56 protein-coding genes and 3 pseudogenes (1 of these 59 running past the window's edge) are annotated in these 54026 nt (G+C 68.0%); 22 read left to right on the forward strand and 37 right to left on the reverse strand.

Annotated elements, in window-relative coordinates:
* The first annotated feature begins 304 nt into the window (after positions 1–304).
* From ACRAQ3_RS19490 to ACRAQ3_RS19500, 3 genes are all read left to right on the forward strand, one after another.
* Positions 305–1708, forward strand: a complete 1404-nt coding sequence (locus ACRAQ3_RS19490) for an AAA family ATPase (RefSeq protein WP_269397581.1) — start codon at positions 305–307, stop codon at positions 1706–1708.
* Positions 1686–2771: a ParB/RepB/Spo0J family partition protein gene (locus ACRAQ3_RS19495; RefSeq protein ID WP_432257033.1), complete on the forward strand. Its 1086-nt coding sequence runs from the start codon at positions 1686–1688 to the stop codon at positions 2769–2771. The genes ACRAQ3_RS19490 and ACRAQ3_RS19495 overlap by 23 nt, the downstream gene beginning before the upstream one ends.
* 240 nt (positions 2772–3011) lie before the next feature.
* Entirely contained in the window at positions 3012–4253 is a 1242-nt protein-coding gene (locus tag ACRAQ3_RS19500; RefSeq protein WP_432257034.1) for a glycerophosphodiester phosphodiesterase family protein, read from the forward strand.
* A gap of 185 nt (positions 4254–4438) precedes the next feature.
* Here ACRAQ3_RS19500 and ACRAQ3_RS19505 read toward each other — a convergent pair whose 3' ends face one another.
* The 6 genes from ACRAQ3_RS19505 to phnD form a co-directional block, all read right to left on the reverse strand.
* The gene (locus ACRAQ3_RS19505) at positions 4439–4948 is read right to left on the reverse strand and encodes an N-acetyltransferase family protein (protein ID WP_432257035.1); all 510 of its coding nucleotides are present in this window, start codon (positions 4946–4948) and stop codon (positions 4439–4441) included.
* A 136-nt stretch (positions 4949–5084) separates the two neighbouring features.
* Positions 5085–5996, reverse strand: a complete 912-nt coding sequence (locus ACRAQ3_RS19510) for an HAD-IIA family hydrolase (RefSeq protein ID WP_432257036.1) — start codon at positions 5994–5996, stop codon at positions 5085–5087.
* Positions 5993–6796: a phosphonate ABC transporter, permease protein PhnE gene (gene phnE, locus ACRAQ3_RS19515; RefSeq protein ID WP_269397577.1), complete on the reverse strand. Its 804-nt coding sequence runs from the start codon at positions 6794–6796 to the stop codon at positions 5993–5995. The genes ACRAQ3_RS19510 and phnE (ACRAQ3_RS19515) overlap by 4 nt, the downstream gene beginning before the upstream one ends.
* On the reverse strand, positions 6793–7605 hold the full coding sequence (phnE, locus tag ACRAQ3_RS19520) for a phosphonate ABC transporter, permease protein PhnE (protein ID WP_432257037.1): 813 nt from the start codon (positions 7603–7605) through the stop codon (positions 6793–6795). The genes phnE (ACRAQ3_RS19515) and phnE (ACRAQ3_RS19520) overlap by 4 nt, the downstream gene beginning before the upstream one ends.
* Positions 7602–8378, reverse strand: coding sequence for a phosphonate ABC transporter ATP-binding protein (gene phnC, locus ACRAQ3_RS19525; protein WP_269397575.1), 777 nt, complete (start codon positions 8376–8378; stop codon positions 7602–7604). The genes phnE (ACRAQ3_RS19520) and phnC overlap by 4 nt, the downstream gene beginning before the upstream one ends.
* Before the next feature lie 52 nt (positions 8379–8430).
* Entirely contained in the window at positions 8431–9417 is a 987-nt protein-coding gene (gene phnD, locus ACRAQ3_RS19530) for a phosphate/phosphite/phosphonate ABC transporter substrate-binding protein (protein WP_432257038.1), read from the reverse strand.
* 142 nt (positions 9418–9559) lie between these two features.
* Here phnD and ACRAQ3_RS19535 point away from each other — a divergent pair, with 142 nt between their 5' ends.
* The gene (locus tag ACRAQ3_RS19535; RefSeq protein WP_432257039.1) at positions 9560–10336 is read left to right on the forward strand and encodes a DeoR/GlpR family DNA-binding transcription regulator; all 777 of its coding nucleotides are present in this window, start codon (positions 9560–9562) and stop codon (positions 10334–10336) included.
* Between the two features lie 48 nt (positions 10337–10384).
* Here ACRAQ3_RS19535 and ACRAQ3_RS19540 read toward each other — a convergent pair whose 3' ends face one another.
* The 4 genes from ACRAQ3_RS19540 to ACRAQ3_RS19555 form a co-directional block, all read right to left on the reverse strand.
* Positions 10385–10606 carry a DUF1127 domain-containing protein gene (locus ACRAQ3_RS19540; protein ID WP_085896958.1) on the reverse strand — a complete coding sequence of 74 codons (222 nt, stop codon included), beginning with the start codon at positions 10604–10606 and terminating at the stop codon, positions 10385–10387.
* A gap of 118 nt (positions 10607–10724) precedes the next feature.
* Positions 10725–11996, reverse strand: coding sequence for a hydroxysqualene dehydroxylase (locus ACRAQ3_RS19545; RefSeq protein WP_432257040.1), 1272 nt, complete (start codon positions 11994–11996; stop codon positions 10725–10727).
* On the reverse strand, positions 11966–12808 hold the full coding sequence (locus ACRAQ3_RS19550) for a squalene/phytoene synthase family protein (protein WP_432257041.1): 843 nt from the start codon (positions 12806–12808) through the stop codon (positions 11966–11968). The genes ACRAQ3_RS19545 and ACRAQ3_RS19550 overlap by 31 nt, the downstream gene beginning before the upstream one ends.
* Positions 12805–13692: a squalene/phytoene synthase family protein gene (locus tag ACRAQ3_RS19555; protein ID WP_432257042.1), complete on the reverse strand. Its 888-nt coding sequence runs from the start codon at positions 13690–13692 to the stop codon at positions 12805–12807. The genes ACRAQ3_RS19550 and ACRAQ3_RS19555 overlap by 4 nt, the downstream gene beginning before the upstream one ends.
* 144 nt (positions 13693–13836) lie before the next feature.
* Here ACRAQ3_RS19555 and crtI point away from each other — a divergent pair, with 144 nt between their 5' ends.
* From crtI to ACRAQ3_RS19575, 4 genes are read left to right on the forward strand one after another with little or no spacing between them, the layout of a single operon-like run.
* Entirely contained in the window at positions 13837–15393 is a 1557-nt protein-coding gene (gene crtI, locus ACRAQ3_RS19560) for a phytoene desaturase family protein (RefSeq protein WP_432257043.1), read from the forward strand.
* Positions 15390–16958 (forward strand): phytoene desaturase family protein, encoded by a 1569-nt coding sequence (locus tag ACRAQ3_RS19565; protein WP_432257044.1) that lies wholly within the window; start codon positions 15390–15392, stop codon positions 16956–16958. Before crtI ends, ACRAQ3_RS19565 begins: the two co-directional genes overlap by 4 nt.
* Positions 16942–17724, forward strand: coding sequence for a lysophospholipid acyltransferase family protein (locus tag ACRAQ3_RS19570; protein ID WP_432257045.1), 783 nt, complete (start codon positions 16942–16944; stop codon positions 17722–17724). The genes ACRAQ3_RS19565 and ACRAQ3_RS19570 overlap by 17 nt, the downstream gene beginning before the upstream one ends.
* On the forward strand, positions 17721–18839 hold the full coding sequence (locus ACRAQ3_RS19575) for a glycosyltransferase (RefSeq protein ID WP_432257046.1): 1119 nt from the start codon (positions 17721–17723) through the stop codon (positions 18837–18839). The genes ACRAQ3_RS19570 and ACRAQ3_RS19575 overlap by 4 nt, the downstream gene beginning before the upstream one ends.
* A gap of 4 nt (positions 18840–18843) precedes the next feature.
* Here ACRAQ3_RS19575 and ACRAQ3_RS19580 read toward each other — a convergent pair whose 3' ends face one another.
* The 3 genes from ACRAQ3_RS19580 to ACRAQ3_RS19590 form a co-directional block, all read right to left on the reverse strand.
* Entirely contained in the window at positions 18844–20214 is a 1371-nt protein-coding gene (locus tag ACRAQ3_RS19580; RefSeq protein WP_432257047.1) for an aldehyde dehydrogenase family protein, read from the reverse strand.
* On the reverse strand, positions 20211–20915 hold the full coding sequence (locus ACRAQ3_RS19585; RefSeq protein WP_432257048.1) for a hypothetical protein: 705 nt from the start codon (positions 20913–20915) through the stop codon (positions 20211–20213). The genes ACRAQ3_RS19580 and ACRAQ3_RS19585 overlap by 4 nt, the downstream gene beginning before the upstream one ends.
* 120 nt (positions 20916–21035) lie before the next feature.
* A complete protein-coding gene (locus tag ACRAQ3_RS19590) occupies positions 21036–21194 on the reverse strand; it encodes a YqaE/Pmp3 family membrane protein (protein WP_085896949.1) in 159 nt (52 codons plus the stop codon).
* 184 nt (positions 21195–21378) lie between these two features.
* Between ACRAQ3_RS19590 and ACRAQ3_RS19595 the strand changes: the two genes are divergently transcribed.
* Together ACRAQ3_RS19595 and ACRAQ3_RS19600 are read left to right on the forward strand one after the other, a co-directional pair.
* A complete protein-coding gene (locus tag ACRAQ3_RS19595; RefSeq protein WP_269397562.1) occupies positions 21379–22002 on the forward strand; it encodes a hypothetical protein in 624 nt (207 codons plus the stop codon).
* Positions 22002–22652 carry a hypothetical protein gene (locus ACRAQ3_RS19600; protein ID WP_432257049.1) on the forward strand — a complete coding sequence of 217 codons (651 nt, stop codon included), beginning with the start codon at positions 22002–22004 and terminating at the stop codon, positions 22650–22652. Before ACRAQ3_RS19595 ends, ACRAQ3_RS19600 begins: the two co-directional genes overlap by 1 nt.
* Positions 22653–22674: 22 nt before the next feature.
* Here ACRAQ3_RS19600 and ACRAQ3_RS19605 read toward each other — a convergent pair whose 3' ends face one another.
* Complete coding sequence (locus ACRAQ3_RS19605; RefSeq protein ID WP_269397560.1) at positions 22675–23175, reverse strand: autoinducer binding domain-containing protein; 501 nt, start codon at positions 23173–23175, stop codon at positions 22675–22677.
* A 146-nt stretch (positions 23176–23321) separates the two neighbouring features.
* On the opposite strand from ACRAQ3_RS19605, the gene ACRAQ3_RS19610 reads away from it, so the two are divergent.
* A complete protein-coding gene (locus ACRAQ3_RS19610) occupies positions 23322–23924 on the forward strand; it encodes an autoinducer binding domain-containing protein (RefSeq protein ID WP_432257050.1) in 603 nt (200 codons plus the stop codon).
* Positions 23925–23950: 26 nt separating this feature from the next.
* Here ACRAQ3_RS19610 and ACRAQ3_RS19615 read toward each other — a convergent pair whose 3' ends face one another.
* From ACRAQ3_RS19615 to ACRAQ3_RS19635, 5 genes are all read right to left on the reverse strand, one after another.
* Positions 23951–24109, reverse strand: a complete 159-nt coding sequence (locus tag ACRAQ3_RS19615) for a hypothetical protein (RefSeq protein ID WP_269397558.1) — start codon at positions 24107–24109, stop codon at positions 23951–23953.
* Positions 24110–24193: 84 nt separating this feature from the next.
* Entirely contained in the window at positions 24194–24487 is a 294-nt protein-coding gene (locus tag ACRAQ3_RS19620; RefSeq protein ID WP_432257051.1) for a hypothetical protein, read from the reverse strand.
* Between the two features lies 1 nt (position 24488).
* Entirely contained in the window at positions 24489–25220 is a 732-nt protein-coding gene (locus ACRAQ3_RS19625) for an ABC transporter ATP-binding protein (RefSeq protein ID WP_269397556.1), read from the reverse strand.
* A complete protein-coding gene (locus ACRAQ3_RS19630; protein ID WP_269397555.1) occupies positions 25205–25975 on the reverse strand; it encodes an ABC transporter permease in 771 nt (256 codons plus the stop codon). The genes ACRAQ3_RS19625 and ACRAQ3_RS19630 overlap by 16 nt, the downstream gene beginning before the upstream one ends.
* The gene (locus ACRAQ3_RS19635) at positions 25972–26973 is read right to left on the reverse strand and encodes an ABC transporter substrate-binding protein (protein ID WP_432257052.1); all 1002 of its coding nucleotides are present in this window, start codon (positions 26971–26973) and stop codon (positions 25972–25974) included. Before ACRAQ3_RS19635 ends, ACRAQ3_RS19630 begins: the two co-directional genes overlap by 4 nt.
* A 246-nt stretch (positions 26974–27219) precedes the next feature.
* On the opposite strand from ACRAQ3_RS19635, the gene ACRAQ3_RS19640 reads away from it, so the two are divergent.
* Positions 27220–27930, forward strand: coding sequence for a DUF1194 domain-containing protein (locus tag ACRAQ3_RS19640; RefSeq protein ID WP_432257053.1), 711 nt, complete (start codon positions 27220–27222; stop codon positions 27928–27930).
* A gap of 20 nt (positions 27931–27950) precedes the next feature.
* Here ACRAQ3_RS19640 and ACRAQ3_RS19645 read toward each other — a convergent pair whose 3' ends face one another.
* The 5 genes from ACRAQ3_RS19645 to ACRAQ3_RS19665 form a co-directional block, all read right to left on the reverse strand.
* Complete coding sequence (locus ACRAQ3_RS19645) at positions 27951–28553, reverse strand: DedA family protein (RefSeq protein ID WP_432257054.1); 603 nt, start codon at positions 28551–28553, stop codon at positions 27951–27953.
* Positions 28550–28909, reverse strand: a complete 360-nt coding sequence (locus ACRAQ3_RS19650) for a hypothetical protein (protein ID WP_432257055.1) — start codon at positions 28907–28909, stop codon at positions 28550–28552. Before ACRAQ3_RS19650 ends, ACRAQ3_RS19645 begins: the two co-directional genes overlap by 4 nt.
* A gap of 41 nt (positions 28910–28950) precedes the next feature.
* Complete coding sequence (locus tag ACRAQ3_RS19655; RefSeq protein WP_432257056.1) at positions 28951–29484, reverse strand: EF-hand domain-containing protein; 534 nt, start codon at positions 29482–29484, stop codon at positions 28951–28953.
* A 168-nt stretch (positions 29485–29652) separates the two neighbouring features.
* Positions 29653–30912 carry an extracellular catalytic domain type 1 short-chain-length polyhydroxyalkanoate depolymerase gene (locus tag ACRAQ3_RS19660; protein ID WP_432257057.1) on the reverse strand — a complete coding sequence of 420 codons (1260 nt, stop codon included), beginning with the start codon at positions 30910–30912 and terminating at the stop codon, positions 29653–29655.
* A 31-nt stretch (positions 30913–30943) separates the two neighbouring features.
* Positions 30944–31348 (reverse strand): CopG family transcriptional regulator, encoded by a 405-nt coding sequence (locus ACRAQ3_RS19665; protein ID WP_269397548.1) that lies wholly within the window; start codon positions 31346–31348, stop codon positions 30944–30946.
* Between the two features lie 111 nt (positions 31349–31459).
* Here ACRAQ3_RS19665 and ACRAQ3_RS19670 point away from each other — a divergent pair, with 111 nt between their 5' ends.
* Positions 31460–31579: a hypothetical protein gene (locus tag ACRAQ3_RS19670; RefSeq protein ID WP_432257058.1), complete on the forward strand. Its 120-nt coding sequence runs from the start codon at positions 31460–31462 to the stop codon at positions 31577–31579.
* Between the two features lie 301 nt (positions 31580–31880).
* Here the strand turns inward: ACRAQ3_RS19670 and ACRAQ3_RS19675 are convergent, their stop codons facing one another.
* On the reverse strand, positions 31881–33359 hold the full coding sequence (locus ACRAQ3_RS19675; protein ID WP_432257059.1) for a fused MFS/spermidine synthase: 1479 nt from the start codon (positions 33357–33359) through the stop codon (positions 31881–31883).
* Between ACRAQ3_RS19675 and ACRAQ3_RS19680 the strand changes: the two genes are divergently transcribed.
* On the forward strand, positions 33358–33936 hold the full coding sequence (locus tag ACRAQ3_RS19680; RefSeq protein WP_432257060.1) for a class II aldolase/adducin family protein: 579 nt from the start codon (positions 33358–33360) through the stop codon (positions 33934–33936). The genes ACRAQ3_RS19675 and ACRAQ3_RS19680 overlap by 2 nt on opposite strands.
* Here the strand turns inward: ACRAQ3_RS19680 and ACRAQ3_RS19685 are convergent.
* A complete protein-coding gene (locus ACRAQ3_RS19685; RefSeq protein WP_432257061.1) occupies positions 33846–34763 on the reverse strand; it encodes a LysR substrate-binding domain-containing protein in 918 nt (305 codons plus the stop codon). The genes ACRAQ3_RS19680 and ACRAQ3_RS19685 overlap by 91 nt on opposite strands.
* Before the next feature lie 92 nt (positions 34764–34855).
* Here ACRAQ3_RS19685 and ACRAQ3_RS19690 point away from each other — a divergent pair, with 92 nt between their 5' ends.
* Positions 34856–35830: a sodium-dependent bicarbonate transport family permease gene (locus ACRAQ3_RS19690; protein WP_432257062.1), complete on the forward strand. Its 975-nt coding sequence runs from the start codon at positions 34856–34858 to the stop codon at positions 35828–35830.
* 240 nt (positions 35831–36070) lie between these two features.
* Here the strand turns inward: ACRAQ3_RS19690 and ACRAQ3_RS19695 are convergent, their stop codons facing one another.
* Positions 36071–38047, reverse strand: a complete 1977-nt coding sequence (locus ACRAQ3_RS19695) for a PhoX family protein (RefSeq protein ID WP_432257063.1) — start codon at positions 38045–38047, stop codon at positions 36071–36073.
* Positions 38048–38515: 468 nt separating this feature from the next.
* Between ACRAQ3_RS19695 and ACRAQ3_RS19700 the strand changes: the two genes are divergently transcribed.
* The 5 genes from ACRAQ3_RS19700 (at position 38516) to ACRAQ3_RS19720 (ending at position 44895) form a co-directional block, all read left to right on the forward strand.
* Entirely contained in the window at positions 38516–39205 is a 690-nt protein-coding gene (locus ACRAQ3_RS19700) for a hypothetical protein (RefSeq protein WP_432257064.1), read from the forward strand.
* Between the two features lie 60 nt (positions 39206–39265).
* Entirely contained in the window at positions 39266–41059 is a 1794-nt protein-coding gene (locus ACRAQ3_RS19705; RefSeq protein ID WP_432257065.1) for an ABC transporter ATP-binding protein, read from the forward strand.
* A complete protein-coding gene (locus ACRAQ3_RS19710) occupies positions 41019–42257 on the forward strand; it encodes a glycosyltransferase (protein ID WP_432257066.1) in 1239 nt (412 codons plus the stop codon). The genes ACRAQ3_RS19705 and ACRAQ3_RS19710 overlap by 41 nt, the downstream gene beginning before the upstream one ends.
* Positions 42258–42287: 30 nt before the next feature.
* The gene (locus tag ACRAQ3_RS19715; protein WP_432257067.1) at positions 42288–43421 is read left to right on the forward strand and encodes a radical SAM/SPASM domain-containing protein; all 1134 of its coding nucleotides are present in this window, start codon (positions 42288–42290) and stop codon (positions 43419–43421) included.
* Between the two features lie 643 nt (positions 43422–44064).
* Positions 44065–44895 (forward strand): DUF7282 domain-containing protein, encoded by an 831-nt coding sequence (locus tag ACRAQ3_RS19720; protein WP_432257068.1) that lies wholly within the window; start codon positions 44065–44067, stop codon positions 44893–44895.
* Positions 44896–45135: 240 nt separating this feature from the next.
* Here ACRAQ3_RS19720 and ACRAQ3_RS19725 read toward each other — a convergent pair whose 3' ends face one another.
* From ACRAQ3_RS19725 to ACRAQ3_RS19750, 6 genes and pseudogenes are all read right to left on the reverse strand, one after another.
* Positions 45136–45702 carry a DUF3085 domain-containing protein gene (locus ACRAQ3_RS19725; RefSeq protein ID WP_432257069.1) on the reverse strand — a complete coding sequence of 189 codons (567 nt, stop codon included), beginning with the start codon at positions 45700–45702 and terminating at the stop codon, positions 45136–45138.
* Between the two features lie 535 nt (positions 45703–46237).
* Positions 46238–46549, reverse strand: a complete 312-nt coding sequence (gene cutA, locus ACRAQ3_RS19730) for a divalent-cation tolerance protein CutA (RefSeq protein ID WP_432257070.1) — start codon at positions 46547–46549, stop codon at positions 46238–46240.
* A 12-nt stretch (positions 46550–46561) separates the two neighbouring features.
* Positions 46562–46684, reverse strand: coding sequence for a hypothetical protein (locus ACRAQ3_RS19735; protein WP_432257071.1), 123 nt, complete (start codon positions 46682–46684; stop codon positions 46562–46564).
* Positions 46685–47061: 377 nt separating this feature from the next.
* A pseudogene (locus ACRAQ3_RS19740) lies at positions 47062–47241 on the reverse strand (hypothetical protein); the annotation flags it as partial.
* Positions 47242–47670: 429 nt separating this feature from the next.
* Complete coding sequence (locus ACRAQ3_RS19745; protein ID WP_432257072.1) at positions 47671–48699, reverse strand: IS110 family transposase; 1029 nt, start codon at positions 48697–48699, stop codon at positions 47671–47673.
* 343 nt (positions 48700–49042) lie between these two features.
* Positions 49043–49828 carry an ion transporter gene (locus tag ACRAQ3_RS19750; RefSeq protein ID WP_432257073.1) on the reverse strand — a complete coding sequence of 262 codons (786 nt, stop codon included), beginning with the start codon at positions 49826–49828 and terminating at the stop codon, positions 49043–49045.
* A gap of 444 nt (positions 49829–50272) precedes the next feature.
* Between ACRAQ3_RS19750 and ACRAQ3_RS19755 the strand changes: the two genes are divergently transcribed.
* Complete coding sequence (locus tag ACRAQ3_RS19755; RefSeq protein ID WP_432257074.1) at positions 50273–51283, forward strand: IS30 family transposase; 1011 nt, start codon at positions 50273–50275, stop codon at positions 51281–51283.
* Between the two features lie 135 nt (positions 51284–51418).
* Positions 51419–51520: pseudogene (locus tag ACRAQ3_RS19760) on the forward strand (hypothetical protein); the annotation flags it as partial.
* A 44-nt stretch (positions 51521–51564) separates the two neighbouring features.
* Here the strand turns inward: ACRAQ3_RS19760 and ACRAQ3_RS19765 are convergent.
* The 4 genes and pseudogenes from ACRAQ3_RS19765 to ACRAQ3_RS19780 form a co-directional block, all read right to left on the reverse strand.
* Positions 51565–52411: pseudogene (locus ACRAQ3_RS19765) on the reverse strand (sugar phosphate isomerase/epimerase family protein); the annotation flags it as partial.
* Between the two features lie 2 nt (positions 52412–52413).
* Positions 52414–53247 (reverse strand): shikimate dehydrogenase family protein, encoded by an 834-nt coding sequence (locus tag ACRAQ3_RS19770; RefSeq protein WP_432257075.1) that lies wholly within the window; start codon positions 53245–53247, stop codon positions 52414–52416.
* A 175-nt stretch (positions 53248–53422) separates the two neighbouring features.
* Positions 53423–53566 (reverse strand): hypothetical protein, encoded by a 144-nt coding sequence (locus tag ACRAQ3_RS19775; protein ID WP_432257076.1) that lies wholly within the window; start codon positions 53564–53566, stop codon positions 53423–53425.
* A gap of 96 nt (positions 53567–53662) precedes the next feature.
* Positions 53663–54026 carry the end of a formimidoylglutamate deiminase gene (locus tag ACRAQ3_RS19780; protein WP_432257077.1) on the reverse strand. 992 nt of this gene lie beyond the right edge of the window, so only the last 364 of its 1356 coding nucleotides appear in the window; its start codon lies beyond the right edge, outside the window; it ends in the stop codon at positions 53663–53665.

Genomic DNA, 54026 nt, shown 5'->3' on the forward strand with positions numbered 1-54026 from the left:
AACGGGTACCCTTGGCCCCGGAATCGGATACCCTTCGTCCCGAGAACGGGTACCCAATGGCTCATAGCCGTATGAAATAACGGGATTTCCTGGACCGAAAGACTCTAAAGATTCGAAAGATTACAAACCGCCTGCGTGCTGTTCCTTCATGGAAATTGGAGAAGAAACCGGCAGGGTTTCGCCGCGAAACCTCGAATGCCACGCTTCGACGCAGCTGTGGATCAGGGTTATTCCGCTTCATGGGATGATGTGCGACAGTTCGCTCGATAACAGCGCAAGCGGCGCACATGACAGAAGGTTTCGCATGAACAAGCGCGCGGACACGAGCTCACCGCCCTTTCACAACATCGACCCGGCGCGGGCCGCCGCGCGGCTCGGTCCCCGCGTAGATACCACGCGATTCGCCAAGGCCGCCACCTTTTGCGCCCGCGGCCGCGACGACATGGCCCGGCGCGGCTACGCCCCCGACGGCACCAAGACGCTGCGCAAGTTCTCGATCTGGGAGATCACCCGCTACCTGATCCCGGTCGCCGCCGCGCATCTGCGCCGGGTGCTGAAATCGCATCCAGACCTGCCGCAGGGCGAGGGCGAGGCCGGGGCCAAGTGGTTCAGCCTCGACGACGTGCTGAAGCTGCGCCGGCACTTCGCCGAAGAAGGCGCCGCCAACAAGGAATACCGCCCCTGGCGCCCCGAGGGTTTGCCCGCCAAGATCGCCGCCGTCGCCAACTTCAAGGGCGGCTCGGGCAAGACCACGACCTGCGTGCATCTCGCCATGGCCGCCGCGCTCGACGGCTACAAGGTGCTGGTGATCGACCTCGACAGCCAGGCCTCGATGACCTCGCTTCTGGGCGGCAAGGTCGCCGATGAATGGCAGACCGTGTTCCCGCTTCTGGCCCGCGACTATGCCCGCGCCGTGACCCAGGAGAACCTCGTGCGCGAGGCCGAGGGCGCGGCCCCCCTGCCCCTCGACGAGACGCTGACCGAGGCGCTGGAGGTTTCGCCGCGAAACCTGATCCAGTCGACGCACTGGCCCAATATCGACCTGATCGGCGCCCAGCTGAACCTCTACTGGTCCGAGTTCCAGATCCCGGTCTGGCGCATGAACCTGAAATCGTGGTCGCTATGGGACGCGCTCAACAACGCGCTGAACGAGGAGGGGCTGCTCGACGAGTACGACATCGTCTTCCTCGATACCCCCCCTGCCCTCGGCTACCTGACGATCAACTCGCTCTCCGCCGCCGACATCCTGCTGGTGCCCCTGGGCGCGTCCTTCCTCGAATTCGACTCGACGGGGCGCTTCTTCGACATGCTCTACTCGACCTTCGCCTCGATCGAGGAGGGTGAGAACGCGCAGCGCCGCCGCGCCGGCCTGCCCGAGATGCGGTTCGAATGGGACGTGGTGCGGGCCATCATCACCCGCTACGACGCCGGGCAGCAGACCGATCTGGCCAACGTGATCCAGGCCTATTTCGGCGACTTCATGACCGCCTACCGGCAGGAGTTCACCGCGCTGGTCGGGCAGGCCGGAGAGCAGATCAACGGCATCTACGAGGCCGATTACCGCGACTTCAACCGCGAGACCTATCTGCGCGGGCGCGAGGCCTTCGACCGGACCTATGCCGAATTCAAGGAGCTGCTCCTGGGCAGCTGGTACCGCGACATGATGGAAGAGCAGGAGGTGAAGGATGGCCAGACGCAGGACGCTTGAGGCGCCCGATCCGCAGGCGCTCGCCGAGATCGAGGCGGGTTTCGCCGCGAAACCGGCGCTTGGTCCCGGCGGCTTTGCCGCGCCGATCGCGCAGGTCGCGGCCGAGGCCGCCTCGGACCGCGACGCACGCCCGGCGGCCGATCGCGCCAACGCCGCGCGCACCGCGACCGAGGCCGCGTCATGGCGCGAGGCGCAGGCCGAGGGGCGGGTGATCGAGACGCTGTCGCTCGACCGGATTCAGGTGAACCACCTGACCCGCGACCGGGTCGAGAGCGATGCCGAGGCGATGGACGAGCTGGTCGCCTCGATCCGCGCCAACGGCCAGCGCCTGCCGATCGAGGTCGTCGATCTGGGCGAGGGGCGCTACGGCCTCGTCTCGGGCTGGCGCCGGGTCCGGGCGCTGGCGCTGATCGGCGCCGAGGAGGGCACGGCGCCGGTGGCCCGCGCCATCGTGCGACCGGCGGTCGAGGCGGGCGACGCCTATGCGGCGATGGTCGAGGAAAACGAGATCCGCGCCCAGCTCACCCCCTACGAGCGCGGCCGCATCGCCGCCGTGGCGGCGCATCTCGGGGCCTTCCCCTCGATGGAGGCCGCGGTCGACGCGATCTTTGCCGCCGCGTCGAAGGCCAAGCGCTCGAAGATCCGTTCCTTCGCGATGGTGCATTTCGAGCTAGGCGACCTGCTGTCGCATGGCCGCGAGCTGAGCGAAGCGGGCGGGCTGCGACTGGCGGCCGCGCTCAGGGGCGGTTTCGCCACGAAACTGCGCGCGGCGCTGGAGCGGGGTGACGCGCAGGACGCGGCGGCGGAATGGGCGCTGATCGAACCAGTTCTCAACGCCGCCGAGGCGGCCCCCAAGCCCGCGCCGCGCGGCGGCCGTCCGCGCCGTGAGGCACAGCCGCCGCTGGCCGAGGCCGTGCTGCCGGGCGGGGCGCGCGCGACGGTCCGGAGCGACGGGGCGAAGCTGGTGCTGACGCTGGACGGGCAGGGGGGGCTGAGCGACAGCGAACGCCGCGACATGGCGGAGCGGCTTCTCGCTTGCCTGACCGAAGCAGGGGACGACTGATAGACCGCAGGACCATCCGCTAAGGCGTTGTAATACAATGCTATTTAGGAGTGTGCGGAAGCAGGGACGGCCCTTGCTTCTGCTGGGTCACCAAGCCGGCGCACCGCACGGGCGAAGCGCCGCCGAGCAATGCCAACGCACTGTCATTAAAACTTAATCACACCGTCGTGTTTCGCTTAGGCTGTTGGCGCAGAAGGTCGGCAACGAGACCGGCCCTGACAACCTATGGGAGGACGACACATGACACGGATAGGATTTCTGGCATTGGCCACGGCGCTGCCAGGCATGGCGCTGGCCGAGAGCCACATGGCCGAGGGCGGCCCGGCGCTGAGCTATGGCGAGCGGCCGTTCTTCCTGATCGACGCGATGGAGGAGGGCGAGCTCAAGGACAAGCTGATGTCCTGCAAGGGCCAGACGCCCGAGCCCACCGCCTTTTCCATCGCGCATCGCGGCGCGCCGCTGATGATCCCCGAACACACGAAGCAATCCTATGTCGCGGGCGCGCGGCAGGGTGCGGGGATCGTCGAATGCGATGTGACCTTCACCGCCGATCACGAGCTGGTCTGCCGCCACGCGCAGAACGATCTGGCCACCACGACGGACATCCTCGTCACCGACCTGGCCGAGAAATGCACCGCCGGCTTCACCCCCGCGGGAGAGGGCAGCGATGCGAGCGCCGAGTGCCGCACCTCGGATCTGACGCTGGCCGAGTTCCGCGAGCTCAGCCCGAAGATGGACGCCTCGAACGCGGCGGCCACCACGCCCGAGGAGTTCCAGGGCGGCACCGCGCCGTGGCGCACCGATCTCTACGTGGCGGGCACCGAGCTGATGACCCACGCCGAGTCGATCGCGCTGATCGACAGCCTCGGCGCCGACTTCACGCCCGAATTGAAGGCGGCCTCGGTCGAGATGCCGCATGAAGGCTTCAGCCAGGAGGACTACGCGCAGAAGCTGATCGACGAGTACAAGGAAGCCGGCATCGAGCCCTCCCGGGTCTGGCCGCAGAGCTTCAATCTCGACGACATCAAGTACTGGATCGAGAACGAGCCGGAGTTCGGCGCGCAGGCGGTCTATCTCGACGACCGCTACGAGGCCGAGGACGAGGATGAGGGGCTGATCGACCCGATGGACCCCTCGACCTTCAAGCCGACGATGCAGGAACTGGCCGATATGGGCGTGAACTACATTGCGCCGCCGATGTGGATGCTGGTCACCACCGACGAGGCCGGCGAGATCGTGGCCTCGGCCTATGCCGAGGAGGCCAAGGCCGCGGGGCTGGAGATCATCACCTGGACGCTGGAGCGCTCGGGCCCGCTGGCCGCGGGCGGCGGCTGGTACTTCCAGTCGGTCGAGCAGGCCATCGACGATGACGGCGACACCTATGCCATGCTCGACGCGCTGGCGCAGGATGTGGGCGTCGTGGGCGTGTTCTCGGACTGGCCCGCCACGGTGACCTACTACGCCAACTGCATGGGGCTCTGAGCGGCTCCTGAGAGCGGGGCAGGGGGCCCTCAGGCCCTTTGCCGAAGATGCCCGCACGGACGAGTTGGCGGCGCTGCGCGTCCGGGGTCTCGATGCGAAGACGCCCTCGTGGACATCCGCGAGGGCGTCGTGACTCCCATCGTTTATCGAGCGGACGAAGCGGGCACCGGCGGGAAGACCCGTTGTCAGTCCAGTCGGTAGGAATAAACGTTGTTCAGGTAGCTTTCCGCGCCGATGCGGAACTGCGTCTCTCCGACATGCTCGAAGCCCTTCCGAAGGTAGAACGCGATGGCGGGCGCGTTCTCCGCGTTGGTCGTGAGCCAGACCGTATCGGCCTGCATCGCGCGACAATGCCCGAGGGCCGCGTCGAGCAGGCGCGACCCGATCCCTTTCCCATGGTGACGCGGCTGGACGTAGAAGGTCGCGATCTGCAGGTCGGAACATCCGTCCACAGGCGGCTTGCTGCCTGCGGAGACGCGTATGTATCCGTCGATGCCCGCGTCGTTTTGCGACACCATCACGAACTCCGACGGATCGGCTATGAATGTCTCGGCGTTGGCCACGGTGAACGTGTCGAGGACGTAGTCCGCGAAGAAGGCGCTGACGCCGCGCTTCAGATAGGTGCTGATCCACACCTCCAGCGAAAGGGCGGCGATGCTCGAAGCGTCTGAAATCCGGGCCGGTCTGAGGGTCATGGATCAGATATGCCCTCGGCCGGAGCAGGGGTAAACGCCGAATCCGGGGGGCGGAGAGTTCTCTTCTCGATCCCTGCGGCGGACCGATCTGCGATCCATCCGTCGAGGGGACCTTTCGCGGCGCCGCCCTCGGCCGTCAGATATGCGGGATCACGAAGTCGGGGACGATGCCCGCGCGGTCGATCGCGGCGACGATGTCCTCACCCGCCAGCGGGCCGTGATCGGTGACCAGCGCCGAGGCGAAGCCCATGGCGCGGGCGCCGAGAATGTCGGTGTGCAGCGTGTCGCCGACCATCAGCACGCGCGCGGGGGCGGGCGCCGGGTCGAGCCGCGACAGGGCGAGGTCGAAGATCGCGCGGAACGGCTTGCCGCAGAACTCGGGCGCGCAGAGGCCGGCATCGGCCAGCGCATGGGCGAAATGGCCGGGCTCGAGCGTCAGCCCGCCTTCGCGCGGGGCCACGAGGTCGGGGTTGCCGACCAGCACCGGGCGCGGGTGGTCGCGCAGGCTCGCGGCAAGAAGGCGCTGCCGCTCGACGGTCCAGCCGTCGGAGCCGACCAGCAAGAAGCCCTCGGCCGCCGCGTAGCCCGCCGCGTCGTCGAGCAGCAGATGCGCGTCGATCGCCTCGAACTCGCGCAGGCCGTGGCCCGGGCCCAGCATCACGCCCCAGCGGCGCGGCTCGTCGCGGCCCAGCCGGGCGAGCAGCGCCTCGCGGCTGGTCACCACCTCGTCGGGGCCGAAGTCGAAGCCGAGCCGCTCGTAGCGCTGCATCATCGCCCGCTTGGGGTAGCCCGCCGAGTTCGAGACCACCATCACCCGCTTGCCCATGCCGCGCAGTTCGGCGATCCGCGCGGCGGCGCCGAGGATCGGCGTCTCGCCCACGTTGAGCACGCCGTAAGCGTCGAACAGCACGACGTCGAAGGGATCGGCGATGGCGTCCAGATGCGGGGCGCGGCCGAAGGCGCTGCCCTCTGGCGCCTCGGGCAGCCGGTGCCGGATCGCCAGATAGGCGTCGAAGGCGGCGCGCCCGTCGGGACGCGGCCCGGTCACAGGATCCGGCGCCGCAGCCAGGCCGAGACGATCTCGCCCAGGATCACCAGTCCGAGGATCGCCAGCAGCACCGTCGCCGCCTCGCGCCAGTTGAAGGTGTCGATCGCGCCTTGCAGGATGATGCCTATGCCGCCCGCGCCGACGAGACCGAGCACGGTGGACTCGCGTAGATTGATATCCCAGCGCAGAATCGACACGGCCCAGAATGTCGGCATGACTTGCGGCACGATCGCATAGGCGATGACCTTGAGCCGCGAGGCGCCCGTCGCCTCCAGCGCCTCGACCGGGCGCTTGTCGATTTCCTCGATCGCCTCGCCCAGGAGCTTTCCGACGAAGCCGATCGAGCGGAACATGATCGCGACGATGCCCGCGACGATGCCGGGGCCGAAGATGGCGACGAAGAGTAGCGCCCAGATGATCGTGTTGATCGAGCGCGACGAGACGAGGATGAAGCGGCCGATCCAGAGCGTGGCGCGGTTCGGCGTGGTGTTCTGCGCCGCGAGCCATGCCACCGGCAGCGACAGGATCACCGCGAAGGCGGTGGCGATGGTGGCGATGTTCACCGTCTCCCACAGCACCCGCAGGATCGCGCCGAGATTCGACGGGTCGGGCGGGATCATCCGGCCGAACAGGTCGCCCATCTGGCTGGGCGCGTCCCAGACCCAGGCCCAGATCACCTCGATCGAGGAGATGGCCCAGCCGATGGCCAGCGCGCAGGCGGCGAAGACGGCGTAGCGTTGCAGCCGCTGTTTCAGGGTGAAGCGGGTCCAGTCGTCGCGACCGAGATCGGAGAGGGTCATAGGCGTTTCCTGATCTGTCCCGACACCGCCTCCGACAGGAGGATCACGCCGACGATGACCATGGTGATGGCGAGCGCGAAATCGTAGTCGTAGCGGCCGAAGGCGTTGGCCAGCGTCGAGCCGATGCCGCCCGCGCCGACGATGCCGACCACCGCCGAGGCGCGCAGGTTGCTGTCGAGCTGGTAGATGGTGAGGCCGACCTGACGCGGCATGATCTGCGGGATCACCGCGTAGATCAGGGTCGAGAGATAGGGGGCGCCGGCGGCACGCATCGCCTCGACCTGCCCGAAGTCGATCTCCTCGATCCGCTCGGCCAGCATCTTGGCGACGAAGCCGATGGAGTAGACGATCAGCGTCAGCACGCCCGCCAGCGGCCCGAAGCCCACCGCCTTGACGAAGATGATCGCGACGATCACGGGATGGAAGCTGCGCGCGACGATGATGATGGCGCGGCCCAGATAGAACACGGCCTTGGGCACCACGTTGCGCGCCGCCATGAAGGCGATCGGGATCGACAGGATCACGCCGCCGAAGGTGGCGAGGATCGCGATCTTCAGGCTTTCGAGAAAGCCGTCGATCAGGAGCCCCGAGCGCTCGAAGCTCGGCGGGAAGGCCCCGCCGAAGATCCGGCCCGCGCGCTCGACGCCCTCGGCCACCCGGACCCAGTCGATCGGCAGCCAGGCCAGGGTCCAGACGACGTAGACCAGCGCGCCGCCATAGACCAGCCAGCGCAGCACCGGGTTGGCGATGAAGCTCGGCTTGCGCCAGTGATCGCGCGGCGCGGGGGCAGGGGAGGGGGCGGTGCTCATGACGCCGCCCGCATCTCGCCGGCGCGGTCGGCGGCGGGGCTGCCGGAATAGATCCGGTCCATCGCCTCCTGGTCGAGCGCGCGGGGCAGGTCGTCGAAGATGATCCGGCCATAGCGCATCCCGACGATCCGGTCGGTGTATTCCTTGGCCTCGTGGACGTTGTGGATGTTGATCAGCACCGGCAGCTTCAGCTCGCGCGAGAGGTCGCGCAACAGCCCCATGATCTGCTCGGAGGTCTTGGGGTCGAGCGAGGCGGTGGGCTCGTCGGCGAGCAGGATCTCGGGCTTCTGCATCAGCGCCCGGACCACGCCGACGCGCTGCCGCTCGCCGCCCGACAGCTCGTCGGCGCGCTTGTCGGCGTAATGGGCGATGCCGACCCGCTCCATCAGCTCGTAGGCGCGGCGGATGTCCTCCTTGGGGTAGCGCCGCATCAGCGCCGCCCATGTCGAGATGTAGCCCAGGCGGCCGGACTGGACGTTCTCCATCACAGTGAGACGCTCGACGAGGTTGAAGCCCTGGAACACCATGCCGATCTTGCGGCGGGCGCGGCGCAGCTCGGCCCCGCGCAGCCGGGTCAGCTCGGTGCCGTTGAGGGTGATCGAGCCGGAGGTGGGCTCCACCAGCCGGTTGATGCAGCGCAGCAGCGTCGACTTGCCCGCGCCCGAGGAGCCGATGATCGACACCACGCTTTCGCCCTCGATGGTCAGGTCGAGATTCTTCAAGACCGGCTCGCCGCCGCCATAGCGCTTCACCAGATCGCTGATCTTCAGCATCGCATTCTCCTTTCGGGGTCCGGCCCCGTCGCCGGGGCCGGACCCGTGCGCGTCACTCGGCCGCGAGGCCCTCGGGCGTGTATTCGACGCCATTGGCCTTCTGGATCTGCCGGATCACCGCCCACTGGTCCTCATAGGTGATGGGGATGAACTTGCTGACGCCGGTGAACTCCTCGCCGAGCGCCGTGCCCGCGAAATCGAAGCTGAAGAACGCCTCCTCGATCTTCTCCTTCAGATCGGGCGCGAGGTCGTGGGCATAGGTGTAGGAGGTGGTCGGGAAGGGGTCGCTCTCCCAGACGATGCGCACCTCCTCGGGGTCGTAGAGGCCGCGCTCGGCCATCCGGTCGACCACCTCGGAGGCGACGGGGGCGGCGTCGTAATCGCCCGCGACCACGCCCAGCATCGACTGGTCGTGGCTGCCCGAATAGGTCACCTCGTAATCCTCGTCCGGCACCACGCCGAGATCGGGGAACAGCGCGCGCGGCGCGAGGTTGCCCGAGTTGGAGGTGGGCGAGGTATGCGCCACGCGCTTGCCCGCGAGATCGGCGGGTTCCTGGATGTCGCTGTCGGCCTGGGTGTAGAGCTGCAGCTTGTAGCCGAACTGGCCGTCATCCGAGCCCATGATCGCGAAGGGCACCGCGCCGGCGAGGTTCACCGCATAGGGGGTGGGGCCGGTCGAGAAGCCCGCGATATGCAGGCGGCCCGAACGCATCGCCTCGACCTCGGCCGAGTTCGACTGCACCGCGAAGAACTGCACGTCCTTGCCCGTCACCTCCTCGAGATGGGCGATGAACGGCTCCCAGATGTCCTCGTAGATCGCCGGGTCCTCGACCGGGGTATAGGCGAAGACCAGCGTGTCGGGGTCCTTGAGCAGGCTTTCGTCGGTCGGCGCGTCGGCCACCAGATCGCCGTCGGCGTCGCAATACATCGCGTCGAGCGCGCCGCGCTCGGGGCAGTCGTCCTGCGCCATGGCCGTCGTGGCCGAAAGCGTCATCGCGGCGAGCGTCGCCGCACCCAGAATCGTCGGGGTCTTGAGCATGTCGAGTTGTCCTCCTCCCAGAGATGGTCCGGGGGACCGCTCCTCAACGGTGCCCGGATCGCAGCGATCTCAGCACTTCGGGTTTGACAGTGCAACATTTTCTTGGGTGAAGATGTGTCAGATCGGACATCGGGGGACAGGCATGGGCAGCGAGGCGCGTCCCGCCAAGGCGGAACGACAGGCACAGATCCTGATGGAGCTGAAGCTCAGGCCGCATGTTCGGATCGCCGATCTGGCGGCGCGCTTCTCGGTGACGCCCGAGACGATCCGCCGCGATCTCGGGGCGCTGGACGGGCGCGGCCAGATCCGCCGTGCCTATGGCGGCGCCACCGCGCCCTATCCCGGCGCGCGCCACGATCTGGAGGCGCGGCAGGAACGCCGCATCGACGAGCGGGCGCGGATCGGCCGCGCCGCGGCGGCGCTGGTGCGGCCGGGCGAGACGCTGATGATCGATGCGGGCGCGACGACGATCGAATTCGCGCGCTACCTCGCCATCGCGGGCACCCCGGTGACGGCCATCACCAACTGCCTGCAGGTGGCGCAGCTATTGGGCGGGGTGCCGGAGGCGGAGGTGGTGCTCTGCGGCGGCCGGCTCCTGGCGGGGGAGGGGGCGCTGATCGGGCCGGAGGCGGTGGAATCGCTGCAGCGCTACCGGGTCGATGCCTGCTATCTCGGGGCCTCGGCAGTCGATGCGGAGATGGTGAGCGAGGCGGTGCGCGGCTTCGACGCGGTCAAGCGGGCGATGCTGGCGGCGAGCGGGCGCTCGGTGCTCCTGGTCGATTCCAGCAAGCATGGCCGGCGCGACTTCGCGGCGGTGGCGCCGCTGTCGAAGATCGGTCTCGTCGTCACCGACGCGGCCCCGGACGAGGCGCTGGCGCGGGGTCTGGCGCAGCACGGCGTGGCGCTACGGGTGGTCTGATGCGGGCGCCGCGCCCCCGGCAAGGGGGGACGCGGTGGCGCGGTCGGCTCAGAGGTAGATCGAGCCGCCGAAGATCTTGCGGACCATTTCGGCGCGGGTGGTGCCGAGCGCCGCGAGATCTTCGTCGCTCATGTCGTTGAGGCGGCGGACCTGCTGCATGCGCGGGCCGGCTTCGGCGATGGCGACGAGGCCACGGCCGATATAGGCGAAGGGTGCGATGAGGATACCGGCCAGCGAACGGGCGGTGGATTGGGTCGCGGTCTGTGCCATGTGAACGGCCTCTCGTCTGGTGTCTGCCTTGTCTTGCAACGAGATATGCGCCCCCGAGGGGGTGCGGACAACAGACGCTTCGGTCTGGCCGGGTTGCACTGGGCGCAAGGCAGTCGCCTCAGCCGTCGAGCGCCTCGGCGGCGGCGCGCCCCGAGAGCAGCGCCGCCTCGATCGTCTCGGGCAGGGGCCCGGCGAGCCAGTCGCCGGCCAGCGCGAGCTTGGCCAAGGGCCGGGTGGCCGGTCGCGCGCGGCGACCCGCGGGCGAGGCGTCGGCGGTGGCGGCGCGGGCGCGGATCAGCCGGGCGGCCAGTGGTGGCGCATCGGTGCCGGCGGCGCGGGCCACCTCGCGCCAGATCCGGTCGAGGGTGGCGTCGCGGTCGGGGCGGGGCCCGGCGCAGCTCTCGGCGGCCGAAACGGTTACCGAGAGCACGTCGTCTCGGCGAAACAGCCAGTGCGACAGGCTCGAGATCAGCCCGAGGATCGGCGGCAGCCGCCCGGCCGTCTCGGGCGGCACCCGGAAATGCGCGTTGAGGATCGACTGGCCCGGCCTCGGCGCGGGCCCGTCGAGCAGCCGCGCCAGCGTGTCGGGGGGCAGGGCGAGGATGGCGGCGTCACCTGGGCCGAGCGTGATCTCTTCCGCGCCGAAGCGCAGCGCGTGGAGCTGGTCGCCTTTCAGGGCGAGGCCGGTGAGGGGGCGGCGGTAGTTCGGCCGGATGCCGCGTTCGGCCAGCCGCGCCAGTGCCGGATCGACGAGGGTGGGGCCGAGGCCGCGCGGCATGGTGACCGGGCGGCTGGCCGCGCCGCCGCGCAGCACGGTGCGGCGCAGCACCTCGGCCAATGGCGCCGCCGCCGCGTGGTCGGGCGGGGCGTTGAGCACGGCGAGCGAGAGCGGCTCCCAGATCCTAGTCCAGGCCGGACCGCGCCCCGGGATCGCCTGCGCCACGGTGGCATCCGGCCCGGCACGCATGAGCCGCGCCGCGTCGGGGCCGAGCGAGAGCGCGGTGCCGGGCGGCAGCCGCAACCCGCCGCGCAGCAGCTCGCCGAGGGAGGCGGGCAGGCGCAGGCTCCAGCGGGCGCCGGTTTCGAGGTCGAGAAAGGGCAGCTCGGCGCGCGGGGCGATGTCGAGCAGGCCGGAGGTGCCGATGCGGCGGCAATGGTCGAGCACCTCGGCATTGCCCGAGAGCACGAGGTGGTTGCCATTGTCGATCACCCGGTCGAGCGCGCCGTCGTGAAAGCTCCAGCAGCGGCCGCCGGCGCGGGCCGTGGCCTCGTGCAGAACCACTTCGGTGCCGGGGCGCTCGGACAGGTGCAGCGCGGCGGCGAGGCCCGCGAGCCCCGCGCCCACGACATGGACCCGCCTCACCGCGTCGCGCCGCTCGTGGCGAGGCACAAGAGCCCGTCCACCAGCTTGCGCCAGCGCGGGCGCGGCACGGGCGGGCGCGCGGCGTCGGCCTCGATCTGGCGCAGCAGCCGCTCATAGGGGCCCATCATCAGCAGCGCCGGGGCGATGCGCAGCCGTGGATGCGCCGCGATCTCGTGCGCGGCGGCGCGGTAGGCGGCGCGGGCCCGCAGCGCGAGGCGGCGGCGCGCCTCGGGCAGGCCGGGGGCGTCCGACACGGCGGCGGGAACGGGCGGGATGCCGGTCTCGGCCAGGAGCCCGGCGGGGAGATAGAGCCGGCCCAGTTCGGCATCCTCCTCGACGTCGCGCAAGATGTTGGTGAGCTGCAGCGCCTCGGCCAGCGTCAGCGCGAACCGCTCGGACGCGGCGCCGCGCCAGGCGCCGAAGACATGCATCGACAGGATGCCGACCGCGCCCGCGACGCGGCGGATATAGGCGTCGAGACGCGCCTCGTCGGGGGCGATCACCCCGTCGAGATCCATGCGCATGCCGTCGAGGATCAGGGCCAGCTCATCCTGCGGCAGATCGTAGGCACGGCTCGCATGGGCGAGCTCCCGGCCCACCGCCGTCTCGGCCACGCCCTCGCGGATGCGGCCGAGCTCGGCGGCCCATTCATCGAGGAAGGCGCGCTTCTCGGGCAGCGGGGCCGGGCCGTCGACCATGTCGTCGAGCAGCCGGCAATAGGCATAGATGGCGAGGATGGCGCGGCGGCGCGGCGCCGGCATCAGCCGCATCCCGGCGCGAAAGCTGCTGCCCGACCCCGCGACGATCCGGGCCACCTCGCGCTGGTTCTCGTCGCTCATGCGGTGCCGCCCGGCACGCGGCGCGGCGCGATCAGGGCGAGCCCGCCGCGCAGCCCGGCGCGGAGCCAGTCGCCGCGGTTCGGCGCCACCCGCCCGGCCAGCGGGTCGGCGCGCCGCAGCCGCAGCTGTAGCCGCGCGGCCAGCGTCGCGATCACCTCGATCTCGGCCCGCAGGCGGCGCGCGCGGACCGTACGCGGCAGGGTGGCGGCGCGCGCCAGCAGCCCGGCATTGGCGTCGAGCGCGCGGTCGACAGCGGCGCGCAGCGGCGGCGTCAGCACCGCCCCGCCGAGATCGCCGACATCCGCCCCGGCGGCGCGGAGCCAGTCGAGCGGCAGGTAGACGCGGCCCAGATCGCGCCAGTCCTCGCCCAGATCCTGCAGGTGGTTGAGCACCTGCAACGCCGTGCACAGCGCATCCGCCGCGTCGCGATCGGCGCCGGTCTCGCCATGCAAATCGAGAAGGAAGCGCCCGACCGGGTTGGCCGAGGACCGGCAATAGGCGCGTAGCTCGGCCCAGCTCTCGCAGGGGCGCGCCTCGATGTCGGTGCGGAACGCCACCAGCATCGCGATGGCGTGACGCTCGAGCCCGGCGCGGCCGACCGCCCGCAACGCGTCGCGCAGCGCGTGGCCGCGCGGATCGCCCTCGCCCACGCCGCGAAGCCCGGCCTCGATCCGGTCGAGCCCGGCCTGCTTGTCTTCGATCCGCATCTCGGGGTCGTCGGCGATGTCGTCGGCGGCGCGCACCACGGCGTAGAAGGCCCGCACCGGGTCGCGCAGCGGCGCCGGGAGCAGCAGCGATCCGACCGGGAAATTCTCGGTCTCGGCGGCGCGGCGGCGCGGCTGCGGCATCGCGCCGCGCTGCTCGGTCTTCACGACTTTTTCCATGTCCTCGCTCATCCGCGCGCTAGATCGTCCGACGCCCTCCCGATGGGCGGATATCGAAAGTACGAACCCCATGGTAGATACGAGCGCCCTCGTGGCAATCCTTTCCCTCCGGGCAGCGCGCCGCGTGGCGCGCCGGGAGGCGTGATGATGGACGGGTCGGGCGGGTTCGACGCGGCGCGCAAGCGAGTGCTGGTGATCGGCGCGGGGCCGGGCGGGCTCGCCACCGCGATGCTGCTGCGCGCGGCGGGCGCCGAGGTCACGCTTCTGGAGAAGGAGGACCAGCCCGGCGGCCGCACCGGCGCGATCCGCCGCGACGGCTTCACCTTCGACATCGGCCCGACCTTCTTTCTCTATCCCGAGATCCCGCGCGAGATCTTCGCGGCTTGCGGCCATGATTTCGACGCCGAGGTCGAGCTGATCCGGCTCGACCCGATGTACCGGCTGCAATTCGACGATGGCCGCGCCATCGACGCCACCGCCGATGTCGAGCGGCTGACCGAGCAGGTGGCGAAGATCGACGCGCGCGACGCGCGCAACGTCGCGGGCTATCTGGAGGCGAACCGCGCCAAGTTCGAGGCGTTCCGCCCGATCCTGCAGCGGCCCTTCGCGAGCCTGCGCGACCTCGCCCAGCCCGACATGCTCCGCGCGCTGCCGAAATTCCGGCCATGGGCCACGGTGGATGGCGAGCTGCATCGCTGGTTCCGCAACCCGGATGTGCGCGTGGCCTTCTCGTTCCAGTCGAAATATCTGGGCATGTCGCCGTTCAAATGCCCGTCGCTCTTCACCATCATCGCCCATGTCGAATACGGCTTCGGCGTCTGGCACCCGAAGGGCGGCTGCAACGCGATCACCGCCGCGATGGCGCGGGTGGCGCGCCGGATGGGGGTCGACATCCGCCTCTCCGAGCAGGTGGAGCGGCTCAAGGTCGAGGGGCGGCGCGCGGTGGGGGCGGTGACGGCCAGGGGCGATTACGACGCCGACGCGGTGGTGATGAACGCCGATTTCGCCCATGCGATGACGACGCTGGTTCCGGATGCGGCGCGCAAGCGCTGGACCGACAAGCGCATCGCGTCCAAGAGCTACTCCTGCTCGACCTTCATGCTCTATCTCGGCATCGAGGGGACGCTGCCCGAGATGAGCCATCACACCATCGCCTTTTCCGGCGATTACCAGCGCAACGTGGCCGAGATCGACGCCGGCAAGGCGCCGCTCGATCCCACGATCTACGTGCAGAACGCCAGCCGCACCGATCCGACGCTGGCGCCCGAGGGGCATTCGGCGCTCTACGTGCTGGCACCGGTCGGCAATTTGACGGGGGGCGAGGACTGGGCCGCGCTGGCGCCCGCCTACCGCGAGAAGATCCTCGACCGGGTGTCCAGGCTCGCCGGGCGCGACATCCGGCCCGCGATCCGCACCGAGATCATGTACACGCCCGACGATTGGCGCTCGAAGCTCTCGGTCTACAATGGCGCGACCTTCAACCTCGCGCATAATCTCGGGCAGATGTTGCATTACCGGCCGCGCAACCGGTTCGAGGATATCGACGGGGTCTATCTCACCGGGGGCGGCACGCATCCCGGCTCGGGGCTGCCGACCATCTTCGAGAGCGCCCGCATCGCCAGCAAGCTCTGCGCCGAGGATATGGGCCTGCCGGGGGCGGGCGCGATGATGACGACACTGCCGATGGAGGCTGCGGAATGACGAAGACGGGGATCATCGGTGGCGGCCTTGGCGGGCTTGCCGCGGCCTGCACGCTGGCGGCGCGCGGTCATGACGTCGTGCTGTTCGAGAAGAACGACTGGCTCGGCGGCAAGGCGGCGGTCTGGGAGGAGGGGGGCTTTCGCTTCGACATGGGGCCCACGATCCTGACCATGCCGCGGGTGCTGGAGCGGATCTTTTCCGAAGCCGGCCGCGACCTGCATGCCGAGCTCGACCTGCGGCGGCTCGACCCGCAATGGCGCTGCTTCTACGACGACAAGACGGTGCTCGATCTGCGCGACGACCCGCGCCAGGCGGCCGAGGCGATCGGGCGGCTCTCGCCCGGGGACCGCGAAGGTTTCGAGCGGTTCATGGAGGTGGCCGGGCAGCTCTCGGACGTCTCTGACCGGTTCTTCTTCTGGAAATCGGTCGAAGATCTGCGCGACACGATGGATCTCAAGGCGAACATGAACCTCGCCACGCTGAAGGACGTGATGGCGCTCCGGATGCACCGCACCGTGGCCGGGCAGATCAAGCGCGACGTGAAGGACCGCCGCGTGGCGCAGATGCTGGAGCATTTCATCCAATATGTGGGCTCCTCGCCGCTGGCCTCGCCGGCGGTGCTCTGCGGCATCGCGCAGATGCAGCAGGGCGAGGGGGTCTGGTACCCGATGGGCGGGACGCGGGCCGTGCCTCTGGCGCTGACCCGGCTGGCCGAGGCCTTGGGCGTCGAGATCCGCACCGGCGCGGGCGTGCGCCGGATCGAGGTGACGAAGGGCCGGGCCCGGGCGGTGATCACCGATGCGGGCGAGCGCGTCGCCTGCGACCACGTGGTGTCGAACATGGACAGCGTGCGCACCTATCGCGAGCTGGTCGGCGGCGCCGAGGGCCGGGCCTTCGACAGGTCGCGCAAGCGCGAGGCCGCCTGCTCGGGCGTGGTGCTCTATCTCGGCCTCGACCGCGCCTACGGGCATCTGGCGCATCACAACTTCGTCTTCTCGCGCGACCCCGAGGAGGAGTTCGGCGCGATCTATGACAAGGGCGAGCCGGCGCCGGACCCGACCGCCTATATCGCCGCGCCCGCGCGCACCGAGCCGGCCGTCGCGCCGGAGGGCGGCGAGGCGCTCTATGTCCTCGTGCACACCCCCTATCTGCGCCCCGGCCACGACTGGAAACAGATCCTGCCGGGCTACCGCGAGGTGATCCTCGACAAGCTGCGGCGCAGCGCCGGAATGGAGGATATCGACGCGCGCATCGTGGTCGAGCGCAGCCTGACGCCGCAGGACATCCACGAGCGCTACAACGTGCTCGACGGCGCGATCTACGGGCTGGCGAGCCATGGCAAGGTGCTGGGCGCGTTCAAGCCGGGCAACCGGTCGCGGCAGGTCGAGGGGCTGTATCTCGCGGGCGGCTCGGCGCATCCGGGACCGGGCATGCCGATGGCGCTGATGTCGGGCTGGATCGCGGCCGACACGCTCGACCGCGACGCGGGTCGCGCGCGCGCGGCGCGCGACGACGCGGACGGGGCGCGGCGGCAGCAGGCGGGCGCGGATGTCGCGGCCGAGTGATCCCGAGGCCGCGCGCTCGCCCCGGATGGCGGGCTTCTTCGCGGGGGTGATGCGGCGCCAGCTGGCGCGGCAGTTCCGGGCGGTGCGGATCGCCCGGCCCGGCCTGCCGGCGCTGGACCCGGCCCGCCCGGTGGTGGTGGTGACGAACCACCCGTCATGGTGGGACCCGGCGGTGTTCATCGCGCTGCATGACGGCCTGTTTCCGGGCCGCACCGGCTTTGGCCCGATCGAGGCGGCGATGCTGGAGAAATACCCCTTCATGGCACGGATCGGCCTGTTCGGGGTCGAGGAGGGTTCTCGCGGCGCGGCCGGGTTCCTGCGGGTGGCGGGGCGGATCGTGTCGCGGCCCGACCGGGTGCTGTGGATCACCGCGCAGGGGCGTTTCGCCGATCCGCGCGAACGGCCGCTGGCGCTGCGTCCCGGTGCCGCGCATCTCATGGCGCGGCATCCGGATCTCGTGGCGCTGCCGCTGGCGCTCGAATACCCGTTCTGGTCCGAAAAGCGGCCCGAGGCGCTGCTGCGCTTCGGCGCGCCGCTCGCGGCGCGCGAAGGCGAGCCGGTGGCCGATCTCGCGGCGCGGCTGGAGGCGGCGCTGACCGAGACCTGCGACGGGCTGGCGGCGCTGACGATGGCGCGCGACGCCTCGGCCTTCGACATGGCGCTCGGCGGGGCGCGCGGCACCGGCGGCGTCTACGGGCTGTGGCAGCGCGGGCGGGCGGTGCTGACGGGGCGGCGCTTCGTGCCCGATCACGGGGAGGAGGGATGATCCTGGTCCTGTCGATCCTCGCCTTGGCGCTGGCCGGGCTATTCGCCGCGATGTGCGTGGTCAATCTCTCGGTGCTGCGGCCACCGGAGGGGGCGGGGGGCGAGGCGGTGTCGATCCTGATCCCGGCCCGAGACGAGGCGGCAAACATCGACGCCGCGCTCGATGCGGCGCTGGCGCAGAGCGGCGTCGAGATCGAGGTGGTGGTGCTCGATGACGGCTCGACCGACGGCACGGACGCGATCGTGGCGGCGCGGGCCGCACGCGACGGGCGGGTCCGGCTGCTGCGCGGCGCGGCGCTGCCGAAGGGCTGGATCGGCAAGACCCATGCCTGCTGGCAGCTCTCGAAGGCGGCGCGGCACCCGGTGCTGCTTTTCGTCGATGCCGATGTGCGGCTCGCTCCCGATGCCGCGGCGCGGCTCTCGGGAGAAATGACGCGTCGCGGTCTCGACCTGCTCAGCGGCTTTCCGCGTCAGGTCACGCGGACATGGGCCGAGAAGATCGTGATCCCGCAGATATTCACCACGCTTCTGGGGTACCTGCCGCTGCCGATGGCGCGGGCCCGGCCCGACCCGGCCTTCGGCGCGGGCTGCGGCCAGCTGATGGCGGTGCGCCGCGCGGCCTATGACGCGGCGGGCGGGCACGCGGCCTTCGCGGGCCGGATGCATGACGGGCTGGAGCTGCCGCGCCGGGTGCGGGCCACGGGCGGGCGCAGCGATCTGTGCGATGCGACGCCGGTCGCGACCTGCCGGATGTACGAGACGCCCGCCGCGATCTGGCACGGGTTTTCCAAGAACGCGACCGAGGGCATGGCCACGAAGCGGGCGCTGCCGGTCTGGACGCTCTTGCTGTTCGGCGGCCACGTGCTGCCGTTCCTCACGCTCGTCGCGGCGCTGATCGCGGGGGCGGGTTGGGCCGCTGCGGTCTCGGCGCTGGCCTGCGCCCTGGTGCTGGGCGCGCGCATTGCCATGGCGCTGCGGCTGCGGCAGTCGTGGCTTTCGGTCTTGGCGCATCCGCTCGGCGTGATGGTGGTGCTGGCGATCCAGTGGAGCGCGCTGATCGGGGCGTCGCGCGGCCGCCGCGCGGTCTGGCGCGGCCGCGACTACGGCATGGGCTGAGCGCTCAGCCGATCAGCGATTTCAGGATGCGTTCGACGTTGCGACCGTAAGGCGGGCGCACCAGTCGCGCCAGCGAAGGCCGGGCGATCATGGTGCTGCGCGGCCGGGTGAAGGCGCGAAAGCCCTCGGCCCCGTGATAAGCGCCCATGCCAGAGGCGCCGGCGCCGCCGAAGGGCAGTTGCTGCACGCCGACATGCAGCACCGCCTCGTTGATCACCGCACCGCCCGCCGGGATCGCCTCGGCCTCGGCCTGCGCTGCGGCGAGATCGCGGCCATAGACGTAGAGCGCCAGCGGGCAGGGGCGTGCGGCGACGAAATCGCGTGGCTCGTGCGGCGCGTCATAGGGGATCACCGGCAGGATCGGGCCGAAGATCTCCTCGCGCATCAGCGGGTGGTCGCGGTCGGGGTCGATCACCGCCACCGCGCCCATGCGCGGCGGCGCGGGCGGGCGCGCCATCAGCGGCACCGGGTCGAGCCCGTCGAGCAGCGCCGCGAGCCGGTCGCGGTCGGACGCGCGGGCGATCGCGGCATAGTCGGGCCCGGCGGGGTCGGGATAGAGCGCCTCGGTCGCGGTCTTCAGCGCCGCGACGAAGCGGTCGAGCATCTCGCGCGGGACCATCGCGTAATCGGGGGCGACGCAGGTCTGACCGGCGTTCAGCAGCTTGCCCGCCATGATCGAGCGGGCGGCGGCGTCGATCTCGGCGTCGGGGCGCAGGATCGCGGGCGACTTGCCGCCCAGCTCCAGCACCACCGGCACGAGGTTTCGGGCCGCCGCCGCCATGATGTGGCGGCCCGTGCCGGTGGAGCCGGTGAAGAACAGCCCGTCGAGCGGCGCGGCGGCCAGCGCCCGGGCCTGATCGGCGCCGCCGGTCAGCACGCGGGCGCGATCGGGGATCGCGCGCTCGACGATCCGCGCGATCAGCGCGGCGCTGCGCGGCGTGTGCTCGGAGGGGTGCAGGATCGCGCGGTTGCCGCCGGCGATGGCGGCGACGAGCGGCACCAGCGCCAGCTGCACCGGGTAGTTCCACGGCCCGATGATCCCGACCCGGCCCAGCGGCACCCGGTCGACCCGGGCCGTGGAGGGCCACAGATGCGGCGGCAGCACCACCCGCTCGGGCCGCATCCAGCGCCGCAGATGGCGCCGCGCGTGCTGCGCCGCGCCGATCACCATCGCCACCTCGGTGAGCAGCGTCTCGGGCCTTGGCCGCGCCCCGAAATCATCGGCGACGGCTTCGGCGGTTTCCTCGGCATGGGTGCGCATCTCGCGCTCCAGCGCTTCCAGATGCGCCTTGCGGGCGGCGCGGTCCGGGGCGGGCTCGGCCGGGCCGAAGGCGTCGAGCGCCGCTTCGAGGGCGGGGTCGGGTGTCGCGGTCATCCTGCCTCCTGGCGCGCGGCGCGGTCATCCGTGTCATTGACGCGAAAGCCGCGCTCGGTCCAGTTGCCATAGATGATCGGGTTGCGGGCGCAGAAGGCGACGAGCAGCCCCGAGAGCGGCCAGCGGGCGCCATGGCGCAGCCGCCGCTGCGCCGCGACGGCGCCGTAGCTCGCCCCGGCGAGATTGGCCGCCACGTCGCCCATCGTGTCGGGCAGGCCGGATCGCTGCGCATTGGTGCCGAAGACGGCATCGATCGCGAACTCGAACAGCTCCCAGCCGGCGCCGACCAGCGCCGCGAAGCCGACCCCGAGCGTGCCGAGGATCCACAGGGCGGTGCGCGGCGGCGCGCCCGCCGTGGACAAGAGCGCCATCGCGACGCCGGCGAGCGCCAGCACCGCCGAGGCCAAGGCATGCAGCAGCAGGTCCCAGACCGCGCTGTCGCGGTAGAGGCCCGCCGCCTCGCCCAGCACGAAGGCGGCGAGGCAGAAGCCGAGCACGCCGGTGGACAGGCCCGGCGGCATCACGATGCCCGAGACGCGGGTATAGAGCGGCAGCAGCAGCGCCAGCGCCATCGCCCCGAGCGCCGCCAGCACCAGGAGCGGCTGCGCCGAAAGGGCGCCCGCCGCGGCGATCAGCCCGGCGCCGCCCCAGAGGATCGACCGGGGCAGGGTGGTGGGTCGCAGCAGGCCGGTCCGGATCATCTGGCGGTCTCGCATCGGAGTGTCGGGGCGCAACCTAGCGCGCCCGCGCGGGGGCCCAAATCAGGGGTCCAGGCTGGCGCACGGGCCGGGGTCGGCCCCGGGGGCGGCAATGGGGTCCGCCTAGCGCTTGATGATGATGTAGAGCGCGTGGATGATGCCGGGGACATAGCCGAGGAGCGTCAGGATCACGTTGATCCAGAAATGCTTGCCCAAACCCTCCTGCAGGAACACGCCGAGCGGCGGCAGCAGGATGGCGACGATGATGCGGATGATGTCCATTCGGGGTCCTCGTGGCGCAGGCGCGCCGGTTCGTGTCACGGGTCGGGAAGCCAATGCGGCGCATCCGCATCGGTTCCGCGTGAAGGCGTGGCGGGTGAACGGCGACCGTCCGCGCGGCTTCGTGACCTCGCCTTTACTAACGACGGCTAACGACCTATATATGCGTTAGCGAAGGAGGTCCGCCATGATATCGCAGGCAGGTGCACGTCAATCCGGCGCCGAGGGGTTCGGCGAGGTGATGTCCTCGCTGTCGCGGCTTCGGCTCGACCATCTCGCCGCGCCGCTGGCGCGGGCGGTGGACAGCTATCTCGCCGATCACGCGCGCCAGCTCAGGGCGCTGTCTCGGCCCGAGCCGCTGACCGCCGCCGAGGAGGCGGCGCTGGCCTCGGTGGGCGTCGGGCGTGGCGCCGGCGAGCCGGATCTCGGCCCCGTCATGGGGGTGGCGGTGCGGCTGGCCGCGATCCAGGCCGGGGCGATCCCGCTCAAGGCGGCGGCGGCGCGGCTCGGGGTCAATGACAGCCGGTTGCGGCAGCGGATCAAGGCGCGGACGCTCTACGCGCTGCGCCAGCCGGGCGGGCGGGGCTGGATGGTCCCGGCGTTCCAGTTCCTCGGCGATGCGGAGCTGCCGGGCCTCGCGCAGGTGCTCCCAGTCGTCCGAGAGGACATCCACCCGGTCGAGCTGGAGAGCTTTCTGACCACGCCGCAGCCGGATCTCGAGGATGAGGATGGCACGGCGATGCGGCCCGTGGACTGGCTCGCGCAGGGGCGCGATCCCGGCGCGGTGCGGGCGCTGGCGGCCGGGATCTGATGCCGAAATTCCCCGAGCCGCCGGAGCGGGCGGCGCTCGAAGCCCTGGGCCCAGAGATCCGCGAACTGCCGCGCGCCGCGCCGCTGGGGCGGATCTTCATGCGCGGCGGCGCGCATCCGGTGGAGTGGAACAGCTTTCGCCATTGGGGCCCGACCGACGCGCGGTTCGACCATCACCTGCCGGGGCCGGATGGCGGCGGCGCGGAGCAGGCCCGCGGCGTGCTCTACGCGGCGGGGCCGGGTGGCGCGGGGGCGCTCGCGACCTGCGTGGCCGAGGTGTTTCAGACCAAGCGGATCATCAATCGCAGCCATGGCGCGCCGTGGTTCTGCGTCTTCGCCACCAGGCGGCCGCTGCGGCTGCTCGATCTCGCCGGGCGCTGGCCGACGCGGGCCGGGGCCTCGGCGGCGATCGCCACCGGTGCGCGGGCCCGGGCCCGGCGCTGGAGCGCGGCGGTCTACGAGGCCTATCCGATGATCGACGGGGTGATCTACCGCTCCTCCATGGCCGGTGACGCCGAGGCGGTGGCGCTCTACGAGCGGGCCGCCTCGGCGCTGCCGGAGCGGCCGCAATTCCACCGGGCGCTGGAGGACCCGGCGCTGCAGCGGCCGCTGCTCGATGCCGCCGCCGCGATCAATTACGGGCTGCTCTGAGCGCGGGCCGCGACGGGCCGGTTCAGCCGGGCTGGTCGAGCTGCTCGGTCACGACGATCGCCATGTCGCGAATCCGGTCATGGGCCTCGGCTCCGAGCGGCGCGCGGGGCCGTGTCACGTCGTGCAGGCGGCGCAGCAGCTGCCCCACCTCCTCGATCTCCGCATCGGTGAAGTCGCGATCCGACCGGGAGAAGCCGCCAAGCGAGAAATTCCCGCCCTCATGGATCGAGTGGCTGTGGCCGAAGGTGAGGCCGTATTCGCGGGCCAGCGCGAAGAGCCCGGTGTCGTCGGTCGCCTCGAATTCGGGCCAGCGCCTGACGCCCTGTTCCTGCATCGACCAGCGGACGGTCGGATCGCGCATCAGCCAGCCCTGGCGCGCGTAGAGTTCGCGAAACTCCGGCGGGTAGCATTCGAACATGTAGGCGGCGGAGGTGAACCGGAGATGCAGACCGACCGCGAAGCCCGCCGTTGCGATCTGCTTGAGGCGGCTCAGGGTGCCGATGACGATCGTTGCGGTCTGCATGCACTTGTCTTTCGGTGTTTTCGGGGGATATCACAAGGGTTCCAGCGCCGAAAGGTTTGCCCTGCCGGGGTAAACGGCTGCATGATCGCATCATCGGCGAACCGCAATGGCTTCGATGGAAGCCGCGCAACCGACAGGCCAAGACATTGATATCGAAGGACGCATCCGAGGATTTCGCGCGACTCGCGCCGAGCGGCTTCTATGTCGCCCTCAGGGTGCGCTTCGCGTTTCCGGCCACCGAGCTCAATGCGCTGCCGCGCGAATGGGTCGATCTCTATTCCAGACGCCGGTTCCTTTTCGACGACCCGGCGTTGCGCTGGTCCTGCGACCATGTCGGCGCGGTGCGCTGGAGCGCGCTGGCCGATACGGACCCGCAGGAGATCATCCGGCAGTCCCGGGCCTTCGGCCTGCGTTACGGCGCCGTCGTCGCCTTCAGCGAGAGCGACGGGCGGCGCAGCTACGGGCTGTTCTACCGGCCGGACCGCGAATATGACGACGCGGAGCTGGCGGATCTGGCCGAGCGCGTGGCGGCGCTGCATGGCGGGCCGGGACGCGCCGGCGCGCTGACCCGGGCCGAACTGGCGGTACTGGAGGCGGTCCGCGACGGCACGAAGATCAAGGAGATCGCCCACGCCTTCGGGGTCAGCGAAGGCGCGATCAAGCAACGGCTGAGAAATGCCCGCGACAAGCTCGGCGCCGCGAACGGCACCCAGGCCGCGGTCATGGCCTCGCGTCTCGGCCTGATCTAGGCCGGGCGCGGATCGGGGCCCGGGTCCTATTCGACCGGCGCCGACAGGGTTTCGGGCTCGGCCGAGGGCGCGATCCGGTCGATCATCGCCTCGCCCAGCATCCAGGCCACGACGAGCGCGACCAGAGCCGCCGCGCCCCAGAGCAGATACATGCCCGGCTTGGCCGGGCCCTTGTTGATGTCCATCTCGACGATCCTTCTCGACGGCTGGTGCCGCCATAGTAGCGCGGATCGGCGCGGATTTCCCCCGTTTCGATGCGGTGGCCATAATCAGGCCCGCATATAGGCCCAGCCTTCGTTCTGGCGCGTCGCGATATGCAGCACGGCGGCGGGCACCACGCGCGCCGTCTCGGGCGCGGCGAGGCCCTGCGCGGCGAGCGAGTTGCCGCAAAGGAGCAGCGGCGGCTCGACCTCGCCGGTTTCGATCGCGGTGGCCACGGCGCCGGCATTGACGACGATCTCGACCTCGGCCGTGGGGTCGGCGCGCAGCAGGTTGCGGGCGTTGGAGCGGGCCCGGGCGAGGGCCGCCGCGGTCGGCGCGTGGATCAGCAGTCGCAGGGCCATGTCACAGGGCCTCCTGAATGTCGGTGACGAGCGGGGCGAAGCCCGGATCCTCGCGGCGGCCCTCGAGCGGCAGCGCGACGCGGCGGTCGAGGCCGATGCGGGCGGGCTGGCCCGAGAGCACGATGACGCGTTCGCTGAGCAGCGCCGCCTCGGCGATGTCATGCGTCACGAAGAGGATCGCCGCGCCCGAGGCCGACCAGATCCTGAGCAGCTCGTCCTGCAGCGCGCCGCGCGTCAGCGCGTCGACCGCCGAGAAGGGCTCGTCCATCAGCAGCACGTCGGGCCGCACCACCAGTGCCCGGGCGATGCCGCCGCGCTGGACCTGCCCGCCGGAGAGCTGGTGCGGGTAGCGATCGGCGAGATGCTCCATCCGGGTCAGGCGCAACACCTCGTCGACCCGTTCGCGCCGCTCGCCGGCGCTGAGCGACAGACCTTCGAGACCGTACTCGACGTTGCGCCTGAGCGTGCGCCAGGGCAGCAGGCGGCCGTCCTGGAACACGATGGCGCGGCGGCGCTGGCCCGGCCGCACCGGGCTGGTGAGATCGATGGTGCCGGCATCGGGCGGCAGCAGCCCGGCGATGGCGCGCAGCAGCGTCGACTTGCCGACGCCCGAGCCGCCGACCAACGCCACGAAGCCGCCCGCCTCGATGTCGAGGTCGAACTCCTGAAGCGTCGGGCGCTCGGCCCCGGGAAAGCGCAGGCTCAGCCCGCGCGCGGTCAGGACGGGCGCCATGCGAGAAGCCTCCCCTCGATCAGCGAGAACAGCGCGTCGGACAGGGTGTAGACCACCGAGATCGCCAGCATGTAGACGACCACCGCCTCGTAGGCGCCGACGCCGGCGGCGGCGTTCATCTCCTGGCCCATGCCGGGCACGCCCAGAAGCTCGGCCGCGATCAGCGTCATCCAGGCCTGGCCGACGCCGGTGCGCAGCCCCGACAGGATGCCGGGAGAGGCGGCGGGCAGGGTCACCGAGCGGTGCCGCTTGAAATAGGCGCCCTGCCCGAAGGCGCGGGCCAGCTCGTGGTAGCGCGGATCGACGTTGCGCACGGCCGCGTAGGTGGCGAAGTAATTCACCCAGAACACGCCGATCGAGATCACGAAGGCCGCGCCCGCATGGCTCACCTTGAACCAGGCGATGGCGAAGACCACCCAGGCCAGCGGCGGGATCGGCCGCAGGATCCGCGCCAGCCAGGCATGCGCCGCGTCGAGCCGCGGCAGCGTCGCGGTGGCGAGACCCACCGCGATGCCCAGCAGCGAGCCAAGGCCGAGCCCCCAGACGTAGTGCACGAGCGAGGAGCCGATGGCCGGCAGCAGTCGGCCCGAGACGATCTCGTCGCGGATCGCGGCCGGCACCAGGAACGGGTCGGGCATGGTGCCGGGCGTGGTCCAGCCGAAGCTCCCGGCGGCCTTCCACAGCGCGATGAAGGCCACGAGACCGGCGGCGCCGAACGCGGCCCGCCGGATCCCGCGCGGTGCGGCGGCGCTCATCGTACGGCTGCGCGCTCGAAGACGTCGAGGTCGAACAGCGCGTCGAGATCGACCGGCTGCGCCAGCGTGCCCAGCTCGATCTGGAAGTCGTGCATGGCGCGGGTGCCCTCGGTGATGCGGTTCGGATCGGCGACGAACTGCGCCGCGGACCGCGCGATCGCGGCCTCCACCACCGCCGGGTCGAGACGGCCGCCGCCGACATGCTTGGCGACCATCGGCGCGGCGGTGGCGGCGTCGCTGGCGAGCAGATCGGTCGCGGAAATATGGGCCGCGACCAGCGCCTCGACGGTTTCGGGCGACCGCTCCAGAAGCCCCTCGCGGACCGCGAGCACCGCGCCGGGCTGATCGGGGAACATCTCCGCCCCCGCGGCCACCACCTCGGCGCCCTCGATCCGGGCCAGCGTGGTCGAGACGACCGGTTCGAGGATCGCGGCGCCATCGACCGCGCCGGTCAGCAGCGCCTGCTGCACCTGCGCCGTGCCCTGATGGATGATCTCGATCAGCTCGGGATCGATGCCGGCCTCCTCGCGCATCCAGTATTGCAGCACGGTTTCCGGCACCGAGCCGGTGGGGAAGGTCGAGATCACCGGTTTGCGGCCCTCTCGCGCGGCGAAGGCCGCGAAGGCGGTGGCGGCGTCGGCGCCCTCGAAATCCGCCGCCAGCGGCGGCAGCGCGACGAGCGAGATCTGCTCGACGATGTTGGAGGCCACGACCTTGATGTCGGCGCCGCGCCCGCGCGCCACCATGGCCGGGCCGATGCCGAGATAGGCGACGTCGAGCTGACCGGCCAGCAGCGCCTGCACCATGGCCGGACCGTTCTGGAACTCGACCAGATCGGCGTCGATCCCGGCCTCGTCGAGCGCGCCGTTCTCCAGCGCCACGAAGAGCTGCGACACCGGCAGGATCGGCATGTAGCCGATCTCGATCTCGGTATCCTGTGCCAGTACCGGCGCGGCGGCCAGTCCGGCGGCGAACAGGGTGGTGAATGCGGTCTTCATCTCGGAGCCTCGCGCTGGGTTTGTCGTCACTTAACGCGGTCATGGCGCGGGCGGGAGGTGAGGCGGCGCGAAAGGGAAACCCGTCTTTTCGGGCCTGTCCGGCTGGTCCGGGCGTTCCGCGCGATGCCCGCCCATAGGAACGGCGATCCCCCGAGCCGGCGCGCGAATGGGCAAGGCACCGCTCGTTCGGGGCCCACTGGGAGATTTGCACGCCGGTTGGGCCGGAATCGCGCTAGGCTGGAGCGCATGAAACGGTGGGTTCTCATCGCCTTGCTGGTCCTCGCGGGGCCGGCGCTCGCGCAGGAGCGGCGCGAGACCGGGCTGGAGCTGGTGCTGCTGGCCGATGCCTCGGGGTCGATCGACGCCGAGGAGCTGGCGTTCCAGCGGCAGGGCTATGCCATGGCGCTCACCGATCCGCGGGTCGTCGCGGCGATCGAGGACAGCACCTACGGCACCATTGCCGTCACCTATGTGGAATGGGCGACGAACACGGCGGTGATGGCGGACTGGACGATCATCGACGGGCCGGAGGCGGCGCGCGGTTTCGCCGACGCGCTGCTCGGGCCGCCGCGGCGCGCCGTGGGGCGCAACGCGATCGGCGGCGCGCTGCTCGAAGGCAAGCGGCTGATCGAGAGCAATGACATCGACGCGCCGCGCGCGGTGATCGACTTTTCGGGCGACAGCATCGGCAATTCCTCGGGGCCCTCGATCGCGGCTGCGCGCGACGAGGTGCTGGCGGCGGGGATCACGATCAACGCGCTGCCGATCCTGCGACCCGAGGACGGGCGCCGGGCCGGAGCCGATCTCGAGGCGGAATATGCCCGCCGGATCATCGGCGGGCCCGGCGCCTTCATGGTCACCGCCGAAAGCCGCGCGACCTTCGCCGAAACGCTGCGCCGCAAGCTGGTGCTGGAGATCGCGGGGCCGGAGGCGGCGCGGCGGCACGCGGCGCGATAGGCCCGCGCCATGCGGCGGGGTCAGGCGGCCTGGTGCTGCGCCCGCCAGCCGCGCCGCAGCCACCATGTCAGGCCGCAGGTGGCGGCCAAGGCGAGGATCAGCCCGACCGAATTGGCGATCAGCGCCGCGATCTCTGCGATCCTCTCGGCGAAGGCGTAGCCGAGCCAGCTATAGGCCAGGCACCATGTCACCGCGCCCGCCGCCGCCGCCGCGCTGAAGCGCGACCGGTCGAGCCCGAGCGCGCCGGAGAGGTAGCCGACATAGGGGCCGAGCGGGCTCAGCACGGTGCGGCTGAGAAACACCGCCAGCAGGCCGCGCCGGTCCAGCAGGTCCTGCGCGCCGCTCAGCACGGCGGCGGGGCCGGGTCGGCGCCCGAGCCGCGCGATCAGCGGCGCGCCACCCGCGCGGGCGAGGTGATAGGCGATCTGGTCGCCCGCCACGAAGCCCGCCAGCGCCGCCGCCAGCAGCTGCCAGTAGACCAGATCGCCGGCCGCCGCGAAGCCGCCGGCGGCCATCACCAGCATCGACGACGGGATCGGCAGCGCCAGGCAGGACAGCGCCACCGAGACCATGACCAGCCAGTTGCCATAGACCGGCACCAAGGCGAGCAGGGTATCGGTCATTGCTGGGCACCCTCCATCTCGGCGCGGGCAGCCTCGATCCGATGCCGGAACCGCTCCAGCTCGGGCCCGTCTCCGAGCACGTCCAAGAGGGTCGTCGGGCCTTCATGGGGCCGCGGGTCGACGGGCAGGAGGCTATAGACGAAAGACGGCGGCAGGCCCCAGCTGCGGGCGACATAGCGCGGCGTCATCCACGGCTCGATCGGCCGTTCGGCATGGGTCGGGGCGAAAAGCCGGGTGGTGGCGGTGCCGACCTGCCACCCGAAGCCGAGCCCCGCCACGACCGCGAGGGCCAGCAGCAGGGCCGCGACCGGATGCCGGCGCGACAGGAAGCGAAACAGGCGGCGTGCTCCGGTCATGATCCTCGACCCCTTCACGGGTGCTGCGGCCCCCTACCAGCTCAGCGGCGGCCGCGATCGGCCGGGCCGATCGCGCCGTCACCATCGCGGTCCAGCCGCGAGACGAGGCGGTCGATCCGGCTCTCCATCTCCGCCTCGGAGATCTGGCCGTCGCCATCGGCGTCGAGCGCCTGGAACGCATCGACCATCCGCTCGCGCGTGAAGGCGTTGTAGAGCGTTTCGAACTCGGCGATCTCCAGCGCGCCGTCGCCGGAGGCGTCCGCGCTTTCGACCTGCGCGGTGCGGAAGGCGTCGATCTCGGCCCGGGTCAGCGCCCCATCCTCGTTCGTGTCGGCCTGTTCGATGATCTGCTGCAGCATCACCGGGCCGCCGCGACGGCCATGATGGCGATGCCCGCCCTTGCCGCCGAAGCCGGCGCGGATGCGCTCGATGACGCCGGGCCGTTCCGGGGCTTGGGTCGTGGCGCTTTCGGGGGTTTCCGCGACGGGCTGGCTCTGGGCCGTGGCGATGGCGGCGCCGGCGCCGAGCAGCGCGGTCACGAGAAAGGCGGCGGGAAGCAGGGTCTTGGGTGTCATGGCGATCGGTCCTCGGGTCTGGTCCGGGCTGCGATGCCCGGGCCTTCGTCGAGAACCGTCCTGCCAGCCATGGCGGATCGGCGCCACGCGGGCTTTGTCGCCATGTATCGCAAGGCGGGCGGGGGATACATTTCGCGACAATATCCCCCGGTCGCCGGTGTCTCGCGCTCAGCCGTCCTGCAGGAAGAACCGGATCATGCCCTTCGAGGCGTCGGGTCCTGCCGGGTCGGTATAGCTGCCCTCAGGGCGGCCGCCGGACCATGCGTGGCCCGCGCCAGACACGATCCAGCTTTCGGCGCGGACCCGGCCTTGCGCGTCCCTATGAAGCCTGCGGCGATAGGGCCGGGCCGCCTCGTCCTCGGCTGGGGCTGCGTCCTCGCCTTGCGAGCCCAGGATCCTTTCGGCGTTGGAGATATCGACCGTGCGGTCGGAATCGCCGTGGATGACGATCAGCCGCGGGCCGGTGGCGGCGGCGGCGCGACCGGCGCCCTGGCCCCGCATCGCGGAAAACGCCGAGACCATGTCCTGCGCGGCACCCGCCGGCAGGCCCGAATGCACCCCGATCGCGCCGAAGATGTCGGGATGCGTCTCGCCCAGGATCGCCGCCATCGCGCCGCCCGCCGACAGCCCCGCCACGAAGCAGCGCTCGCGCCCGACACCGAACTCGGCGCAGAGCGCCGAGGCCAGGCCGGCCAGGATCGCCGGCTCGCCCCGCGCGGCCTGCTGGTGCCCGGCCTCGAACCAGTTCCAGCACGACATCATGTTGTGGTCGCGGGTCTGTTCGGGCCAGGCCACCGCGAGATCGGCGGCCTCGGCAGCGGCGTTCATCCCGGTGCCGCGCGCGAAATCCTCGGGCGTCTGGGTGCAGCCATGCAGCATCACCAAGAGGCCCTGCACCCGCGCGGCGCCGCAGGAGGGAACGTAGAGCCGGTAGTTGCGCGCGCCCTCGGGGCCGGAATGGCTGCGCGACAGGAATTGCGCCCCCTCGGGCATCTCGGGCACGGTGGCGTCGCCCGGCACGACGCCGCGCCCGGCAGGCCGCATCTGCCCCGGCAGCCCGGCGAGGGCGCCCGCCAGCGCGTTGGGCAATGCCCCGGACAGCGGATTGGTCGTGGGGCCGCAATCGACGCAGCCGGCCATCTGCGCCTTCAGGCGCTCGAACAGGGAGGGGGACTCGGCGGTGTCAGCGGCGTCGCTGCCTTGGCCGGACTCCTCGTCGAGGATCTCGGCATCCTCGACCTGTGGATCGCGGCGCCATTTCGAGGCGCGGGGCAGGGCGGGGGGCGGGGTCGTCGCCGCGGGCTCTTGGCGGTCGGGCCGCGCGCCGCCACCAAGCGCGGCCTGGATCTCGCGGGTGGCGCCCATCGGGTCCTGCGCCCGCACGGCGGCCAGCGCCCGCCGCATCGCGGCGGTCATGTCGATACTCATCTCGCTCGTCCTTTCGCAGCCCCTCGGGGCGTCACTTGATCCGGTCCGCCAAGGCGGATTTGAGGGCCGGGCTCGCCTGGAGCGCGCCCAGAACGGTCAGCGAGGCGATGGTCTGCCGCGCCAGCTCGGGGTCGATGTCGGGGGCGAAGCGGGCAAGGCCGACGACGCGGACATGCAGCACCTCGCCCCTGTCGCGCAGCTCCTCGAGATCGGCGCGGAGGAAGTCGTAGAGCCCCACTTCGAGCCGGTGCCGCGCCACCGACCGGTCGATCTCCCCCGCCTGCGCCGCAAGCTGGGTGCGGATCGCGGTGCGGATGAAGTCGGTCCGGTTGCTGAAGAAGCCCTCCTGCACCAGCAGATCGATCCGACCCAGATCGACCGGGCCGAGATTGATGGTGATCTTTTCGGTCTCCGCCGTTTTCTCGCGCTTGGCCATCAGCCATCCCTATACCATCCATATGGATGGTGATATGGCGAGTCCGATGCGCATTGCAATCCCCTTGAAGCGTCCGGGTGGTCACGACCATGCGAACGGGTGGGGCGACGGATGGATGCGGTGAGAGGGCATGAGGATGCCGTTTGGATGAACGTTGCCCATGAAGAGGGCGGCTTGCGGCGCCTTCGTCGTTCGATCCGGCAGTTCCTGCATGGACGTCGCGCCCTGTGAACGGACTTGGCCCACCCGAAGCATCGAGTTGGTCCAAGTGCCGCAAGGAGGTCGGTTCTGGATCAAGCCACCTGCATTCCGGGCATGTCACGGTTGCGACCGCGTTGAAGCAGGATCTCCACCGGACCGGACCGGTCTATTTCAGGAGGGCTGCTATGGCTTGGATCGGCGTATATCGCGCGCAGGAGGTTTCCCGATTTCGGCGATCCAGCTTTGATGGCGGCATTTCTGACAGGCGAAGGCGGCGTTCGGAGTTGCGGGAAGTAAGCAAACTGGAAAGGCGCGTTCCGACGCTGACGGCCTAGCGATGGCCGACCCATCCCCGGTCGTCGGTAAAGGCGCGAGCAGGCGATATGGAGACCGTCTCATAGCCCTCAGGCACTGCCGGCAACGGTGCGAGGGGTGCCGCCGACGCGGCGAGCACGAGGTTGGCCCGTCCACGTGAGCTCACCGGACCCTGAACGGCTTCGACATGGGGATAAAGGTCTTTCAGGATCGCGTGCAGTCCCCGCACGAGCGGGCCGTCGGGCGCATCGATGAGGTTCACGTAGACGGGGCCTTCGACGATTCCTCGCAGACGCTCATAGGTCTCGACCGTCGCGAGATGAGCGGGCACCGACTCAGAGGAGAATGCGTCCATGACGGCGGCGTCAAAGCGTCGGTCCGCCTCGTTGATGTAGACACGGCCATCCTCGTGCACGATGCCGAGCCTGCCTTCAACCGCCGCGCCGCCAGAGCCCGCGCGGGTCGCGTCGAAGCCCGTCCGCGCGATCATCCTGCCGGCCGCCGGAAGATGCGCCTTGACGACGGAGGTGACGAGCGGGTCGATTTCCACCGCGACGGCCCGGGCCGCCGGTCGCGCGGCCAGCAACTTGGTGGGCAGCGTATAGCCGCCGCCGCCGATGAAGAGCACCGCAGGTTCCGAACCGAGATCGCGGTCCATGCGGGCCCAGAGCCATTGCGCGTAGGACAGCACCAGTTCCGGCGAGCCTTGGGTGCCTACGCTTCTTTCCGCCGCCTGCGACGTGCGGTCGGCCTGAAGATAGACCGTGTCGCCGCGGCGCAGGATGTCGATGCAGGACAGGCCGGATTCGTACTGGCAGACGGGGCCGCTCATCAGGCCCGCGGCCATGAGGAGGGCGGCGAGCGCCATGGAGACCGGCGTGACCGGCTCGGGCGGGGCCGGGGTCGTCGCGACGGCGCCGTCCTTGGCGCCGGATGCCCCGCCGCGCACGAAGGGAACGCAGAGCAGGGCCACGGCGCCGCAAGCGGCGAAGGTGGCCGCCGAACCGAAATGCGGCAGGGTGACGAAGCCGGCCAGCAGGGCGCCCGCGATGGCACCGATCGAGCCTGCCGCCAGCACGAGGCCCAGAGACGAGCCTTCCCGCCCGGGCCGGGCCTCGACGGCCATCTTCGCGAGGAAGGGGGATGGAAAGCTGACGAGCACCGAGGCGGGAAAGAACGCGACCCAGACGGTGAACAGCATGCCTCCGGTCCCGCGCGCCCCCATGGCATAGAGCGCGGCGAGCACGGTCGGCGAAAGCGCCATCAGCACGGCCGTGGCGAGCAGCGCCCTTCGGACGTGCCGAATGGCGACCCGGCGCGGGCGCTCCGCGGCGAACCCCCCGATGGCGTTGCCGACCGAGAACCCGGCGAGCACCGTGGCGATGACGGTCGTCCATGTCACCAGGGAGGTTCCGAAGAACGGGGCAAGGACACGACCGGCGGCGATTTCGTAAGTGAGCCCGACGACGGACAGGACGAGGATCAGGCCGATCATGGTCCAAAAGCGCATATCGGTCTCTCCAAGGTCAGTTAGACGCTGCCCGCTCGTCCGAAAGAGCTTAGTGGCCCGCTGCCTGAAGGGAAGGCGGTCGGAGCGCGCGATACTCGTACCGCGACCCTATGAGGTCGCAGGGCAGGGCGCTCGCAGCCACTTCTCCAGCTTCTCGACCCCCGGACGGGCCCAGCTCTTCGTGTTGCATACCGAATCGTCGTCCCGCGCTCTCGATCCGGCCCGGCCGAGCCGCGTCGATGCGGCCATGGCCCATGTCGGTCATCGGCCCATCAAGGAAATGCCGCTGCACCGGGCCTTCGACGACACCCGCAGCGGCGCGGGCGCGATCGTTCATCTGCATTCCTGTCGCTCCGTGGCGCTATCGATGGTGCCCGGATCCGGAAAATGGTTTCTCAGAAGAAAGGTGGTAGGCGGCCAATCGCTGCGCCCGGGCGGAATGTCGGCTATGAGGCGGGCCGAACATGCAATTCACGACGGTTCGGATACGGCCAGGTCGAGCAACCTCGCCGCGTCTCGTATGGCGCCGATCAGGTGGTCGCGGCTTTTGTCGGTGGGCTGATCCGCCGAGAACAAGAGGCTGATGCCCCGGTTCGCGTCCGGCATGACCAGCGGCCTGACGACGACTTCCTTCCGGTGGATCGCCTGGCGCCGGGCGAACAAATCGGGGAGCACCGCGACACCGGCGCCGGTCGCAGCCATCAGCATGATGGAGTCGAGGCTCGTGCCTTCGTAATCGTCCGACACGATGCCCCCGCTGAGGCCTGCGAGGCCGTAGACGATCCGGGCCAGCCGGTGTCCCGTATCCAGCGTCAGGAGGCGCTGGCCTGTCAGATCGGCGCCACCGACACGATCGAGCGCGGCGATGGGATGATCCGGGGTCACGGCCACCCAGAGGGTTTCGGTGAACAGCGGATGCTGCCGGGTGTTCGGGTGGTCCTCGGGCGTCGAGATGATGGCATCGAAGCGCCCGTTGCGGATGCCTTCGTCGAGGCTCAGGGTGTTCTCCTCGCGCACGATGACGCGCAGTTCGGGCTGGTCGCGATGCAGCGAGTGCATCACCTGCGGCAGCAGGTAAGGCCCGATCGACGGCAGGACGCCGAGCCGCAACCGCCCACCGAAGGGCAGCGTGGAGGTCATGACGCTGCGCAGGTTCTCGACCTCCGCCAGGATGCGTCGCGCCCGGTGGACGCATTCGAGCCCCTTTGCCGTCGCCTGCGTTCCGCCGCGCCCTCGCTTGAACAGCCGCACGCCGAGATCGGTCTCTACCGCTGCGATCTGGCTGGAGAGGCTCGGCTGGCTGACATGCAGCGTATCCGCGGCCAAGCTGAAGCTGCCGAGCTGATGTACCGCGACGATGTATTCCAGCTGGCGAAGTGTCGGTCGCATACATAGCTCCAAGCTATGGATGGTGCTGATAGAATGTATATAAGCTATGGGGGTTTCTGCGGCAATGGGGGCGAAACCGAAAGGAGTTCGCCGTGTCTGCCGTTCTCGACACCCTCACGGGCAACCTCATGGTGCCCACCATCCTGTTCTTCGTGCTCGGCCTGATGGCCGCCTTCGTGCGCAGCGACCTGTCCATTCCCGAAGGGGCGGCGAAGTTCATGTCGCTCTACCTGCTCCTGGCGATCGGCTTCAAAGGCGGCCATAGCTTGGCGGAGCATGGTCTGCGCAGCGAGTTGCTGGTCGCCATCCTGGCCGGTCTGCTCCTGTCCTTCCTGATCCCCTTCCTGGCCTTTATGCTGCTTCGGGTGATGGCCCGGTTGGACGCGATGAACGCCGCCGCGGTGGCCGGACATTACGGATCGATCTCGATCGTCACCTTCGTCGCCGCCACCAGCCTGCTCGAACTGTCCGGCGTCGCGTTCGACGGCTACATGGTGGCGGTCGCCGCCAGCATGGAGGTGCCGGCGATCATCTCGGCGCTGTGGATCGCGCACCGGTATTCCGGCGAGCGGGAAGCAACCGGCAGCGTTCCGGCCCGCGAACTTCTCGCCAATGGTTCGGTGCTGCTGCTCACCGGCGCCTTCGTGATCGGCGCCGTCACGCAGGACAAGGGCATGCAGATGATCGCCCCCTTCGTCGTCACGCCCTTCGTCGGCATCCTCTGCCTGTTCCTGCTCGACATGGGGATCTCCGCCGGCCGGAGTCTCTCGGCCAACCGGCACATGCTGAACCCGGGGCTGTTCTCCTTCGGTCTGGTCATGCCGATCACCGGCGCGCTGCTGGGCTGGGCCGCCGGATCGATGATCGGGTTGCAGACCGGAAGCCTGTTCCTGCTGATGGTCCTGGCTGCTTCCGCCTCCTACATCGCGGTTCCTGCCGCGATGCGCATCGCGCTGCCCAAGGCCGAGTCCGGCATCTACCTCACGCTTTCCTTGGGCGTGACGTTTCCCTTCAACATCACGGTCGGTCTGCCGCTGTATCTGTGGTGGGCGGGTTTCGGCGCGTGATACCCGCGAACGGGCCGATCAGTGCCGAAGCCGACCTTCGTCGCGGGGCGTCTTGACGGCAATCACCGGTGCACGAGGTCAGCCACCTTCAGTGGCGAGCTAATTCGGCAGCGCTGAACCCGTGGCCAATCGAACCCGAAGGCCTATCGGTGTCATCTCCCTGCCGGCGTGTGGGGAGGTGCGCCTCGGGCGGCGCACCTGCTTGTAATGGAGGGTAGGCGAGTGCCAGTCGCCCGGGCCTTACCCGATCCGGCCGCCACCCTGCTTCTGGATCACGACCACGGCGGGCCGGGGTGGCATGCCATCCGTGAAGTCGGGCCAGCGGGTCGAGGGGCTGTCGAAGGTCGAGCCGTCGCCCGGATGCTGGACCGCGAGGAACAGGGACTGGTCGTCGTTGACGAACCACGGGCCGCACATCTCCGCTCCTACCGGCACGCGGAAGAAGTGCTTCGACGTGCCCCGCATTTCGCCCTCGGTTTCCATCGCCCAGAGGCCGTCGGCGCGCCCGGTGTCCTCGGCCGAGTTGCCGTCGGTCGCGATCCAGAGCCGGCCCGCCGCGTCGACCGCGCAGTTGTCGGGCATGCCGAACCAGCCATGTTCGCTCGTCGCCGGCGAGAAGGTCGCGCCCACCTCCTCGACCGAGGGGTCGCCGCATTTGACGAGGATCTCCCACGGCATGGTGTCCGCCGCGAAATCGCCCTCCGGCGCGGTGATCTCGATGATGTGGCCGAAGGCGTTCTCGGCGCGCGGGTTGGCCGCGTTCTCGTCGCCCGGCTTGCGGCGCGTGTTGTTGGTCAGCATCACGTAGATCTTGCCGGTCTGCTCGTTCGGCTCGACGTCCTCGGGACGGTCCATCGGCGTCGCCTCGAGGAAGTCCGCGGCCCGCCGGGTCTGGATCAGCACGTCGCCTTGGTCGGCGAAGCCGTTCTCGGCGGTCAGCGGTCCCTCGCCATGGATCAGCGGCAGCCAGGTCACGGTGCCGTCCGCGTCGAAGCGCGCGACCGAGAGCGTGCCGCGATCGAGGATGTCGGGGTCCGGGTTCTCGGGGTCATGCGCGGCCTCGGTCACGAAGCGATAGACGTAGTCGAACCGCTCGTCGTCACCCATGAACAGCGCGACCCGGCCATCGCCATTGACCGCCGGCATGGCGCCCTCGTGCTTCATGCGCCCCAGCGCCGTGCGCTTGACCGGGGTCGAGTTCGGGTCGGCCGGGTTCACCTCGACGATCCAGCCGTGGCGGTTGGGCTCGTTCGGCTCCTTGTCGATATTGAAGCGGTCGTCGAACTTGCCCCAGGCATACCATTTGCCCGGCACGCCGTAGCGGGCGTTGAGGATCGTTGCCGGATCGTCCGAGGTTTCGGTCGCGGGCGGCTCCTGGGCGTCGCTCCAGAAGTAGCCGTTGAAGTTCTCCTCGGCCATCAGCCAGGTGCCCCAGGGCGTGATGCCGCCGGCGCAGTTGTTAAAGGTACCCAGCACCTCGGTCCCGGCCGGGTCGGCCCCGGTCTGCATCTTCGCGTGACCGGCGGCGGGGCCGGAGATCTTCATCGGCGTTTCGGCGGTGATCCGGCGGTTGTAGCTCGAATCGCGTACCACCGACCACTTGCCGTCTTCGCCGCGCCGGATTTCGATGACGCTGCCGCCATGCGCGGCCTTCTCGATATTGACCAGCTCCTCGGTCATCTGCGCGAACTCGGCGTCGTCCTGGATGCCAAGGCCCGGGAACATCAGCTCCTCGTTGGTGTATTCGTGGTGGTTCACGAGCAGCAGCCGGTCCGGATCGTCGGGGGCATCGGGATGCGGCACCGTCCCGATGAAGTCCGAGTTGTAGCCGAACTGCTGGTTCTGCGCCTCGGCGGTCTGGTTGTCGACGTCGAATTCGGGCGCGCCGGGCAGGACCGGATCGCCCCAACGGATCAGCACGTCGGCGTCGTAGCCCTCGGCCACGACCATGTCCTCGCTGACGCCGGCTTCGATCTCGGTGAAATCGAAGCTGCCCTCGCCGGTCTGCGCGTAGGCGCGGCTGGCGGCCAGCGCCATCGGGCTAACCGTGGCGGCGATGGCGGTGAACCCCAACGCGCCCTTCATCAGGTCCCGCCGCCCCATGCGGGCGGCGATCACGTCGCCGATCGTCGGGGCGCCGGACGTGTTGACGCCCTTGTCATCGGCCGCGTCGAAGCGCTGTGAACGATTCAGTGGATCGAAAATGGTGAATTTCATGTTCTTTCCTCCCTCGCCTGGCCGCGTCGCCAGGCGAGGCCGATCTTGGCACCGAAGCCTCGAGTTGTAACCCGAGGAATGCGCCCGCAGGCCCGTCTCCCAATAAATCCGGACCGGTATGAGCCCCGCCGCCGCGGGAAAGCACTGGCAACTGTATCCGTCGGACTGGTTCCTGATTCCGGAACCTGCAAACGCAGCTACCAAAAAACGTGGATCCATTCCGACACCATTCACCGGCCATCCTGAAATACGGTCGTATTAATACGAGAGTACTATTAACGCAGGTACTTGGAAGTGAGAGCAGGGGCGGACAATATTGTTTTGTCCATGGATTTCGGCGACAGCGGAAGTCGAAGCGCGAAGGTGCTTAAGGTTCGTTAATAAAGCAGGATACGGATAGCAGAATTTGGAGATTGACGGCTTCAGCTTTGTCGACCTATGCTTGAAAAACGCCATCGCGGGGGTCGCATGCAGATTGCAAACCTCGAACTCTCCGACATAGATGTCGCTTCTTTAAAGTTGCACAAGGTCGTGCGACGGCACATCGGCGGTCAGGATCATTCGCGTTGGGTCCTGTCTGGGCCGACCGAATCCAATGAAAACGGCCGACTGTACTACAAGATATGGAACGCGAGCTATGTTCGTCGAGACAACATAATGGGCGCTTTGGAAAGCGGCTTTTATGATGACCGGACGGTCCCCGCATTGCGCGCATTGATATTCGGGCGTGGCGTTTGCCGTGGTTATGTCATGAAGGAATGTCGCCCTCTCAAAAGCTTCGATCCTTCGTTCTTTCGGGTGGTCCTCGACAGAACGTCAGACACCAAATATTTCGCCGTCCAGTTCGGCCATGCGCACAGCATGCTCTGTGGGAGCGCGATGAGCATGATCGATCTCGAAGGCGTCTACCCTATCGAGGAATTGGGCCTGGTCAGGCGTCACTACAGTGCCTTTGCCAACGCCAGATACGCCGAATTCGTTACGGCACTGTATCGGGACTTGGCCGGTTCCGGGGAAACAACGCCATCCGATCCGCCGCTGGAACGACACATGTCATGGAGGCGGCATCCGTTCCAAAAGGCCTTGGTCGTGGCATCAAAGCACGCCGGACGCGTCTCGGCTCGATGTGCCCCGAGATTGACGCAGTTGGAGGTGTAAGAGCACCGATCGGCATTCTCAAAAAAGTGTGGGTTTCCTAGTCCTCGGATGGGAGCGGGTTTGTTCAAGTTGCTAGGCAAGATACCAGAGCTGCTCGATCAGCGAGAACGTCGCCGATTGTGGATGGCTCTGGCGATTGGTCTTGCAATTGGCGTCGGTGACATGATCGGGGTCATGTCTGTCATCCCTTTCCTGGTGGTGGCTGCAGATCCGAGTTCGATTGAAGAGAAGCCCAGCTTCGCGAAGGTCTACGATTTTTTCGGGTTCTCGGACGATGCTCAGTTCCTGATCGCGCTAGCGCTATGCTCCTTGATAACCATTTCCGTGGTTACATCTCTTCGAATTTTCGGTCTTTTCTACATGAGGAGGTTTGCGAGGGGTCAAAGCGTGAGCTTTGCGTCCCGGCTGTTTGCGCAGTACATGCAGAAGTCCCTGGACCGAACTCATACCCGACATTCCGCCAGTCTCATCTCCAACATACAGTCTGAGGTCGAAAGAGTGGTGAACGGGGTGATGATGAACGCCGTGCGCCTTTTTGCCAATGGCAGCACCGCGATCTTCCTCGTCCTTTTGCTGATCGTGGTCGAGCCGGCGGCGGCGATCACCATGGGTCTACTGCTGGGATGCGGATATGGAGCGGTATTTTCCATAGTAAGCGCCCGCATCCGTCATCTTGGTGCCGAGCGGGTTCACGCAAACGCCCAGGCGGCGAAAACCCTTGGCGAAGCATTGGCAGGTTCTCGGGAAATCTGGCTGTACGGCATGCAGGGATTTTATCGGGCGAAATTCGAGGAGGCCTACCGGCGCAAGAACGAGGCACAGACGATGGCGGAGCTATTGCGGGATGTTCCCAAATCCGTCCTTGAGTTATTGACGTTCGGCACGATGATCCTGCTGGTGATCTGGTCACTGAGTGAAGGAGCACATTCGAGTGGCGCTCTCCCGCTAGTTGTCCTTTACGCCTTCGCGGCGGCCCGGCTTATACCGGCATTGCAGCGCGTCTACGCTGCCGCCACGGCATTGCGCACGGATCTGCCGTCCCTCGATGCGCTATGGGCTGACCTTACCAAAGCAGAGTTCGAGGGATCGCGGGCAGCCGATGTGGGTACCGCGCCAAGGCTGGAAAGAGCCCTCGAGTTGAAAGGGATTTCTTATTGGTACCCTGGCTCTAGACAGCCCGCGATCCGAAACCTGAGCCTGACCGTCCCAGCAGGGTCCTTCGTGGGAATCGTCGGTGCCACGGGCGCGGGCAAAAGCACCATACTCGACCTGATGGCTGGTCTGCTGACTCCGGCATCGGGGAGTATTTCCGTGGATGGCACGTCCATTGACGACCGAAACAGGAGCCAATGGCGAAAACGCGTAGCTTACGTTCCGCAGGAAATCTCACTGGTCCAAGGATCTATCAGGGAGAATATTGAGTTCGGATTTCAAGATGACCACCATTCGAAGCATCGCATTTGGCGGGCGGGGGCATTTGCGGGACTCGAACCACTCATCGCGGATCTGCAGGACGGATACGACACCAAGTTGCATGAGCGGGGGATCAATCTTTCCGTTGGTCAGCGCCAGCGCATCGGCATCGCTCGCGCCGTGTATCGCGAGCCGGATCTCTTGGTCATGGACGAATCCACCAGCGCGCTCGATGCGCTGAGCGAGGCCGAGCTGAATGCGGCGGTTGCGTCTTTACGCGGAAAAATGACGGTTGTCATTGCCGCCCACAGGTTGAGTTCGGTTCGAAAATGTGACACGATTTTCGTAATTGCCGACGGTCGTGAAATTGAATCGGGTTGCTATAGCGATCTGATGGCGAGTGGTTCGCTTTTCCGATCTCTCGTTAATGCCGATATGTGATTTTGTTGCGATTGCAGGAAAAGTGTTTTGGACCATGACGTCTTTGCATGTGGCGCAGGTGATCGGGAATCTGAAATGCGGCGGCACGCAGGAGCTTTTGGTCCAGCTCGCCGGTCAGCAGCGCCAAGCCGGGTTGAAGCTACGGGTAATTGTTCTTTCTCCCCCCGCGGGCACCGGGTATTGCGACCGCTTGCGCGCGGCAGGCGTATCCGTCGCCCATCTGTCTCCTGGGCGGGGCAGGGTGGGGCTGCTGATCTGGCGGCTGGCTCGGGAACTGCGGGCCGCCAAGGTCGATCTCGTCCACGCCCATTTGAGACGCGCGAACACACTGGCCCCAATCGCGGGCGCCATCGCCGGCGTCCCAGTGATAGGCGGGTTGCACTTGCCAAGTCCCGGACGCCGCGGCGTCGACGGGCTGCGCGACCTGGCCGAGAGCATGGCGCTCCGGGCCGGCAGCCGGGGCGCGACGGCCTGCTCCGACAGCGTTGCCCGCGACAATCGTGATCGTCTGGGATCTCTGCCGACCGCCACGCTTGCCAATCCGGCCCCACCTGCCCCCCCTCTAGCCATGATCGAGGCGGGCCGCGCCGCCGGTCGAGATGCCTCCGAGCCGGTGGCCTTCCTCGTGGTCGGCCGCTTGGCTCCTGAGAAACGTGTTGAGACCGCCTTGTTGGCCGCTAGGCACCTATTGGATCGCGGCATCACGTTTCGCCTTTCGATCGCGGGCGCGGGTAGCGAAGCCTCTCGCCTAAGGGCGTTCAGCCGCGATCTCGGGCTGGAGTCCGTGGTCCGCTTTCTGGGTTCGCGCAGCGATATTTCCCGGCTCATGATCACGCATGACGTTTATCTGAGTGCGTCGCGCGAAGAAGGCCTGTCCATCGCCCTGCTCGAGGCGATGGCTCATGCGATGCCGGTCATCGTAACCCCTGCTGGTTCCGCCGAGGCTCTGGTCGATCGGCATGTCGGCTACTGCGTCGCGATGGAGGACGCGGCGGCCTTGGCGGCGGCCATGTACGAACTGGCTGGGGATCCGCGCAAGCGTCGCGATCTGGGACGAGCCGCCCGCCTCAAGGTGGAGCAGCATCACCGTCTCGACGATTGGAGCCGAGATCTTGTCAGACTTTACGAACGGGCGCTGGCGGGTCGCTTGCCCTCGTCCATACCGGGGGGGCTGCGCCCTGACAGAGTGACTTCGTGACAGGTGTGTTTTTTCGAGGGGGACGGTTTGATGGTCAACAGCAACAGGATCGAGAGGCAGGTAAAGAAGGCCCTGCGCGGATCACCACTTTACGCCCCGGTCAAGCTGCTCAGAGAGCAGATGCGCATCGCACATTTCTCGCTGGCGCAGGTGACCGATAAGGTGGTGCGACCGGCCCCGCACGAGGTCTTCCTCAGCCTGACTGCGAACTGCAACCTGCGCTGCGGAGCCTGCAGCTACGGCCGGGACTTCATGCCAAGCCATCAGCTTCCGTGGGAGGTTGGCGCCAAGCTTATCGACGACTGCAAGGAACTCGGCATCGGGACCATCCGGCTCTATGGCGGCGAGCCGCTTCTGCATCGCGACCTCGACAAGTATGTCGAGCGGATCGCTCATCACGGGCTGAACATGTATGTCACGACAAATGGCCTGCTGCTCGACAAGAAGATAGATCGGCTTGTCGAGGCTGGTCTCAAGCGGGTCTCGATTGGCTTTTACGGGCTGGAGGAGGATTACGACGCCTACGTCCAGAGGCCCGGAGCCTTCGAGGCCCTGAGCAGGTCGCTGGCCGCGACACGGTCAAGGCATGGGGCCGACACATTGCCGATGGGCCTGGATTGGCTGCTGATGCGCAGCACAGGACGACCCGACAGCGTCAGGCGGACATTGCAGTTCGCGCGTGACCACCAGATGCAGGTTTACATAAATCTTATCCATTACTCCCTCCCCTATTTCGTGAGACCCGAGCATGAAAGCGAACAGCGCTTCTGGTTCGAAGAGGAGGATCGCCCGATCCTGGAGGAGGTCGCCTCGATCCTGCTTGAAGAAAAGCAGCGCGACCCCGGTCTCATCCGCAATACGGAACGCGGTATCCGCTCGATTCCCGACTGGTTGATCCGCAAATCCGCGATGCGGCTGCCATGCACCAGCCATGACATGCTCTGGATCGGACCAGACGGGACGGTTCAGATGTGCTTCGTCACTTTCAAGCTCGGCTCTCTGCACGAGCACAGGCTTTCTGAGCTGTTGTTCAACGAGCGGCACCGGAGCTTCGCGCGGCATGCCTTCAACCTGAAATGCCCGAACTGCAATTGCGGCTATGACAAGCGGGTGAACTTGCATCGTCCATCGCGCGCTGCCTATGCGGCCGGGATGAACGGCTGAACCGCGCGTGGCGCCCCGCTGTCGACTGTGCATTCAAGTTTGAGAGCGGCATTGGCGATGTGACCGCCCCCGCCGGCATCGTTGGGTTCAAGCTGGAAGAGCGTTGTCGCGCCATCGGGCAGGACCGACCGGAGCCCGGCGAGGGAAGCGTCTCGAAGCGCTTCGCCGAGCAGGGCCGAGGCGGTCCGATGCGGTCCAGACCTGCGACACCGCGCCTGCGCTGAGTTCGGCGCTGCTTGCCCAGACAAGAGGCGTGCCGATCCGCACCGCGCTGACCCTGCTGGACGCGATGACGGAGCTTGGTCTCCTGCGGGAGATCACCGGCTGCCGAACGGCGCGGATCCGGGCGGTGCCAAGCCCGGGTGCGCGTCTCGCTGCATGTCCGTTCAGGCAGGCTCGGCTGCAGAGGCGCACCGTCATGCCGTCGGCCAAGGTGCGCGAAACGGCGCGGAGCCACCGCAGGGATTAGCGAGAGGTTTCGGTGTGGGCGATGGGGTGCGCCTTCACTGATATTGAGGCGGCTCTCAGCAAGGCGAGCGCGCTGCCGATCGCCGCGCGGGGCCGGAGATGAACATGCCGAGCGCCCTGATGAACCAAGCTGACCGTGGCGAGTTATGCGCTCAGATTCATCATGGAGGTTCCGATGATCAAGGCCTTTGCAAGCGCTGCCGCCCTCACCGCCCTTATGGCCGGGGGGGCCCTGGCGCAGGATGACGAAACGATGATCGTGGTCACCGAAGACGCGATGATGCAGATGTCGATGGTGGACGGACAGACCACCGTGACCTTCCCGCTCATCACCGCGCTGCAGGACGGCTACATCGTCGTGCATGCCGTCGCTGCTGATGGCACGGCCGGTGAAGTGCTGGGGCATGCCTCGGTGACTGCCGGCGAAAATGCCGACGTGGCGGTGACGATTCCGGAGGCGCTGCCTGCCGGAACTCAATTGATGGCCATGTTGCATGTCGAGAATAACGACAACGGCACCTTCGATTTCGGGCCGGAGATGACCGATGTGGATGCCCCGGTGATGCGAGACGGGGCGCCGGTGATGGTGATGTTCGCCGTGCCCGAGGGCGTGGCTGACGGTGTCGTGGTCATCGAGCCCATGCCTTCGCCCGATGTGGCCGATCCCGAGTCCCGTTCGGCCTCTGAGGACGATGAGGAGCGGGACGCGGTCGAGGAAGACGAACCCGCGATCGATCCGAATGATACGGAAACCGAAGGCTTCATCGAGGAAGGCGAGGATCCCGACGGGGAAGGCAACGACGAGGACGGCGAGCCTGTCGAAGAAGGCGCTGGCGACGAAGAGACCCAAGATACGGATCTGGAACAAGACACGGGTCTGGATACTGAAGGTCAGGAAGACGACGCTGCCGATACCGATACCGATACCGATACCGATACGGATGCCGATGCTGGCGCCGATGCCGATGCCGATGCCGACGCTGACGGCGAGGTGAATGCCCAGTAATCCGGATTTCTTCCGGGCTGTTCTGGGGGGCTTGCCAGGTGTCAATTGGCTGGCCCCCGTTCTTCGAGGGAACGGCACGTGGCGGGAATGTCCCGCCCCCGCTGAAGCTCCTCGCCCACCGAGATGGTCTCATCTCTTCGGACGGCATTCTCCGCGGCCGCCCCATAATCGCATCCATGCTTCGCAGCCGGCGGGAGCCCCTTCAGCTACTGCCAATGGACACATACCCGTGTCGGGCGGTCAGCGGCGGGTATCGCGTATCGCTGTTCCCGGATGCCGGTCAGGGCAAAGCGCTCCCTTGAAGGCCCCCTTCAAGCTCGGCAGGACGATTGCCTTGGCGGTGATGTGGATCTCGTAGAGCGATCCCGGCACGAGTCCCCTTTGCAGCTGCTCCGCTCCGAGGAACTCGACCCCGTCCTCTCGGCCGAAGATGGTATGCTGGGCATGCCGCACGTCCTTGCAGGGCATCCAGGTGGGATCGGCCTCGCGAGCGTAGGCGACATGACGGCCTCGAGCGCGAAGCGCCTCCATTTCCGGGGAGACCGCGTTCGTCATGAAATAGATACCTTCGTCACCAGCCAGCATCAGCCCCGGCGGAATCCTGGTGCAGTCGAGGTCGTCAATGGTCGGGTTCGGAAACCCATCCGTGCGGAGCCCCTCCATCGCTGCAGCGCGTCCCGCCGCCTCCATGTCGGCGCGCCAGAGTGTGGGATCGAAGAGCTGGGCATAGGTCGGCCGGCGCGTTCTCGCGGTTTCCGAAAGGGCCAGGAGTTCGAGCAGGTGGTCCGCGTCGAACGTCGCCCTCATCGTCGAAGCCTCCTTTCTGGCGGGACCGCATCTCGCGATCGAAGAGATTGGCGAGGGCCTCGATCGCCCTGGTTGCTCTTCCTGCCCTGCACTTGGCCCGGGTCATTCTTCTTCGCTGCAGCGCCGGGGTCGACAATGAATCCGCTCTCCTGACCGTTCGAGAGAGGAACCTACACCGAAGCGGTGCTCCCTTAGGTCAGGTGCCGTCCGGATCGGAAGCGATCCGTCGTTGCTCATTCCCTTGTCATGCATCTCGACGAGCGTACCGCCCACGCCCGACATCAACTACGGGACGATGACCGTGCTCCACTCGCTCCTGTTCAGTGCGACCTTGTCGGGGGTGAGATGGACGGGGGGCATCGCGGATACTGCGTCGCCAGCCCATCGACAGATGGTTCGGGATGTCCAGGTCTCTATCAATGCCTACAATCGCGTGACCGAGCGCCCATTCAAGATCGTGGGGACCGGCGCGATCGGCGAAGCCTGTCAAATGCCGGAAAAGGCCGAGACGACGCGGCGCGCCCGGCGCCCGCGATCACTCGGCGCAGTTCTCTTCGAGCCAGTCGAGCGCGCCGGTCGTGATGCGGTGGATACGGGTCGAGAAGATCGCGGGCTCTTCATAGCTGTGTAGCTCGGTGATGGCCGCGACCACCTCGTTCCAGCGTGCCTCGACCGTCTTGATGTCCAGCCGCCATTCGAGATGGTCGTGGATCTCGCCTTCCCAGCGGTAGAGCGTGTCGATCCTGCGGATATGGACGGCGGCGGCGAGCCGGCGTTCGAGGAGCGCCCGCGCGATCTTGCGCGCCTCCTTCTCGCTGTCGCAGCCGGTGTGGATCAGCATGGGCATGCGCGAAGCCTCTCAAAAATCGTCGGGCTGGTCGAGCCCGAAACCCGCCACCCGGGCGGCGGCTTGGTGCAGCTTCACCCGCCCGGTCCGGTCGAGATCGAGCGTTCCGACAAGCCCGTCGACGGTTGCGTCCAATGCGAACTTCCGCCCAGCCGCGCCGCCGACATATGGGTGCGCAACTATGCGAGCGGCTACCGCTGCCCAGCAAGTCACCGCTTGGCCGGTTCTTGGTCCGCGGGTCACATTTTCAGAGCGCGGCCTGCCGGGTATTGCGCGCATAGGCTTGCTCGGCGGTCACGCGCGCTGTCTCGGCCCGGCCCAGAACCAAGACAAAATGGAGGCCGCCTCATGCCGGGGCAGCGCCATGCACCGCGTCAGGCGCCTCCACTTTCCACCTCGATTCCTGCGACCCCGCTTCCTCGCCCTGAGCTGCCGCGTCGCGTCGGCGCGCAGCTGCTCAATCCGTTCTTCGTACAGCCGGCACTGTGGCAGAACACAGGCTTGAGCCGCAGTTACCCCTTTCCCCGATGGGGGCACCCCACGCGAACGATCTCGGTGGTGCCGAGGGCTGAGAAGCGGTTCATGAGGGCGATGCGGATGTGGACCTCGGCGGTCTGGCGGTCGGGATCTCTCGCGGCGATGCGCTCCCCGAAAGCCTTGAGGCAGCGCATCCTGGCTTCGACACGGCTGCGGCATGAACCGAAACCCGAACGAGCCAGACCCTCCGTTCGACATCAGGCCATCGTGTCCCAGATCATCTGACGACGGACAGTCGTGCGATAGCGGGCAGGCAGAGGCTTCGTCATGCCACCCACCTAAGCGGCTGCTTCGTGGTGTGAACCGTCGGGCGGGGAGTTCTGCAACATGTGTAACCGCCCCAAGCGCAAGAGGTATCTTCAAAGCTGATCTTGGCGCGCCGTCGGGTGCTGACATGTGTCCGGCCTCTGATGCGGCTTAACATGCCGCCGGCCCGTATGGTGTGCGCAGGTCGGGTCCAAATCAACGCCGCGTGCTCGAAGGCACTTTGTTGCAGACTGGTTTTCCCGATCCCGTCTCACGACCGTTGCGCCATACAACTCCTTGCCCTCTTTCGCTTCGACGCCCTCGCGGCCGACGATGGCTTACGCCATCGCGACCGGAGACCTGTAGACGCCACCTCGAGCCATCAAGGCCCAGACGATCCGCGCCATCTTGTTGGCGAGCGCCACCCGCACCAACATCGGCGGCTTGCGCGACAGCAGGCCGCCCAGCCAGGTGCCCGGCTGCGCCTCCTTGTGGACGTGTCGCTTGATGACGACGCTATTGGCGCCGATGATCAGTAGACGCCGCAAGGATCGCTCCCCCATCTTCGTAGTGGCACCAAGTCGCTGCTTGCCGCCCGTCGAATGCTGTCGCGGCACCAGGCCGAGCCAGGCGGCAAAGTCCCGACCCCTTCGGAACGTCTCCGGCGGGGGCGCCAGAACCGCAATCGCCGTGGCGATCAGCGGGCCGATGCCCGGGATCGTCATTAGTCGTCGCGCGACGTCGCTCTCCTTGGCGCGACGGGCAATCTCTTTGTCGAGCTTTCTGATCTGAGCGTCGAGCTGCGCCAGCGTTCCGACCAGAACTTCCAGGGTGCCTCGTGCGTCGTCGGGTAGGCCGCTGCTCCGATTCTCTACCAGAGCCATCAGGCGCCCGGCGTTGGCGGCTCCTTGCGGCACCACCGCCCCGAACTCGGCCAAGTGGCCGCGCAGGGCATTGATCGCCTGAGTGCGCTGTCGGACCAGAAGCTCCCGGACGCGGAAGACCATGGCAGCCCCCTGGGTCGCTTCGCTCTTCACCGGCACGAAGCGCATCGACGGGCGCAGCGCGGCCTCGCAGATCGCCTCCGCATCGGCGGCATCATTCTTCTGGCGTTTGACGAAGGGCTTCACATACGCCGGCGGGATCAGCCGCACCTCGTGGCTCAGCCTGCCGATTTCACGGCCCCAGAAATGGGCGCCGCCACAGGCTTCCATGGCGACGACGCATGGCGGCACTTGGCTGAAAAAGGACAGGACCTGATCCCGGCGCAGCTTCTTGCGAATGACCGCGTGGCCGGAGCCATCAGCTCCATGCACCTGAAACACGTTCTTCGCCAGATCCAGACCGATTGTGGTAACTTCCGACATGACCGCCCTCCAATGTGGATTGTTGCAAACCCACCTTGGCACATCGATGCCGTCGGGGGGCGGTCACATCATCAACGCCGTGGAGACCCGATCTTCGTCACAATCCACGAAACAAGATCCGCAGTGGCAGTCCAGCAGGTCTTCTTGCCGTTGGCTGTGAACGCATAGCGACAAGACCCATGCGATGTTTTCTGCGGTCTTGGCGGGCAATATGCGTGTTCCGCTGCGGGCAGCTTGGTCCGGTACAGTCGGAGGCTGGCCCCTCCGAAGTACAGGGCCATCGCAGTTTCATCTTGATGGACTGCACAGAAAGGACCGCTGCCAATTACAAGAGCGGCGGGGCCTACTTGTGGTGCAACCTGCTCTCCAGAATGCGTTGCTCGATGGCGTCCAGACGCTTGAGAACCTCGTCCCGGTAGTCCTCCGTGGCCGCGTTGGTTTCCTGCGCGTGGGCGTCCTGCATGCTGTTCACGATGAGGCCGACGACGAGGTTCACGACGGCGAAGGTCGTCACGAGGATGAAGGGCACGAAGAACATCCAGGCGTAGGGATAGGTCTCCATGACCGGGCGGACGATGCCCATCGACCAGCTTTCGAGCGTCATGATCTGGAACAGCGAGTATGCGGAATGGGGGATGGTCTCGAACCACTCGGGGAACGCCTCTCCGAAGAGCTTGGTCGCCATCACCGCGGCGATGTAGAAGATCAGCGCCATCAGCAGGAAGACGGATGCCATCCCCGGCAGGGCCGAGACGAAGCCGTCGACGACCCGGCGCAGCGTCGGGGCGACCGAGATGATCCTCAGAAGCCGCAGGATCCGCAGGGCCCGAAGCACCGAGAGGCCTTGGGTGACCGGCACGAGAGCGATGGCCACGATGGCGAAGTCGAAGATGTTCCAGCCAGAGCGGAAGAAGGAGAGACCCCGCGCGAAAATCTTCAACGCGATCTCGACCACGAAGATCGACAGGCAGAGGACATCGAGAAAGACGATCAGTCGCCCAGCCACTGCCATCGCGGCCTCGGAGGTCTCGAGCCCGAGCACCACGGCGTTGAACAGGATCACGCCGGTGATGAAATTCCGCGTCGCCGAGCGATCAAGTATGTCCGCGATGTTCTGCCGGATCGACATGCCAACTCCATTCGAGAATTGGCGCCTCTATGCAAACCGGCGCGGCGGGAGACAAGCCGGATAAGCGTGCGACAGGATCGCTGCGACATCCCGTTTTGGAGAGCGCGTTAACGCAGAGCTGGCAGCACCCATTCGCTGCTCGACGGCTATTGGCCGAATGGGTCCCGTTTTGGCACTCGGGGCAAAATGAATTCTTCGAGAGGGTACGGCCAAGGCCCGCAGTTGAACTTATCAGCGTGGACGGTTGCAGTAGGCAAGAGACTGGCTCGCCCGTTCGCGACGCAACTGAGGTTTCGGTACCAACAGCAATAGCCAAATCCGTAGCGTCAATGATTTAAGGTAAATACATAATACAAATTACGCGCATAGGTTGTGTGTAGTGGTGGATTCACGTTCGAAGTGCAACTTCTGTATAGAAACAGATGGTTACATGGAGAACACTTGATGGGCACCTGCTACGCACATTTGGATCTCGAAGAGCGTCAAAAGCTCGCGCGATGGCGTGAAGCAAAATTGCCGATGAAAGAGATCGCCCTGCGGCTCGGCCGCGCCCCTTCCACGCTCTATCGGGAAATGCAGCGCAATCGCTTCATGGACGATGAGATCCCCGAGCTGAGCGGCTATTACGGCATGACCGCGCAACGGGCTTACGAGAAGCGTCGTGCCATCCATCGCAAGCTGGTCCAGCACCCGGTCGTGAAAGCTGCCGTGGTCGACCGCCTCAAGGCCGGATGGTCGCCCGAGCAGATCGCGGGCCGGATGAAGCTTGAGGGCCATGCCACGTCCGTCAGCCACGAGACCATCTACCGCTACGCCTATTCCGGAGATGGCCGGTCCGAGGCGCTTTATCGGCACCTGCCGGAGCACCGCCGCCGTCGTAGACCACGCGGCACGCGACGCCACCACGGTCGCAGATTCAGCGATGAACACAGCATTTTGCTGCGGCCCGTGGAGGTCTCCGAGCGCCAGCAGTTCGGCCACTGGGAGTGTGACTTGGTGATGCTTCGCAAAGAGTTCGGCAAAGCGAATATCACCTCACTGGTCGAGCGCGTCAGTCGCTTCACCGTCCTGGCGAAGAACGCCGATCGGACCTCCAAGCCGGTCATGGAGACCCTGATCTCCGGCTTGAAGGCCCTGCGCCAACCAGCCCGCCGCTCCATCACGTTCGACCGGGGCACCGAGTTTACCGCCTGGGCGCATCTCAAGGCCGGTCTCAGCGTGGCTCCATGGTTCTGCGACCCGCAATCGCCATGGCAAAAGGGAACGGTCGAAAACACCAACAACCGGATCCGAAAATACCTTCCTCGCAAGACCGACCCCACGGCGATCACAGATCGACATCTGACTTCGATCTGCGATCGCCTCAACGCCACGCCTCGGAAGTGCCTGGGCTACCAGACACCGGCCGAAGTCTTCCGGGAAAAGCTGATGGAGGCGATGCAATCAGGCGAGTAAGCTGAAGCCGTGGAAATTGCGCTTCAGCGTGAACTCACAGCTGCAAAGCTAAAGTGTCACCCATAAGCAATGCAGAAGTGTCACTCTCGCCTGCACCGGGCACAGGCAGAGAGACCGAGCATGGGATGGGTTCTGATGAGCGAGCGCGAGTTGCAGCGCGTCGAGGTTCTGGCGCAGATCGATGACGGTCGGATCGATGTCCAGAACGGCGCGCACCTGTTGGGGCTGACCCGGCGCCAGATCTTCCGGCTGCTGAAGCGATATCGTGCGGATGGTGCGGCGGCGATCCGGTCGGGGATCGTGGGCAGGCCCATCTCGCCCCCCGGCTCCTCGCGCCGCACCCGGTCGAGTAGGTGTACCAGCGAGCGGTGCCCGTCTCGGGCCCCGTCTCGGCCCGCTCGCCCCGGAACTGGTCGTTGAAGATCTTGAGGCTCACCGGCCCGCGATAACCGGTGGCCATCACCGCCCGCATGAAGGCCGTCCCGTCGAGATCGCCCTCGCCCGACATGTTGCGGAAGTGGCGCGACCAGTAGAGTAGGTCCATCTTGATCATCGGCGCGTGGTACATCTGCCCAAAGAATATCCGGGCCCCGGGATTGCGCCGGATCGTCTCGAGGTCGAGCTTGCGGCCCAGCGTGCGGAAGCCGTCGAGGATCAATTGGGGTGGTCGGCGCGGCAGACCCCTCAGGCATCGCGTGGATCGTTGACGTGCCGCCCCTAGGCCAGCGCCTCGTAGCCGACGCGCGGCCCGCGCTTCGCTGCCTGCTCGTCCAGTTCGCGGAATTCATCCGCCGCGCGATGGATGCCGCCTACGGCATCGGAGGCCACCGACGAGCAGACCAGCACCAGATCTGTGCCGAGCTGCTGCATCAGGTCGAATCTGCGCTCGGCCCGGACGGAGACGGCCCGCCGCGCCCCGGTCGGCCCCTCGAAATCGCGGAACGGCTGGAAGGTCTCGATCTCCAGTCCTTTGTCGCGGATCATCGCACCGATCTCGGCCGGCGAGCCGGCCTCGTCGATGAAATCCTGTTCGAAGTTCTCAATACCGTCGAAGCCCGCCGCTGCGATCGCTTCGAGATTCCCGCGCAGATCACCGGGCACCGAGACCGTGGCGATGGAGCGGCGCATGATCAGTCCTCCCGGAGCCGGCTGCGCAGCGCGTCTTCGTCGAGGCTGCGACCGGTAAAGAGCCGTGAGGCGTGGACCCCCTGATAGAAGTAGAGCTCCCAGCCGGAGATGATCTGCAGGCCCTCGGCTGCCGCATCGGTGAGGAACAGCGTGTCCTCGGGCGTGTAGACCGCGTCGAAGGCCCAGACGGCGCCTGCCATCGCCGCGCGCGGCAGCGGCGTGCCGGGATAGCCGTCCATACCGAGCGGCGTGCAGTTGATCAGCCCGTCGCAACCCCGCGCCGCCGCCTCGGCGTCGCCCGCCACCTCGACCGTCATGGCCGGCGCTGCGGCGCGGAGCTCGACCGCCAGCGTCTCGGCCTTGGCGCGATCGCGATCCACCAGCCGCAGCGCGGTGGCGCCCAGCCCTGCCAGCCCGAAGGCCACGGCGCGGCCCACGCCGCCGGTGCCGATCATCAGAACCGTGCCCGGCGCCGCCGCACCGCGCACCCTGGCATGCGCGGCCTTGAAGCCAGTGAAGTCGGTGTTGTGCCCCTTGGGCCCGTCGGCCTCGAACAGCACGGTGTTGACCGCGCCGATGCCGCGCACCAGCGGGTCGTCGACCGTGACCTTGCGCGCCGCGACCTCCTTGTAGGGGTAGGTGACGTTGATCCCGGCCCGGGTCACGGCGCAATCCGCGAACACCGCGTCGAAGTCATGGCCGAGCTCGGCGGGGATCAGGCTGTCATAGACGGTCGGTATCCCCAGCATCTCGCCGGCGATGCGGTGCAGGAGCGGCGAGCGCGAGGCGCGAATATTGTCGCCGATCAACCCGAGACGGAGCGTGTCGCTTGGCATGGTATGGTCCCTTGGCATGTCGGACCCCGTTGCCCCGGGGCCGCGCGGTGCCGAAGCGGGCGCGCAACCCGATCCAGAGCGGGGTCTGGCTGATGAAAATGAAGACGATGGCCCCGGACAGCACCAGCGACACCGGGCTGCCGAGGATGCCCCCGAACAGCCGGCCGAGATCCTCTTATTCGCTGATGATCGCCCGGCGCCAGTTCTCGTCGATCGGCCGGCAAAGGATCACGCCGAGGATGACGGGCCCAACCTGGTAGCCGTGGGCCTTGAGCAGGTAGCCGAAGGCTCCGAATAGCAGCATCCAGTAGACGGGCACTTTCTCGACCGGGTTACGACAACTGCTCTATCCTGTCGCAACCAGCATTGAACCCACCCTCATCGCACGAGACGCCGGACATTCGCATCGGCGGCATCAGGTTGCGACCAGTATTTCCATTGCGGTGCGATAGGCGCTTAGAACGGCCTCGCGTGCGATGTGATGCCCGCCGCGCACCACATGCCGTCCGGCGCTCCAGACATCGGTGACGACGCGGTCCGTCGCGGCGAAGACGAGACCGTCCAGCAGGCTGTCGCGCGAAAGCGCGCAGAGCGCGGCGGACTGGCTGTCGATCGCAACGAGATCGGCCAGATTGCCGGTGGCGATCGAACCTGCCTCGCGGGCGAGAGCCTGCGCGCCGCCTCGCGCCGCCGACATGTAGAGAAACCGACCGACCGACCCCTCGCCCGGGACCAGCACGTTGCGGCTCGTGTCGCGCAGGCGCTGCGAATATTCCAGC

Origin of the sequence: Limimaricola sp. AA108-03 (genome assembly GCF_050847355.1) — a bacterium.
Taxonomy (GTDB): Bacteria; Pseudomonadota; Alphaproteobacteria; order Rhodobacterales; family Rhodobacteraceae; genus Limimaricola.

Excerpts from the sequence above, each read along its gene's own strand:
- ACRAQ3_RS19490 (WP_269397581.1), top strand. The coding sequence starts at position 305 with ATGAACAAGCGCGCGGACACGAGCTCACCGCCCTTTCACAACATCGAC.
- ACRAQ3_RS19495 (WP_432257033.1), top strand. The coding sequence starts at position 1,686 with ATGGCCAGACGCAGGACGCTTGAGGCGCCCGATCCGCAGGCGCTCGCC.
- ACRAQ3_RS19500 (WP_432257034.1), top strand. The coding sequence starts at position 3,012 with ATGACACGGATAGGATTTCTGGCATTGGCCACGGCGCTGCCAGGCATG.
- ACRAQ3_RS19505 (WP_432257035.1), bottom strand. The coding sequence starts at position 4,948 with ATGACCCTCAGACCGGCCCGGATTTCAGACGCTTCGAGCATCGCCGCC.
- phnE (WP_269397577.1), bottom strand. The coding sequence starts at position 6,796 with ATGACCCTCTCCGATCTCGGTCGCGACGACTGGACCCGCTTCACCCTG.
- phnE (WP_432257037.1), bottom strand. The coding sequence starts at position 7,605 with ATGAGCACCGCCCCCTCCCCTGCCCCCGCGCCGCGCGATCACTGGCGC.
- phnC (WP_269397575.1), bottom strand. The coding sequence starts at position 8,378 with ATGCTGAAGATCAGCGATCTGGTGAAGCGCTATGGCGGCGGCGAGCCG.
- phnD (WP_432257038.1), bottom strand. The coding sequence starts at position 9,417 with ATGCTCAAGACCCCGACGATTCTGGGTGCGGCGACGCTCGCCGCGATG.
- ACRAQ3_RS19535 (WP_432257039.1), top strand. The coding sequence starts at position 9,560 with ATGGGCAGCGAGGCGCGTCCCGCCAAGGCGGAACGACAGGCACAGATC.
- ACRAQ3_RS19540 (WP_085896958.1), bottom strand. The coding sequence starts at position 10,606 with ATGGCACAGACCGCGACCCAATCCACCGCCCGTTCGCTGGCCGGTATC.
- ACRAQ3_RS19550 (WP_432257041.1), bottom strand. The coding sequence starts at position 12,808 with ATGAGCGACGAGAACCAGCGCGAGGTGGCCCGGATCGTCGCGGGGTCG.
- ACRAQ3_RS19555 (WP_432257042.1), bottom strand. The coding sequence starts at position 13,692 with ATGGAAAAAGTCGTGAAGACCGAGCAGCGCGGCGCGATGCCGCAGCCG.
- crtI (WP_432257043.1), top strand. The coding sequence starts at position 13,837 with ATGATGGACGGGTCGGGCGGGTTCGACGCGGCGCGCAAGCGAGTGCTG.
- ACRAQ3_RS19565 (WP_432257044.1), top strand. The coding sequence starts at position 15,390 with ATGACGAAGACGGGGATCATCGGTGGCGGCCTTGGCGGGCTTGCCGCG.
- ACRAQ3_RS19570 (WP_432257045.1), top strand. The coding sequence starts at position 16,942 with ATGTCGCGGCCGAGTGATCCCGAGGCCGCGCGCTCGCCCCGGATGGCG.
- ACRAQ3_RS19575 (WP_432257046.1), top strand. The coding sequence starts at position 17,721 with ATGATCCTGGTCCTGTCGATCCTCGCCTTGGCGCTGGCCGGGCTATTC.
- ACRAQ3_RS19580 (WP_432257047.1), bottom strand. The coding sequence starts at position 20,214 with ATGACCGCGACACCCGACCCCGCCCTCGAAGCGGCGCTCGACGCCTTC.
- ACRAQ3_RS19585 (WP_432257048.1), bottom strand. The coding sequence starts at position 20,915 with ATGATCCGGACCGGCCTGCTGCGACCCACCACCCTGCCCCGGTCGATC.
- ACRAQ3_RS19590 (WP_085896949.1), bottom strand. The coding sequence starts at position 21,194 with ATGGACATCATCCGCATCATCGTCGCCATCCTGCTGCCGCCGCTCGGC.
- ACRAQ3_RS19595 (WP_269397562.1), top strand. The coding sequence starts at position 21,379 with ATGATATCGCAGGCAGGTGCACGTCAATCCGGCGCCGAGGGGTTCGGC.
- ACRAQ3_RS19600 (WP_432257049.1), top strand. The coding sequence starts at position 22,002 with ATGCCGAAATTCCCCGAGCCGCCGGAGCGGGCGGCGCTCGAAGCCCTG.
- ACRAQ3_RS19605 (WP_269397560.1), bottom strand. The coding sequence starts at position 23,175 with ATGCAGACCGCAACGATCGTCATCGGCACCCTGAGCCGCCTCAAGCAG.
- ACRAQ3_RS19615 (WP_269397558.1), bottom strand. The coding sequence starts at position 24,109 with ATGGACATCAACAAGGGCCCGGCCAAGCCGGGCATGTATCTGCTCTGG.
- ACRAQ3_RS19620 (WP_432257051.1), bottom strand. The coding sequence starts at position 24,487 with ATGGCCCTGCGACTGCTGATCCACGCGCCGACCGCGGCGGCCCTCGCC.
- ACRAQ3_RS19625 (WP_269397556.1), bottom strand. The coding sequence starts at position 25,220 with ATGGCGCCCGTCCTGACCGCGCGCGGGCTGAGCCTGCGCTTTCCCGGG.
- ACRAQ3_RS19630 (WP_269397555.1), bottom strand. The coding sequence starts at position 25,975 with ATGAGCGCCGCCGCACCGCGCGGGATCCGGCGGGCCGCGTTCGGCGCC.
- ACRAQ3_RS19635 (WP_432257052.1), bottom strand. The coding sequence starts at position 26,973 with ATGAAGACCGCATTCACCACCCTGTTCGCCGCCGGACTGGCCGCCGCG.
- ACRAQ3_RS19640 (WP_432257053.1), top strand. The coding sequence starts at position 27,220 with ATGAAACGGTGGGTTCTCATCGCCTTGCTGGTCCTCGCGGGGCCGGCG.
- ACRAQ3_RS19645 (WP_432257054.1), bottom strand. The coding sequence starts at position 28,553 with ATGACCGATACCCTGCTCGCCTTGGTGCCGGTCTATGGCAACTGGCTG.
- ACRAQ3_RS19650 (WP_432257055.1), bottom strand. The coding sequence starts at position 28,909 with ATGACCGGAGCACGCCGCCTGTTTCGCTTCCTGTCGCGCCGGCATCCG.
- ACRAQ3_RS19655 (WP_432257056.1), bottom strand. The coding sequence starts at position 29,484 with ATGACACCCAAGACCCTGCTTCCCGCCGCCTTTCTCGTGACCGCGCTG.
- ACRAQ3_RS19660 (WP_432257057.1), bottom strand. The coding sequence starts at position 30,912 with ATGAGTATCGACATGACCGCCGCGATGCGGCGGGCGCTGGCCGCCGTG.
- ACRAQ3_RS19665 (WP_269397548.1), bottom strand. The coding sequence starts at position 31,348 with ATGGCCAAGCGCGAGAAAACGGCGGAGACCGAAAAGATCACCATCAAT.
- ACRAQ3_RS19670 (WP_432257058.1), top strand. The coding sequence starts at position 31,460 with ATGGATGCGGTGAGAGGGCATGAGGATGCCGTTTGGATGAACGTTGCC.
- ACRAQ3_RS19680 (WP_432257060.1), top strand. The coding sequence starts at position 33,358 with ATGGTCCAAAAGCGCATATCGGTCTCTCCAAGGTCAGTTAGACGCTGC.
- ACRAQ3_RS19675 (WP_432257059.1), bottom strand. The coding sequence starts at position 33,359 with ATGATCGGCCTGATCCTCGTCCTGTCCGTCGTCGGGCTCACTTACGAA.
- ACRAQ3_RS19685 (WP_432257061.1), bottom strand. The coding sequence starts at position 34,763 with ATGCGACCGACACTTCGCCAGCTGGAATACATCGTCGCGGTACATCAG.
- ACRAQ3_RS19695 (WP_432257063.1), bottom strand. The coding sequence starts at position 38,047 with ATGAAATTCACCATTTTCGATCCACTGAATCGTTCACAGCGCTTCGAC.
- ACRAQ3_RS19700 (WP_432257064.1), top strand. The coding sequence starts at position 38,516 with ATGCAGATTGCAAACCTCGAACTCTCCGACATAGATGTCGCTTCTTTA.
- ACRAQ3_RS19715 (WP_432257067.1), top strand. The coding sequence starts at position 42,288 with ATGGTCAACAGCAACAGGATCGAGAGGCAGGTAAAGAAGGCCCTGCGC.
- ACRAQ3_RS19720 (WP_432257068.1), top strand. The coding sequence starts at position 44,065 with ATGATCAAGGCCTTTGCAAGCGCTGCCGCCCTCACCGCCCTTATGGCC.
- ACRAQ3_RS19725 (WP_432257069.1), bottom strand. The coding sequence starts at position 45,702 with ATGAGGGCGACGTTCGACGCGGACCACCTGCTCGAACTCCTGGCCCTT.
- cutA (WP_432257070.1), bottom strand. The coding sequence starts at position 46,549 with ATGCCCATGCTGATCCACACCGGCTGCGACAGCGAGAAGGAGGCGCGC.
- ACRAQ3_RS19745 (WP_432257072.1), bottom strand. The coding sequence starts at position 48,699 with ATGTCGGAAGTTACCACAATCGGTCTGGATCTGGCGAAGAACGTGTTT.
- ACRAQ3_RS19750 (WP_432257073.1), bottom strand. The coding sequence starts at position 49,828 with ATGTCGATCCGGCAGAACATCGCGGACATACTTGATCGCTCGGCGACG.
- ACRAQ3_RS19755 (WP_432257074.1), top strand. The coding sequence starts at position 50,273 with ATGGGCACCTGCTACGCACATTTGGATCTCGAAGAGCGTCAAAAGCTC.
- ACRAQ3_RS19770 (WP_432257075.1), bottom strand. The coding sequence starts at position 53,247 with ATGCCAAGCGACACGCTCCGTCTCGGGTTGATCGGCGACAATATTCGC.